At 31.5% G+C, this 56,278-nt stretch carries 74 protein-coding genes and 1 other RNA gene (1 of these 75 cut by a window edge); 21 read left to right on the top strand and 54 right to left on the bottom strand.

What is annotated here, in order from left to right; all coding sequences use genetic code 11:
* From EO083_RS00370 to EO083_RS00270, 22 genes are all read right to left on the bottom strand, one after another.
* Positions 1-180, bottom strand: partial view of a hypothetical protein gene (locus tag EO083_RS00370; protein WP_126992252.1) — the start only. It extends 291 nt beyond the left edge of the window; the window shows 180 of its 471 coding nt (coding positions 1-180); the start codon lies at positions 178-180; the stop codon falls past the left edge of the window.
* A 13-nt stretch (positions 181-193) separates the two neighbouring features.
* Positions 194-397: a hypothetical protein gene (locus EO083_RS00365; RefSeq protein ID WP_126992251.1), complete on the bottom strand. Its 204-nt coding sequence runs from the start codon at positions 395-397 to the stop codon at positions 194-196.
* A gap of 62 nt (positions 398-459) precedes the next feature.
* The gene (locus EO083_RS00360) at positions 460-1,548 is read right to left on the bottom strand and encodes an SU10 major capsid protein (protein WP_126992250.1); all 1,089 of its coding nucleotides are present in this window, start codon (positions 1,546-1,548) and stop codon (positions 460-462) included.
* Between the two features lie 17 nt (positions 1,549-1,565).
* A complete protein-coding gene (locus EO083_RS00355) occupies positions 1,566-2,201 on the bottom strand; it encodes a DUF4355 domain-containing protein (RefSeq protein WP_126992249.1) in 636 nt (211 codons plus the stop codon).
* Positions 2,202-2,222: 21 nt separating this feature from the next.
* A complete protein-coding gene (locus tag EO083_RS00350) occupies positions 2,223-2,489 on the bottom strand; it encodes a hypothetical protein (RefSeq protein ID WP_126992248.1) in 267 nt (88 codons plus the stop codon).
* 14 nt (positions 2,490-2,503) lie between these two features.
* Complete coding sequence (locus EO083_RS00345; RefSeq protein WP_126992247.1) at positions 2,504-3,307, bottom strand: structural protein; 804 nt, start codon at positions 3,305-3,307, stop codon at positions 2,504-2,506.
* A complete protein-coding gene (locus EO083_RS00340; RefSeq protein ID WP_126992246.1) occupies positions 3,276-4,514 on the bottom strand; it encodes a phage portal protein in 1,239 nt (412 codons plus the stop codon). Before EO083_RS00340 ends, EO083_RS00345 begins: the two co-directional genes overlap by 32 nt.
* 13 nt (positions 4,515-4,527) lie before the next feature.
* The gene (locus EO083_RS00335; RefSeq protein WP_126992245.1) at positions 4,528-5,814 is read right to left on the bottom strand and encodes a phage terminase large subunit; all 1,287 of its coding nucleotides are present in this window, start codon (positions 5,812-5,814) and stop codon (positions 4,528-4,530) included.
* Positions 5,765-6,316: a hypothetical protein gene (locus EO083_RS00330; RefSeq protein WP_126992244.1), complete on the bottom strand. Its 552-nt coding sequence runs from the start codon at positions 6,314-6,316 to the stop codon at positions 5,765-5,767. The genes EO083_RS00335 and EO083_RS00330 overlap by 50 nt, the downstream gene beginning before the upstream one ends.
* A gap of 52 nt (positions 6,317-6,368) precedes the next feature.
* Complete coding sequence (locus tag EO083_RS00325; RefSeq protein ID WP_126992243.1) at positions 6,369-6,632, bottom strand: hypothetical protein; 264 nt, start codon at positions 6,630-6,632, stop codon at positions 6,369-6,371.
* A 591-nt stretch (positions 6,633-7,223) separates the two neighbouring features.
* Positions 7,224-8,234, bottom strand: coding sequence for a type II TA system antitoxin MqsA family protein (locus EO083_RS00320; protein WP_164723670.1), 1,011 nt, complete (start codon positions 8,232-8,234; stop codon positions 7,224-7,226).
* Between the two features lies 1 nt (position 8,235).
* Entirely contained in the window at positions 8,236-8,568 is a 333-nt protein-coding gene (locus EO083_RS00315; RefSeq protein ID WP_126992241.1) for a hypothetical protein, read from the bottom strand.
* A 112-nt stretch (positions 8,569-8,680) separates the two neighbouring features.
* Positions 8,681-9,163 carry an RNA polymerase sigma factor gene (locus EO083_RS00310; protein ID WP_126992240.1) on the bottom strand — a complete coding sequence of 161 codons (483 nt, stop codon included), beginning with the start codon at positions 9,161-9,163 and terminating at the stop codon, positions 8,681-8,683.
* Between the two features lie 159 nt (positions 9,164-9,322).
* Positions 9,323-9,535, bottom strand: a complete 213-nt coding sequence (locus EO083_RS00305; RefSeq protein WP_126992239.1) for a hypothetical protein — start codon at positions 9,533-9,535, stop codon at positions 9,323-9,325.
* A complete protein-coding gene (locus EO083_RS09860) occupies positions 9,535-9,693 on the bottom strand; it encodes a hypothetical protein (protein WP_164723669.1) in 159 nt (52 codons plus the stop codon). The genes EO083_RS00305 and EO083_RS09860 overlap by 1 nt, the downstream gene beginning before the upstream one ends.
* A gap of 123 nt (positions 9,694-9,816) precedes the next feature.
* Positions 9,817-10,056 (bottom strand): hypothetical protein, encoded by a 240-nt coding sequence (locus tag EO083_RS00300; RefSeq protein WP_126992238.1) that lies wholly within the window; start codon positions 10,054-10,056, stop codon positions 9,817-9,819.
* A 2-nt stretch (positions 10,057-10,058) separates the two neighbouring features.
* A complete protein-coding gene (locus EO083_RS00295) occupies positions 10,059-10,625 on the bottom strand; it encodes a replicative helicase loader/inhibitor (RefSeq protein ID WP_126992237.1) in 567 nt (188 codons plus the stop codon).
* On the bottom strand, positions 10,618-11,442 hold the full coding sequence (locus EO083_RS00290; RefSeq protein WP_126992236.1) for a cyclic nucleotide-binding domain-containing protein: 825 nt from the start codon (positions 11,440-11,442) through the stop codon (positions 10,618-10,620). The genes EO083_RS00295 and EO083_RS00290 overlap by 8 nt, the downstream gene beginning before the upstream one ends.
* Before the next feature lie 50 nt (positions 11,443-11,492).
* Complete coding sequence (locus EO083_RS00285; protein ID WP_126992235.1) at positions 11,493-12,329, bottom strand: hypothetical protein; 837 nt, start codon at positions 12,327-12,329, stop codon at positions 11,493-11,495.
* Positions 12,322-12,735 carry a hypothetical protein gene (locus EO083_RS00280; RefSeq protein WP_126992234.1) on the bottom strand — a complete coding sequence of 138 codons (414 nt, stop codon included), beginning with the start codon at positions 12,733-12,735 and terminating at the stop codon, positions 12,322-12,324. Before EO083_RS00280 ends, EO083_RS00285 begins: the two co-directional genes overlap by 8 nt.
* Positions 12,732-12,980 carry a hypothetical protein gene (locus EO083_RS00275; RefSeq protein WP_126992233.1) on the bottom strand — a complete coding sequence of 83 codons (249 nt, stop codon included), beginning with the start codon at positions 12,978-12,980 and terminating at the stop codon, positions 12,732-12,734. Before EO083_RS00275 ends, EO083_RS00280 begins: the two co-directional genes overlap by 4 nt.
* A gap of 11 nt (positions 12,981-12,991) precedes the next feature.
* On the bottom strand, positions 12,992-13,381 hold the full coding sequence (locus EO083_RS00270; RefSeq protein ID WP_126992232.1) for a hypothetical protein: 390 nt from the start codon (positions 13,379-13,381) through the stop codon (positions 12,992-12,994).
* Between the two features lie 198 nt (positions 13,382-13,579).
* Between EO083_RS00270 and EO083_RS00265 the strand changes: the two genes are divergently transcribed.
* The gene (locus tag EO083_RS00265) at positions 13,580-14,068 is read left to right on the top strand and encodes a hypothetical protein (RefSeq protein WP_126992231.1); all 489 of its coding nucleotides are present in this window, start codon (positions 13,580-13,582) and stop codon (positions 14,066-14,068) included.
* Between the two features lie 39 nt (positions 14,069-14,107).
* Here the strand turns inward: EO083_RS00265 and EO083_RS00260 are convergent, their stop codons facing one another.
* The 3 genes from EO083_RS00260 to EO083_RS00250 all read right to left on the bottom strand — a co-directional run bounded on the left by EO083_RS00260 (position 14,108) and on the right by EO083_RS00250 (position 14,793).
* Positions 14,108-14,362 carry a hypothetical protein gene (locus tag EO083_RS00260; RefSeq protein WP_126992230.1) on the bottom strand — a complete coding sequence of 85 codons (255 nt, stop codon included), beginning with the start codon at positions 14,360-14,362 and terminating at the stop codon, positions 14,108-14,110.
* Positions 14,363-14,423: 61 nt separating this feature from the next.
* Complete coding sequence (locus tag EO083_RS00255) at positions 14,424-14,558, bottom strand: helix-turn-helix domain-containing protein (protein WP_277600355.1); 135 nt, start codon at positions 14,556-14,558, stop codon at positions 14,424-14,426.
* 40 nt (positions 14,559-14,598) lie between these two features.
* Positions 14,599-14,793: a hypothetical protein gene (locus EO083_RS00250; RefSeq protein ID WP_126992228.1), complete on the bottom strand. Its 195-nt coding sequence runs from the start codon at positions 14,791-14,793 to the stop codon at positions 14,599-14,601.
* A gap of 199 nt (positions 14,794-14,992) precedes the next feature.
* Between EO083_RS00250 and EO083_RS00245 the strand changes: the two genes are divergently transcribed.
* From EO083_RS00245 to EO083_RS00235, 3 genes are all read left to right on the top strand, one after another.
* Entirely contained in the window at positions 14,993-15,334 is a 342-nt protein-coding gene (locus EO083_RS00245) for a helix-turn-helix domain-containing protein (RefSeq protein WP_126992227.1), read from the top strand.
* 64 nt (positions 15,335-15,398) lie between these two features.
* A complete protein-coding gene (locus EO083_RS00240) occupies positions 15,399-15,806 on the top strand; it encodes a TIR domain-containing protein (protein ID WP_126992226.1) in 408 nt (135 codons plus the stop codon).
* Positions 15,803-16,249, top strand: a complete 447-nt coding sequence (locus tag EO083_RS00235) for a DUF4231 domain-containing protein (protein WP_126992225.1) — start codon at positions 15,803-15,805, stop codon at positions 16,247-16,249. The genes EO083_RS00240 and EO083_RS00235 overlap by 4 nt, the downstream gene beginning before the upstream one ends.
* On the opposite strand, the gene EO083_RS00230 is transcribed toward EO083_RS00235, so the two are convergent.
* Together EO083_RS00230 and EO083_RS00225 are read right to left on the bottom strand one after the other, a co-directional pair.
* Complete coding sequence (locus EO083_RS00230; protein ID WP_126992224.1) at positions 16,244-16,642, bottom strand: hypothetical protein; 399 nt, start codon at positions 16,640-16,642, stop codon at positions 16,244-16,246. The two genes, EO083_RS00235 and EO083_RS00230, sit on opposite strands and share 6 nt — an antisense overlap.
* A gap of 66 nt (positions 16,643-16,708) precedes the next feature.
* Positions 16,709-16,933 (bottom strand): helix-turn-helix transcriptional regulator, encoded by a 225-nt coding sequence (locus tag EO083_RS00225; protein ID WP_126992223.1) that lies wholly within the window; start codon positions 16,931-16,933, stop codon positions 16,709-16,711.
* Positions 16,934-17,152: 219 nt separating this feature from the next.
* Between EO083_RS00225 and EO083_RS00220 the strand changes: the two genes are divergently transcribed.
* The 9 genes from EO083_RS00220 (at position 17,153) to EO083_RS00180 (ending at position 23,191) form a co-directional block, all read left to right on the top strand.
* Positions 17,153-17,773, top strand: coding sequence for a LexA family protein (locus EO083_RS00220; RefSeq protein WP_126992222.1), 621 nt, complete (start codon positions 17,153-17,155; stop codon positions 17,771-17,773).
* A 15-nt stretch (positions 17,774-17,788) separates the two neighbouring features.
* Positions 17,789-18,487 carry a hypothetical protein gene (locus EO083_RS00215; protein WP_126992221.1) on the top strand — a complete coding sequence of 233 codons (699 nt, stop codon included), beginning with the start codon at positions 17,789-17,791 and terminating at the stop codon, positions 18,485-18,487.
* A gap of 7 nt (positions 18,488-18,494) precedes the next feature.
* On the top strand, positions 18,495-19,007 hold the full coding sequence (locus tag EO083_RS00210) for a hypothetical protein (protein WP_126992220.1): 513 nt from the start codon (positions 18,495-18,497) through the stop codon (positions 19,005-19,007).
* Positions 19,008-19,018: 11 nt separating this feature from the next.
* The gene (locus tag EO083_RS00205) at positions 19,019-19,393 is read left to right on the top strand and encodes a hypothetical protein (protein ID WP_126992219.1); all 375 of its coding nucleotides are present in this window, start codon (positions 19,019-19,021) and stop codon (positions 19,391-19,393) included.
* A gap of 124 nt (positions 19,394-19,517) precedes the next feature.
* Positions 19,518-20,381, top strand: coding sequence for a hypothetical protein (locus tag EO083_RS00200; RefSeq protein ID WP_126992218.1), 864 nt, complete (start codon positions 19,518-19,520; stop codon positions 20,379-20,381).
* Between the two features lie 162 nt (positions 20,382-20,543).
* Positions 20,544-21,095 carry a hypothetical protein gene (locus tag EO083_RS00195; protein WP_126992217.1) on the top strand — a complete coding sequence of 184 codons (552 nt, stop codon included), beginning with the start codon at positions 20,544-20,546 and terminating at the stop codon, positions 21,093-21,095.
* Positions 21,058-21,273, top strand: coding sequence for a hypothetical protein (locus tag EO083_RS00190; RefSeq protein WP_126992216.1), 216 nt, complete (start codon positions 21,058-21,060; stop codon positions 21,271-21,273). The genes EO083_RS00195 and EO083_RS00190 overlap by 38 nt, the downstream gene beginning before the upstream one ends.
* Positions 21,248-21,697 (top strand): type II toxin-antitoxin system PemK/MazF family toxin, encoded by a 450-nt coding sequence (locus EO083_RS00185; protein ID WP_126992215.1) that lies wholly within the window; start codon positions 21,248-21,250, stop codon positions 21,695-21,697. The genes EO083_RS00190 and EO083_RS00185 overlap by 26 nt, the downstream gene beginning before the upstream one ends.
* A gap of 36 nt (positions 21,698-21,733) precedes the next feature.
* The gene (locus EO083_RS00180) at positions 21,734-23,191 is read left to right on the top strand and encodes a recombinase family protein (protein WP_126992214.1); all 1,458 of its coding nucleotides are present in this window, start codon (positions 21,734-21,736) and stop codon (positions 23,189-23,191) included.
* 1,063 nt (positions 23,192-24,254) lie between these two features.
* Here EO083_RS00180 and EO083_RS00175 read toward each other — a convergent pair.
* The 6 genes from EO083_RS00175 to EO083_RS00150 form a co-directional block, all read right to left on the bottom strand.
* Complete coding sequence (locus EO083_RS00175) at positions 24,255-25,883, bottom strand: ABC transporter permease (RefSeq protein WP_126992213.1); 1,629 nt, start codon at positions 25,881-25,883, stop codon at positions 24,255-24,257.
* A gap of 13 nt (positions 25,884-25,896) precedes the next feature.
* On the bottom strand, positions 25,897-26,862 hold the full coding sequence (locus EO083_RS00170; protein ID WP_126992212.1) for an ABC transporter permease: 966 nt from the start codon (positions 26,860-26,862) through the stop codon (positions 25,897-25,899).
* A gap of 69 nt (positions 26,863-26,931) precedes the next feature.
* Entirely contained in the window at positions 26,932-28,671 is a 1,740-nt protein-coding gene (locus tag EO083_RS00165) for an ABC transporter substrate-binding protein (protein WP_126992211.1), read from the bottom strand.
* Positions 28,672-28,675: 4 nt separating this feature from the next.
* Positions 28,676-29,671, bottom strand: a complete 996-nt coding sequence (locus EO083_RS00160; RefSeq protein WP_126992210.1) for an ABC transporter ATP-binding protein — start codon at positions 29,669-29,671, stop codon at positions 28,676-28,678.
* Positions 29,664-30,674, bottom strand: a complete 1,011-nt coding sequence (locus EO083_RS00155; protein WP_126992209.1) for an ABC transporter ATP-binding protein — start codon at positions 30,672-30,674, stop codon at positions 29,664-29,666. Before EO083_RS00155 ends, EO083_RS00160 begins: the two co-directional genes overlap by 8 nt.
* Positions 30,675-30,693: 19 nt before the next feature.
* Positions 30,694-31,296, bottom strand: coding sequence for a hypothetical protein (locus tag EO083_RS00150; protein WP_241229908.1), 603 nt, complete (start codon positions 31,294-31,296; stop codon positions 30,694-30,696).
* Between the two features lie 130 nt (positions 31,297-31,426).
* Between EO083_RS00150 and ffs the strand changes: the two genes are divergently transcribed.
* Positions 31,427-31,689: signal recognition particle sRNA large type (gene ffs, locus EO083_RS00145), an RNA gene on the top strand.
* 7 nt (positions 31,690-31,696) lie between these two features.
* On the opposite strand, the gene EO083_RS00140 is transcribed toward ffs, so the two are convergent.
* The 21 genes from EO083_RS00140 to EO083_RS00040 form a co-directional block, all read right to left on the bottom strand.
* Complete coding sequence (locus EO083_RS00140; RefSeq protein ID WP_126992207.1) at positions 31,697-33,433, bottom strand: ABC transporter ATP-binding protein; 1,737 nt, start codon at positions 33,431-33,433, stop codon at positions 31,697-31,699.
* 23 nt (positions 33,434-33,456) lie between these two features.
* Positions 33,457-34,395, bottom strand: coding sequence for a GAF domain-containing protein (locus tag EO083_RS00135; RefSeq protein ID WP_126992206.1), 939 nt, complete (start codon positions 34,393-34,395; stop codon positions 33,457-33,459).
* A 2-nt stretch (positions 34,396-34,397) separates the two neighbouring features.
* Positions 34,398-34,631 carry a S4 domain-containing protein gene (locus EO083_RS00130; RefSeq protein WP_126992205.1) on the bottom strand — a complete coding sequence of 78 codons (234 nt, stop codon included), beginning with the start codon at positions 34,629-34,631 and terminating at the stop codon, positions 34,398-34,400.
* A 95-nt stretch (positions 34,632-34,726) separates the two neighbouring features.
* Positions 34,727-36,355, bottom strand: a complete 1,629-nt coding sequence (locus tag EO083_RS00125) for a peptidyl-prolyl cis-trans isomerase (RefSeq protein WP_126992204.1) — start codon at positions 36,353-36,355, stop codon at positions 34,727-34,729.
* Entirely contained in the window at positions 36,352-37,860 is a 1,509-nt protein-coding gene (gene lysS / locus EO083_RS00120) for a lysine--tRNA ligase (protein ID WP_126992203.1), read from the bottom strand. Before lysS ends, EO083_RS00125 begins: the two co-directional genes overlap by 4 nt.
* Positions 37,861-37,886: 26 nt before the next feature.
* Positions 37,887-38,357 carry a transcription elongation factor GreA gene (gene greA, locus EO083_RS00115; RefSeq protein ID WP_004102051.1) on the bottom strand — a complete coding sequence of 157 codons (471 nt, stop codon included), beginning with the start codon at positions 38,355-38,357 and terminating at the stop codon, positions 37,887-37,889.
* 16 nt (positions 38,358-38,373) lie between these two features.
* Positions 38,374-38,829: a transcriptional regulator NrdR gene (nrdR, locus tag EO083_RS00110; protein ID WP_004102050.1), complete on the bottom strand. Its 456-nt coding sequence runs from the start codon at positions 38,827-38,829 to the stop codon at positions 38,374-38,376.
* Between the two features lie 5 nt (positions 38,830-38,834).
* On the bottom strand, positions 38,835-39,752 hold the full coding sequence (whiA, locus tag EO083_RS00105) for a DNA-binding protein WhiA (RefSeq protein WP_126992202.1): 918 nt from the start codon (positions 39,750-39,752) through the stop codon (positions 38,835-38,837).
* 4 nt (positions 39,753-39,756) lie between these two features.
* Positions 39,757-40,695, bottom strand: coding sequence for a gluconeogenesis factor YvcK family protein (locus EO083_RS00100; RefSeq protein WP_126992201.1), 939 nt, complete (start codon positions 40,693-40,695; stop codon positions 39,757-39,759).
* Complete coding sequence (gene rapZ / locus EO083_RS00095) at positions 40,695-41,534, bottom strand: RNase adapter RapZ (RefSeq protein WP_126992200.1); 840 nt, start codon at positions 41,532-41,534, stop codon at positions 40,695-40,697. Before rapZ ends, EO083_RS00100 begins: the two co-directional genes overlap by 1 nt.
* Complete coding sequence (gene murI / locus EO083_RS00090; RefSeq protein WP_126992199.1) at positions 41,491-42,282, bottom strand: glutamate racemase; 792 nt, start codon at positions 42,280-42,282, stop codon at positions 41,491-41,493. Before murI ends, rapZ begins: the two co-directional genes overlap by 44 nt.
* Complete coding sequence (locus tag EO083_RS00085) at positions 42,263-42,523, bottom strand: cell division protein ZapA (protein ID WP_126992198.1); 261 nt, start codon at positions 42,521-42,523, stop codon at positions 42,263-42,265. The genes murI and EO083_RS00085 overlap by 20 nt, the downstream gene beginning before the upstream one ends.
* Positions 42,504-42,749: a hypothetical protein gene (locus EO083_RS00080; protein WP_004102043.1), complete on the bottom strand. Its 246-nt coding sequence runs from the start codon at positions 42,747-42,749 to the stop codon at positions 42,504-42,506. The genes EO083_RS00085 and EO083_RS00080 overlap by 20 nt, the downstream gene beginning before the upstream one ends.
* A 4-nt stretch (positions 42,750-42,753) precedes the next feature.
* Positions 42,754-43,374, bottom strand: coding sequence for a site-2 protease family protein (locus EO083_RS00075; RefSeq protein WP_126992197.1), 621 nt, complete (start codon positions 43,372-43,374; stop codon positions 42,754-42,756).
* On the bottom strand, positions 43,358-44,713 hold the full coding sequence (locus EO083_RS00070) for a B12-binding domain-containing radical SAM protein (protein ID WP_126992196.1): 1,356 nt from the start codon (positions 44,711-44,713) through the stop codon (positions 43,358-43,360). Before EO083_RS00070 ends, EO083_RS00075 begins: the two co-directional genes overlap by 17 nt.
* The gene (locus tag EO083_RS00065; protein ID WP_126992195.1) at positions 44,694-45,443 is read right to left on the bottom strand and encodes a type III pantothenate kinase; all 750 of its coding nucleotides are present in this window, start codon (positions 45,441-45,443) and stop codon (positions 44,694-44,696) included. The genes EO083_RS00070 and EO083_RS00065 overlap by 20 nt, the downstream gene beginning before the upstream one ends.
* Position 45,444: 1 nt before the next feature.
* Positions 45,445-46,953, bottom strand: a complete 1,509-nt coding sequence (locus tag EO083_RS00060; RefSeq protein WP_126992194.1) for an HD domain-containing protein — start codon at positions 46,951-46,953, stop codon at positions 45,445-45,447.
* Between the two features lie 22 nt (positions 46,954-46,975).
* On the bottom strand, positions 46,976-47,590 hold the full coding sequence (udk, locus tag EO083_RS00055; protein WP_126992193.1) for a uridine kinase: 615 nt from the start codon (positions 47,588-47,590) through the stop codon (positions 46,976-46,978).
* A 6-nt stretch (positions 47,591-47,596) separates the two neighbouring features.
* Positions 47,597-48,145, bottom strand: coding sequence for a metal-dependent hydrolase (locus tag EO083_RS00050; protein ID WP_126992192.1), 549 nt, complete (start codon positions 48,143-48,145; stop codon positions 47,597-47,599).
* A 2-nt stretch (positions 48,146-48,147) separates the two neighbouring features.
* On the bottom strand, positions 48,148-49,164 hold the full coding sequence (locus tag EO083_RS00045) for a polyprenyl synthetase family protein (protein WP_126992191.1): 1,017 nt from the start codon (positions 49,162-49,164) through the stop codon (positions 48,148-48,150).
* A 2-nt stretch (positions 49,165-49,166) separates the two neighbouring features.
* Positions 49,167-49,781: a HEAT repeat domain-containing protein gene (locus EO083_RS00040; protein WP_126992190.1), complete on the bottom strand. Its 615-nt coding sequence runs from the start codon at positions 49,779-49,781 to the stop codon at positions 49,167-49,169.
* Between the two features lie 302 nt (positions 49,782-50,083).
* Here EO083_RS00040 and hydF point away from each other — a divergent pair, with 302 nt between their 5' ends.
* The 7 genes from hydF to EO083_RS00005 all read left to right on the top strand — a co-directional run.
* Positions 50,084-51,283: a [FeFe] hydrogenase H-cluster maturation GTPase HydF gene (gene hydF, locus EO083_RS00035; RefSeq protein ID WP_126992189.1), complete on the top strand. Its 1,200-nt coding sequence runs from the start codon at positions 50,084-50,086 to the stop codon at positions 51,281-51,283.
* Positions 51,280-52,644 (top strand): aspartate ammonia-lyase, encoded by a 1,365-nt coding sequence (locus tag EO083_RS00030; protein WP_126992188.1) that lies wholly within the window; start codon positions 51,280-51,282, stop codon positions 52,642-52,644. Before hydF ends, EO083_RS00030 begins: the two co-directional genes overlap by 4 nt.
* A gap of 103 nt (positions 52,645-52,747) precedes the next feature.
* Positions 52,748-53,689 carry an energy-coupling factor transporter transmembrane component T family protein gene (locus tag EO083_RS00025; protein WP_126992187.1) on the top strand — a complete coding sequence of 314 codons (942 nt, stop codon included), beginning with the start codon at positions 52,748-52,750 and terminating at the stop codon, positions 53,687-53,689.
* A 15-nt stretch (positions 53,690-53,704) separates the two neighbouring features.
* Positions 53,705-54,067 (top strand): GntR family transcriptional regulator, encoded by a 363-nt coding sequence (locus EO083_RS00020; RefSeq protein ID WP_126992186.1) that lies wholly within the window; start codon positions 53,705-53,707, stop codon positions 54,065-54,067.
* Complete coding sequence (locus EO083_RS00015) at positions 54,054-54,620, top strand: hypothetical protein (RefSeq protein WP_126992185.1); 567 nt, start codon at positions 54,054-54,056, stop codon at positions 54,618-54,620. Before EO083_RS00020 ends, EO083_RS00015 begins: the two co-directional genes overlap by 14 nt.
* A complete protein-coding gene (locus EO083_RS00010) occupies positions 54,607-55,416 on the top strand; it encodes an ABC transporter ATP-binding protein (protein ID WP_126992184.1) in 810 nt (269 codons plus the stop codon). The genes EO083_RS00015 and EO083_RS00010 overlap by 14 nt, the downstream gene beginning before the upstream one ends.
* A gap of 95 nt (positions 55,417-55,511) precedes the next feature.
* Positions 55,512-56,278 (top strand): IS256 family transposase (locus EO083_RS00005; RefSeq protein ID WP_126992183.1); only part of this gene is annotated, 767 nt, incomplete at its 3' end.

The following is a 56,278-nucleotide window of genomic DNA, read 5'->3' as shown; positions in this document are numbered from 1 at the left end:
TTCATCTAAATGTCTGTACGGTATCTGGTATATCTTCCCTTCAAAATCCTTTGGCTCTGCAACTATCAATTTGATTTCTGAATTATCTTTTATAATTTGTTGTAATTCTGCATCTGTGAAGATCTGGTTTATAGAATCTTTATCAGGAATTTTCATTCTTAGATATTCCAGATTAGTCATTTACATCACTTCCTTATTTTTGCTCGCCTTCCTTTTCTGTCTTTTCTTGTACATTGTCTTTTTTACTTTTTTTAACTTCTATTGGTTTTAAAAATTTTTCTTTAACTTTTATATCATCAGGAATTTCAACAAATTTTTTGTCTTTTTCAGATTTAACATGATAAGCTTTGCCATTTACAATTACAAACTTTGTATTACCTGTAAATTCATATTTCATTTTTTCGCCTCCTTAAAGATTGAATTATTCATAGAAAAAAAGGGGCACAAAGCCCCTTGGAATTATTGGATATAGAATATTCCAGCTACATCAGGATTTCTAAATTCAAGTGTGTATTCTCCTACAATTTGTCCTCTTACACTATCTCCAGTTTTTGCAAGTGGTTCATATGCCATTTGTCTCCCGTTAAGTGGTTTAATTTTAACATTACTTGGATCAAAAACTATTATCATATTTTCAGGTATATGTGGAGAAGTTCTTAATTTAATTTCGCCGTATTGCGATAAATAAGCATCGATCAGTCTACCAGAAGTTCTTTCATTTTGTGTAACTATTAGTTTGTCGCTGTTGAGTGAATTAAAGTATTCTTTTGTGCTTGCGTTCATCCATGCTTCGACAATAGGTCCGTTTGCATCATATATAAGTTTTAAGAATGCCTTAAAGTTTGCCTCGCTCCAGGAATTTGTTGCTGTAATTCCATCGTTGTCTATAAAGTATTTTATACCTCCTAACATTCTTGGAGCACTATTGTCTGGTGGATCTAATCTTATACCAAGCCATGCAGTTCTTTCAAGAAAGATTTTAAGTTTTGATAGTTTTCTTTGCACTTCATCTAAAAATACATCTTCGGTTACCCATTGCTTGACTGCAAGTTGTGTTCCTGAGAATTTTACGTAATCGGAGAAAATTTGAGTAACATTATACCTCTTAATTTTTTGTTCATAATTGCTATCAGTGTAATCTTGACCTTCAGGTTGAGCGTCTCCAATAAGTTCTACATCTACTCCAGCAGAATGGTTTGCATCGCCAGCAACAACTGAAATAGACAAGACATCTCCATTAATTGCTGTTACTCTATAGATTGAATTTTCGACTTTGACTATGTTACCAACTTTAAATTTCTTTCCCGCACCACTTTCTACAGTTAAAGAGCCACCTCCTGCAGTATATGCAGCTGCAAGACTTACTTTTAATACTTGTAATACATCATCCCACCATTCGTATCTAGTAGAGTTCACCGGTTCGTTGGCTATCCCAATAACATTTAACAATGGTGTTTGTGGTAGCTGAAGTTTTGACAATACTGGAGATACATCATACTTATTTTCAGCAACATTGTAAGTAGTCACCATACCTGTAATTGTAGCCATATTTCATTACCTCCTTTTTACTTTTTTTGATTGAAAATTGCACGTAGGGCTTCCTTAGGATTATCTGGCAAAGTTTTTTGTATGTTGGTTGCGTTAGTAAAAGTTCCAGCTTCCATACTTTTTACTCTTTCGTTTGCTCTGGCTTCTATTAGTTCTTCTACTTTTTTGGCAACAGATTCTAACGTTTCCAATAACTGTTCTTTAGCTTCGGTTAATGATAAATCAGATAACGGATCTACGTTGATCAATACTCCAAATTCGTTTGGAAGTCCTTTTGCCTGTAAGTATGTGTTTTTCAGATCTTCAAGTGCTTCTTTTCTTTCTTGCCTCAATAACTGCTCATATTGACCTTTTTCCTTCATCTTCTCTATTTCTGCCTGCTTCTTTAATTTCTCCTCCCTTGTTTTAATTGCTCTAGTAACCGCACTATCAATCTGGCTTTGTAGTTCCTTTTTTGTCATAATCGCAACATCTTCAGGATTGAGCCCCAGCTGTATAGCTGTTGCTCTTAATACTTCAATAGGATCTCCATCGTCTTTTATTGCTTCTTCTTGGCTTGCGTTTTCTGCTGGCTTTTGTTCCTGTTGAGTTGCATTTTCATCCCCCTCTGCAAAGAGTTGGATGTCAATGCCCCTCTTTTCCAATTCACTCATGCTAATACCTCCCTTTTATTCTTATTCTTTACTTGCCCAAGGACATTTGTACTGAATTGCAAGACTTTTTGCCTTGCTTGCTATCTCTGCATCTTTATTCATCATGGCTCTTCTGTATGCTGCAAGTAGTCCAGCACAGCTTACTTTCCACTTCCCATCAACATATTTTTTGTATGGATATCTTTTGTTTTTGGAATCTAAAAACACATGTGCTGGCATATCTTCACGCTTTGAAGAGCCTACTGGTGGTACATTACTCCAAGTCCTGTCTTTTAAAACATCAGTCATGAATCACCACCTCACTACTGATTTAGAAATTGGTTTACAATTAACTTTGCAGGCTTTGGTAAAGCTAACAGTCTGTGCCTACATTGAATATGTGGATGTAAAAACGTTCCATGATCTGCTCGGATTTCTAGACTTTTTAATTTACGTGGATTGGTTTCAATATATCGTTCAATTTCACTTTTAGTCCATGGTTCTTCCCGCGTTAGTTTTTTTCTGTTTGCACACCATGTTGTGGTTCTTGAATCACTTGGACCAGACCATTTGAATTTGTCAATTACTTCTTCGTATTCTACATACGTTCTCCAAATTCCTTGTTGCATTGCATGACCAACTTGATCTCTTACCATTACAGTTATACGCCGTTTTGCCGTTGGTGGAATTTGTTTTATAAGAATTTTTGCAAGTACATCATTAGGCGCTCCAGATATTATTCCTGCTGTAAGTGTGTTTTCAATTATTCGCATTAGATCGCCTGCGTAGTTCTTCATAACAGTGTGTTCAAAACTCATAAAATTTTCGTTAAACCACAACATAGCATTTGAAGGTACACCTGAAAATGGTTGGTTAATTGTTGAATGAGCTAATTTACTAGACATACTAAATGTATTTAGCAGCTCCTTGTTTAAATATTTTTCAAATTCTGATATGTAGCTTTCTGTTTGTTGCTGAATTTGGATCTTTAACCACTCTAAAGTTCTTGTGCCAATTTCGTTTGTCATCAACAGACCAATTAATCTTTCAAGTAGTTGCTTTAAAAGTGATAAATTACGTTGTATCAGTCTTCGCTCAATCCTGTTTAGGTTTTTGTCCAGGTTCATTGCCCATCATCTCCATATACCAGCTGTTTTCTTCTTCAATTTTTTTCTGTTCACTTTCGTAGTCAAAACCTAATGCTTCAGCAACTGTTTTTTTACTGACTAATCCCATGCTGATTAAATTAATCCATTTGTTCAAGTCTTCTACTTCATCTGCTGGAATTACAGGATCTACATTCACTTGTACCTCGTTAACAACGACCCCGTCCATCGCGAGTGCAAGCTTTGCGAGTTTTTTAATACCTTCAAAATAAACGGATCTATAATTTTTAATCTTCTTGATAAGTTTGGATAGTTTAAGCTTTAAGGCATATCCAGAAATATTGCCAAGGTCGTTCAGAATAAGTTCAGGACATTTGTTTCTGAGATAGTTTTCTAACTTTTCATATTTTTCAAGCATTGAAGGAATAACGTTTCCGTTATATTCCAGGATTTTCAGTTCCGCATTGTCTGGAGTGGACCATACATTGTGTTCTTGTTTAAGATTTGAAGCGTCCTTAATTCCACTTGCTATGATTCTTGGTTTTGCATATATATCTTCAATTGCACTAATCCTGGATAAAGTAGAATTCATCTCGTCTATGGTATCTCCTATTCTCTCAAGCTCACTTTCACCCCACACAGGATCCTTTAAACTCGGCATATTTGCTACATGTATAAGCCAAAATTCACCGTATCTGTTTGGAATATCTTTTACCAGCTTGTCGTCAATATACAATTGCATCCTATCTTTGGTGTAAACTTCCTTAACACTCAATGTTCCATCTTGGTGCTTCATTGCATATTCGTACACCCAAACTACAACTTGTCCGTATTCCATAACATAGTTGAGTGTTCCATTCAAAAGGTTTACAATCCCTATTCTTATCTGCCCGTTGTCGTCTCGACCAATTTTTAAAGCACTATCTCCTAAAATCAAGCCCTGGATAACAAACAATCTTGCAGTTTTATCAAAGTTGTTTTGTTTCAATAATTCATTTAGTCTGTTTGTTGCATTTTCGTTATCTGGTACTACAAGTTCAAAATTGTCGCCGAATATAAGTGAATAATCTGTTGATATGATCTCGTATGCGTAATCTACAAGGCTTTTTGTAATGTGTTTTAAGTTTCCTTTTGAGTCGTAATCTATAAACAATCCTTTTTGTTTGCAATAGTTTTCGGTATATTCACCATAAAACAGATTAAATAATTCGTTATAGTTTTTCGCCATCTATTTCACCACCTTACACAATGTCCAGATTAAAGCTCTTTGCTTCTTGTTTGTTTGTCGCACCGTAAACAGCAAGTGCTAAAGCCATTACACAGTCGTCGTGGTAGCCTTCCTGAGCTTCTAATTTAAAGCCACTTCCAGATTTAATCCTTCTGAAGTATCTCAATTCATCACGCAACGTTATATTTGATGATGGCAGTAAAATTCTCTTTTGCTCCATCACAAGCAATAAGTTATGCAGTAATTCACTTTTTGATTTCTGGGAAAATACAAACGGCTGGCATGCATTTATTCTTTCCGCTACTGGATCACCAACACCTGTTGCGTCCAGAAACACAAACCCGTTGTATCTAATTTGAATATCATTTACAAGCTTTATGATCTCTTCATATGGTATCTGATTAAACCTGTGAAATTCTGCTATCTTGTACGGCTCTTCTGTCGTGTCTAGTACAACAATCACCGTGTAGTCCTTATACTTTGCCAAGTCAACGCCAATTGTATATGTATGTCCTTCCTTATATCCAGCAGGTTTATAATCTTCAAATACTTCAACCAATACCTTCCAAGGAAAGAATGAAGAATCGTCATCTACAAACTCAGCTAAATATTCCTGCCTCCAAACATATTCTGGTGTTTTTGCTTTTGCATTCTCTATTTCTTCCTGATCTAAAAACGGATTATCATACACAGTTGCATGTAATGATACTGTTCTGTTTGCTCCTTTTAAACCACGCTGGTATTCTTCATAGAAGTAATTCATTCCGTTTGGTGTAGATTCCAGAATAACAGGTGCTCCAGCATCTAATTTCATTGGTGTTATAACTTGCTCATAGACGCTGTCTTTTATAAAAGCTGCTTCTGTAAGTACAACCAGATCAACTTTCCTACCTCTCAAATACTTTCCATTGTATGCCGTAGATCTTGTTGTTATAACTGAATGATTCTTTAACGTGATAGTTGGAAAAGGTGAGTCTTTGGACTTTTTCACAAAACCTTTTAACGGTGATCTCTCTAGTGCTTCTTCTAGTAAGTCATAGTAAATTCTTGCCTGATCTAAAGATGGACCGCCTACAATAATATGGCTTCTTGGATTAAACGTTGCAAAATAAAAAATCTTTCCCGCTACATAGTTTGTCTTTCCAAATCTTCTACCTGCACATATTACCTGAGTTGAACCGTTCATGTATAAAATTTCACGTTGCTTCTCCGCTATTTCGTCATATCCAAATAACAGCTTAACGAACATTTCAGGATTCTTGAGTTTCCTCGCTATCATCTCCATCTGACTCTTGGTCATTAGTTATCAACTCCATTAATTTGACAAATGGATCTTCTGTGTCTTGGTCAAGTTGTTTGAATTCTTCAGCTGCTGTATAACGTACTTGATTGGTGGCAGTGTTATACAAAGATTGCATGGCTTTGAAAGTTTCTGGATGTATCCTTTTCCAATCTCCTGTTTTAATCAAATCAAAGAAGATCATTCTAAGCTGCTTCGCTAATTCAAAATTTTGTTCTCGTTCTACTTTCAACGTTTCAAGTCTTGTAATTCCTTTTTTAACTTCCTCTTCAAACAACTGTTCAGATTCTTTCTGTGCTGCACGCTTTTTGATTTCCTTGCTAACATTCCAGTGTTTTTTCTTGTGATTGAGAATAGCATTATCGGAAATGCTTTCATTGTATTTGTCTTTCAACCATTTTGAGATTCTTCTCGTTCCCCACCCTTCTGCAAGTAATTTTTCAATTTCTGTTCTATGTTCACTATTACATACTTTGCATTGTTTATTATGAATAACTGGCATATCTATCACCTTCTTACGAAGTCAATTTAAAGTTTACGAAGTCTACGAAGTTTTATAACCATCGTTCACCCTTAATAACTTCCTTCAAAGCTCTGTTTTGTTCGATAATTGTATTCTTCGTATGCTTAAGTTTTTCGACTATAATCCTCCACTTTCCAAGTTCATTCGTCGCTTCCAGAAGTAAGTTGTTTATTTTTGCAAGTAAATTGATGTTGTTCTGTATTCTCATCTGTGCTTCCTGAATTGATATCTGAGCAAGTTCTTCGGCTGATAGTTCATCCAGCGTCAGTTCCTGATCCAACTCTTCCCACTTCATTATGATTCACCCACCTTTGTACATTTCTTGGAAGTTTCTTTTTCTTATTTTGATTAATAAAGAAATCTATATCTATTTCCCAATCTTTGTGTACTCTGTTGTGGCATTCTGGACACAAAAGGATAAGATTGTATGGATGGTGATTACGTGGTACCCATGGAATTTGATATTCTGGTGGTATAGTTGCGTTTCGCCTAAATAAATGGTGTATTTGTCCCTCTCCGTTAACATAACGCCCGCATAATCTGCATTTTTCTTTATCTCTCTTATGCACATAATCTCTAATAACCTTTGGAATCGAACCTATCCCATAGTATCAACCCTTTGGTCTACGTAAACAATGTCGTAAATCATGCCGTTAATATTTACATGTTTAATATTCTCCATCTAATCTCCTCCTTCTTTAGTACACCCACCCCATTCCCACAGCGGGCAAGCTCTTTATCTAAATCCCCGCTACCGTTTTGTTAATTTTAATTTAGCAACAAAAAAAGACCCTATGATAGGATTCCTTGTCAAAAATTATCATAAAAAAATGGGGCATACGCCCCATATCTTATCCAGACATCTAATAAAATCGATTTTTCAAAGTTATTCTAGAGGAATTATTTCTCCATTGTTAGTATTTTCCCATCTTGGATCTTTGTGGCTTAATTCTATTAGCTCTTTTTTACTCTTTTTTCCATAAGATTTAATGATTTTTTCTATAAATTCTATTTCTTTGTCATTTAAAATATTTTTGAAAGATAAATTATTGGGTACTATACAAGTCCAACTATCAGAATCAGCATCTTCAAATTTTGGTTCTTCATCTATAAGCGTAATAACTTTAGCCAATTGTAAAGCTTCTAAAAGGATGTGATATTTATCAGGAGCAGGCCCCATAGGCAAATGTGCAAATTCTACACCAGTTAATCTTTGTTTAAACTTATCATAATATTTGCTTTCAACAAACCATAATAGTTTAAAAAATTTCGTTTTATAAACATAATGAATTTTCATTTTTTTCAAAGTCTCAAATATAACAGATACGGTAGCATATAATTTTTGAAAATTTACATTTTTCGAATTGCTAACTTCAATATAAGTATTTTCCAAAGTTTTTTGATTATCATTTATAATATCTTTAACTTTATCATAAATTTTTTGGTACTTTTGAGGCGATAATTTGTTTTTGTTATTTTCTAACATTTCTAAAAATCTTTCAGGATCATTAGCAGATCTAATTAAATTACTAAGTGATTCAGATGGAAGAGAACCATTTTCATATCTTTCAATAGTTGCTTTCCCTATACCGAGTATTGCAGCAAACGTTGCTTGACTAATGCCATATTTTTCTCTAATTTGTCGAATGTTCTCAGGTAAAACTAAACCATGCTTTTCAGCATAAATTCTAAATGCTTTTTTTAAATTTTCATTTTCTAAAAAGTTGTCAAAAAGTTCTGTGCCACAATTCTTACAAATAGCAACTTTTGCATTTACTTTTATTTTATCAGTTCCTTTGACATTATAAATTTCTTCTTTTTCAATTGTATCGTAATCTACAAAGCGATTACACGTTTCGCAAAATAACTTTTTTGCACGAGAAGTTAATTTGATCATGTCACCACCTCCCCTCCTCATGAAAAGAAATAACAATAGCATTATCTATCCCTTCAAATTTCTTTATTTTTACGTACACACTAAAGTTTTCTATAGGCATCAAGAAAATATAAATGATTCCTGACTCATAGTTTTGATCTTTTTCTTCTTCAGGACCTGAGTGGAGATATTCATGAGACAATTTTTCATACAAATACTCTAAAACATCTTCTACAGTCCAACCAATCTTTGCTAAAAACTCTTTGTTTTTCTGCCTGGGTGCAAATGTAACACATCCTTTTTTGCATAAATCTTTAAAAACTTCTATAAAGAGCTGGACCTGTGCATCTGACACAATATCTCCTCCTGAAAGGATTATACCATCATTTGATGGTATAAGTCAAATAATACAAAACCGGGCCTTTGCCCGGCATTTTCGTATACTTATGGATTTTACAAAAATTATATCATTTTTGTGGGGGTTTGTCAATATAAGACACTTTCTCAGCCAATTTTTCCACACCTTCTTGCACATATGTCCAAACTGTTTTTTCGTTAAGATCCATCTTTTGTGCAATTTCTCTATATGACAATGTTTTATATTTTAGGCCTGAGCATTCTACAGAATTACAAAGCTCAAAGTCGTGATTGATAACTCTCCAGAATATTGCTTCTCGTTGCCTTAATGGAAGTAACTGAAGCCAATACTCAATCCGCCTGATTTTGTTCCACATTCTACGCTTCTTTTCTATCGTTAGTTCATCCAAAATTTCTGGAGAATGCATTGAATTTTTATTAAATATTACTACTGCTCCATTCTTAAGTGTAAATTGTATAATAATTTCGCCATTTACAAAATCTAAATGAATTTTCCTTTTTAAAATTGCCTGCCAATAACTTTTGTACCTTTGCAATTCTCTTACGATATAATTTTGAGTAGAAGTTAACATTTGAAACCCCCTTTCGGGATTCCCGGTTACTTAACCGGGCTTTTTAATTTTATTCGTTGAATATCACCTTCCAGTTGAATTGTTACTAGCATATTTTTAATTGAACGAATATCCACAACGGTTTCATCGTCCTCTTTAATATAGGTTGGTAGTTGGAGTTTAAGCAGAAGTTTTATTGCGGTGTCTAAATTTTCTGTTGTGATGACCGCCTTTTTGTCCAATAGTCCTATTGAGTATTCTTTGGTATTCTTCATAATCTCCACTCCCTCCCTTGACAATTATTGTTACTTCTTCAAAGTTTATTCTAGTTAGTTCCCTAAGATAATTTAATACTTTATGCTTGTTTTTGATAGTAATACCCTGTACCCACATTATTTCTCTCCTTTCTTTATTTTTTCTGCAAGTACTTCGTTGATGATTTGTTGAGCTATTTCTAATTTTGCTTTTGTCACTTTGTCAAAACCTTTCTTGGCTTTTAACAACCTCGTTAGTGCATTTGCTATTTTCCCCAACTCCATTACTAACTTCATGCTTTTCCCTCACTTTAATCTCACGATATATTTTTTCATTAATATCATCAAAATCAGCCCCAAGTTTTACCATTCCCCAATTTATAAAAGCCAATAGTCCTAGAAGTAAAATAATGCCCAAAATCATATTATCACCTCGATATATTCTTCTGCTAAATCATCAATACTCTCGCCAAGATCTGGTTTATAATTTATTTTTACAATTCTTGATGTTATATTCCTTTCGTAATCATCCTCGGAAAGAACGTATAATGCAGGGTACGATCCTTGCCTTAATGTTTTTAAAGCAAATCGCAACGCATACTTTTTATTTGGAAATCGCCCTATAATTATTTTGCGCATTGTGCATACATACCACCGCATAATTATGCCCCCTTTGTTAAGGCTTTCTTTTTATTTGGAGTAAGTATTGGTTTTGCGGTCGGAGCAAGTGTTCCAACAAGCATAGAAATAAGTTGTTGCAACTGTGGACTTTGTATTGTTTCCGCTGTCTTTTCTCTTTGCTTTAAACTGTCATATATTCTCATAAAGTGTGCCCTTATAACCCCTTTTTCGTTCTCTGTCATATCGCATAGCGTTTGCCAGCCTATAGCGTTTTTGGCTGCTTCTAGTTTCCAATCCTCATAATGTGGTTCGTTATAGAAGCCTTTTTTTCGAATATCGTTATAAACTATTGCCCAAGCTTCTTCAGCTGAAAGTTCAGCCTGATGGTTGTATTCCACAGCTTTTTCTCTAATTTCTGAGATAGTTGGTGCAAATTTCTGAGTCTTAACTATAATTTCTATGGCATACTTGAATTGTTCATCAGTTAGATCTCTCAGCATCTTATACCATTGTTCTGAAAGAAATTTATCTGTGGTAATTCTTTCAAGTTTTTCATATACACTTGCAAGTAAAGCCATACCAGCGGCAAAAGTCTTACGGCTAAGCACTGTTTTCACCCTCTTCCAAAAATTGTTTTAAACCTGTAAGTTTGCCGGCAAAACCAGCGGCTTGCTTTTTTCTCTTTTTGGAGCGTTTACCAAATACGCCTTTTAGCAAAGGATCAACTACATACTCAAAGCCCTGCTCTTTCATTACTTCGGCTTTGGTTTTTGCAAGCGTTACTATTGCATTCTTTATCTGGGCTGGATAACATTCGTATAGGGTTTGAGATACTAATGGAAGCCATTTAGGATCAAATGGACCAATTAATGTTCTCCAAGTATCTACTATGTCTTTTTTTCGTTCATCCAAGTTGAGATACCACTTTGGTGGATTGTCCGCGACAGGTGTCGCAGAATTCCCGTTAGGGAATTCTCTATTACTTTCTTTATTGTCTTCTGTATTCTTGTATTCTTGTATTATATCTTTATTATATATAGTGGTTGGGACTTTAGTTGGATTGCTGGTTGGATTAGTGGTTGGTTTTTTAGTTGGATTATCCAACTTTGTTAACATTTCATTAATATTTTTGGTTGGGACTTTGGTTGGATAATCCAACCACGGAAACCAGAATGTAGATTTACCTTTTATTTTTTTATATTCTATTAAGCCCCGGCTCTTCAGATCTGAGATAGCCCTAGAAAGGGTATCTCGATGAATCCCCAGGACTCCCTGCAGGTAATTCCATGAGAGGTATAAAGGCCCTCGCCAAAATTTTTTATTGGCTTCGTGTAAAAGAAAAAAATATAGCCTTGTTGCGTTTGGAGTAAAATGGGCCTTCATATCTTCCTCCCAGAAATTCCCCACAAGTGTGTATATATCCATTATTATCACCTCTTTTATAAATAATCCCCACCCCAAGAAGGGGCAGGGATTTAAAATGGTGCATCGCTTAACTCTTCATCAATTTCAGCAAACAAATTATCTTTTATATTCTTAACAGCGTTGTATTCTATAACGTTCTCTTCTTCATATGGTTTGTATGCTTCTACATAATTTTTAGCCGTACGAATGCCGCTTAACGTATTAAGATCAAATTTTTCTTTCACGTCATTCAATATGTCTTCAGGCTCTAAATGTAATTCCTTTGCACGTTTTTTCATAAGTTGCCATAAATCTGTTTTTTCTTTATAAAGTTGCTTTTCAGCCATATCTTTAACAATATAATATGTGTTTTGTTGTTGAGGTTTTCCAGGCTGCTTAGGATGTTCTTCTGCAATTTCCATATCCTCTAAGTCTTGTGTAAATACATTAGAAGCCCCAAGACCTGTAAGTACTGCATCAACTAAACTTCGTTTTTTAGCAATCTTAAGGATTGAATTTTGGAAAACCCAAGGATTTTGATCCCAACCTCTTTTCTCTTTAGAGTTACAAGCACCATATCCAACTCCAATAATTTTTCCATCTTGCGCCTTTAACCTGCAAACAAATTTGTACATTATAAAAGATTCATTTTCGATTTCTTTTATAATTTCAAACTCTGGAGTTAAATTAAACAGTCTTACAAGTTTTTCTGCACCCGATTTGTAAAGTGATGGTTTTTGAGATTCAGAATGTTGTTTTATTGGGAAACCATAGTCTACATTTTCTTCAAGCACTTCTTTTTGGAGCTTTCTAAATAGGTCATACTGATGTTTAATCTCTTTAATTGCACCTTCGTCAATTTGGAGCATAGAGCCTGTTTCTTTTTTTACTTCTAATTCTTTACTCATTATCTCCACCTTCTTCAAAAGATACGCTCATTCTTTCTTCTAGCTCAACATACTTTAAAACTTCCTCGACTGCTTCTTCTGGTATATCATTTGGTAATTTCCCTTTCGATTTTGCAAATTGAATTCTGTTTAATGCAGAAAGTTTTGGTTTGTAAGTAACTGAAAAGACATGATTAACAAGTCCAGGATATTTTTCCGTGAGCTCTCTCGCCTTGGTATTGGAGATCTTTGCTGTTGTAACCCACTTGATTTTTGCCCCCTCTAAGTTCAATGTGTTCTTATCTACTGGACGTTCTATATTTTCTTCAAGTATTGCCATTAATTCCTTTTTTCTTTCTTGTAGTTTCTTCATGTACTCATTTACTTTCCTTAATTCCGTTAAAACATTTTCAACCGTAATAGTCATACCCTCACCCCCATTTTAATTTGTTTAAATGTTCTTCCCAGTATCTTTGAAGCTTCATATTTTATTGCTCTCGAAAATGTTCTAATATGTTTGAATTTCTTAGTGAATTGTGCTATACTATTATCTGGAAATGTGTTATACCATGCTTGAAGAAAAAGGATTTTTATTTGCTCCCTGTGCTCTGGGGAGCTTTTTTCTATCTCTTCATCCAAGGTTCTTAAAAAATCCTCGTAAAGTTTACTCATAAGCTCGCCTCCTATTTGTCAAACAATGGCATTCTACAAGCCGCTTTTCTGATGTAATATCCGCCTTTTGGCTCGTAAACTTTCCAAAGCCCATTTGCTTCACGATTCATAAGAAGTGTTCTGACTATCTTTTCAGTAATTTTTTCAATGATTTGGTCCTGTATTTTGTCAATTTCTTCGATTTTCGAGAGTATATATCTGAGTTTTGTGCGATCCGTTGTAGTAGGATCTTCCAGCCAGGACTTAATTGTTTCTTTGAGTACATCTTCTTCATCCTCCTGTTGTAAAAATTCTTTTAGTAGTTCGTTTTTTATAACTGTCATCATTGCTATGGTTTCTGTGTTTTCTGTTACCTGCTTGCTTATTCTCTTGTGCTCCACCAGAACCTTCTGTTTTAACATCTTCTTCGCCCCCTTTGTACAATGATGGAAAAACTAAGCGGTCAATTTCCATTCGATAACGGTCTAAAATGTATTCCACAAGCACATCATAAATATCACCAAATTCACTCATAATTTCATCCCCTTCTTTGATTTTTTATTTACACCTACCTTTGATATAATTTTTGTGGTGCTGATGGGCTTAACAGGGGGGATAGGATGATATTAGTTAATATTGATTTACCAGAAGAACTAGAAGAAATGGATGATCATCTAATAGTGTTTGTTAACCTCGAAAATTTTTTGAAACTTTCAGATTTTCCAGAAAACTTTAATAACTATGGTGACAAACCGTTTTTTGATTTAGGAATTGTTACTCGAGACGATGATAATTATATTGAATACTGTAAAAAAACTGGCAAAGGCTTTTATAATCTTCTTAAGTTTTTTAAAATCAAATCTGATCCAATTTCTGGAATTAGAGGTTTTTCTAATGTTTATTCCCCCATTGTTATTGAAGCATTTGAAGAAATCAAGAGTTATATAAAAGAAAAATTTGATCCAAAATATGTATTTGGGAATTACCAAAATCAAAAATTTGATAAACTTAAAGAACTTGTTAATAACAAAAACAATTTAATAATTCCGCTTTTTTCTCGTGGTGAAGAAATTGGTTCAACAGCCCAAAGTTTAGATGTAGATATTTGACCAAAATTTTTTAGCCCATCAGCACCATTTTGAATGTTTCTAATCTCCTGATGTAAAATCAAGAAATTCATCAACAAGCCTGTAAAGCTTCTCTTTTAACATATCTTTGTTCTCAAGGACTATAAATAATCCAATTTTTGTTTCTTTCGGATTATATAAAATCATCGAAGAATGTCCTGTTATTGCTTTCCTAATATCAGAAAGAAGGTTCTCTACTCTAGAAAAGAACAAATTTGTTTGTTCGTCTATATTTACTGGAACTTTTAAAGTATCTTCAGCATAATATACCTTCATACCTTTACCTCCTTTTGTCAAATTTGGGAAATATCATTCTGCCAACTTCAGTTTCTCGATATCACAGTACCTCCTTTACCACCCCCTCTTTTTTGGGAAGTGCTTCGTATATTTCCTCGACGCTAACTCTCAGCGCTTTTGCGAGTTTGATAGCAACTTCTAACGAAGGCATTATTTCTCCTCTTTTCCCATCCAAAATTTCTTTTTAAATATTCAAATGTCAAAGACCATTCAAGTTATTTTGTGTTATTCTTTCCTAGGACAACAGCTTCAAGTTTTTTTACAAAATTTCTAAGTTCATTTTCAGGGTAGAGATAGTAGTTCCCTTTCTTTTCGTACCTGATTGTTCCATATTTGCGGGCGAGTTTTAAAAGACCACTTACTATATTATGAGGTATTGCTGTTTTGATTTGAGAACTAAGAACTAGCACTTTATCACCTCCACTTCTTGGCACAATTATATAAAATTATATGACTATTAGACAAATAACATTATTCCTGATTTGACTCATTGGCACATAATTATTGTTAAATATCTTTTTAAAATCCACTCGTAGGTAAATTTATATCTATTTTTGGTACAACTGTGTATAATTAATGTGTCTAAGAGTAAATGTGGGGGTATAAATTATGGGTAATTTCAATGGCCAAAAATTGAAAATGTTGAGAAATTCATTAGGAATCTCACAAAAAAAACTTGCCGACCAACTCAATGTAAGACATACAACTATTTCGAGAATCGAAAAAGGTGAACGTGAGCCGAGTCTCCAACTTTTAAATCTTATTGCTGATTTCTTTAATGTTTCTGTTGACTATTTACTTGATAGAACTAACGATCCATTCCCGAAAGGAAAAGAATTTAATCTTTCTGCATATTTATCAGCCGATGTTCTGCAAACGCCTGAAGAACTTAAAAGGCTCGGACAACGACTGATCGAGATTGCGGAAAAATTAGAAAAGGCATTGAATTAAAAATAAGTTGTGATAAAAAGAGTGGGGAGATGTATTTTTTATAAAACAAAAAGGGGGAAGGAATATGTCAAGTAAAATTTATGATTTGTTTATAAGCCACGCGTGGGACTACAAAGAAGATTATTATAACTTAAGAGAAAAGCTGAACAATTATCCATATTTTGAATGGAGAGACTACAGTGTACCTTTTCATGATCCAATTGAATCTATAAACGCTCAAACAATAAAAAGTAAAATTAGAGAAAAAATTCGTCAGAGCAGTGTTTTTATTGTTTTTGCAGCAATGTATTCAAAATACTCAGATTGGATTGAATGGGAAGTAAAAGTTGCAGAACAATATGAAAAACCTATTTTGGCAATCAAACCTTGGAGCCAAGAAAAAGTTCCAGTTTTTATACAAGAAAAAGCAAATAAAATTGTTGGTTGGAATATTGATAATATAGTTTCCGCGATAAGGGAGTTGGCCAAATGACTATTGAAGAAAAAGATTATCTTGAAAAGCGTTTTGAAGATCAACGAAAGTACTATGATAAAAAAGCTTCTTTATACAAGAAAAAATGGGAATTCTATAGTATAATACTTGTAATTCTTTCACCTATTCCTCTTTTTGTTTTGACATTTGTCGAGTTAGCATGGTATTTTAAGCTAATTATAGCTATTGCAAGTTATCTATCAACAATTTTTGGTTCTTTATTGACATTGTTAAAATATAGGGAACAATGGTTGTACTACCGCACAACAGAACAAGAACTTTTAAGGGAATATTATCATTACAAAACTCTTACAGGACCTTACAAAGATCAAGAGGAAAATACCTTTAAATTATTTGTAGAACGAGTAGAAAGTTTATTAGCTCAAGAAAGATCAAAATGGCTAGATTATATTCAGCAACAAGATTTGCCAAAACGTTCATAAATCGTATTCAAAAACAGGGATTTTTTTATTTTTTGCCATTTCAGTTTCCTTAAAAGATTGCTCCCCACCACCGATTCTAATTAAAACATCTATCATAGAAATAAAAGTTTCGGATTCATCTCCCCACTCTTCTCCAATAATAATTTTTTTGTCTACTGGAAATTGTTCGAATTTTTCAGCTTTTTTGCAGGCTATTCCTATTGTTTTCCAACCTCTTTTAATAGCTTCTTGGTAAGCAAGTAAAGGTATACCAAGAGCAGTTAAACCGGAGACAATAATAATTTGATTTCCAAATTTACTCTCCATTAGATCAAACACTTCATTTATAATTTTTTTAGCTTTGTTAATATCAAATTTTTTTGCCGAATAACCCACAACACCTATTTTTACCATTTTTTTCACCTCACAATAAATATTATACTTCCTTAGAAAAAAATTAGAAATAACATTAAACCATGTTCAGATCCTTACAAATTCTTCCTTTTCCCCCTCTTTTTTAGGCAACGCATTGTATATTTCCTCGACGCTAACTTCAAGCACTTTTGCGAGTTTTATGATTACATCCAAAGATGGCCTGGCTCTTCCTGTTTCGTAGTGGGAGATGGATTTTCTAGAAATGTTTATTGCTTTTGCTAATTGTTGTTGTGTGAGATTTTTTGCTTGTCTCATTTCAGCTAATGTCACAGTATCACCTCCTGTTACTGTTCGTGGACATATTCAATTTTCAAAGACCATTTATGCTCGTATTATTACCATAACATATTTGATAAGGTAATGTCAATACCTTAAAGTTAAAAATAAGAAACTTTTAAGTTACTAATAAGTAAATTGCTACTATTATAACCATGCCGCTCTTTTTGATGAAAATCTCGTTATAATAGCATTGTGAGGAGTGAAAATGCTATGAATATTGGTGAAAAAATCAAATTATTAAGGCAGCAAAAAGGTTTAAAACAAGAAGAACTTGCAAAAGTATTAAATATTTCTAGAAAGTCAATCTCGCATTATGAAACCGGAAGAGTATTACCTCCGATTGATATTCTTAAAGCGATAGCCGACTATTTTGGCGTGTCAGTTGACTATTTCTTTTCAGAGCATTCTGGTAAGAACGAAGTTGAATTTGTTGATGTTGACTTTAAAACTGTGCCTTTATACTCAGCTCCTGCTTCTGCTGGCAATGGTGCTTTTCCAGATGAAATATATGTTATTGGTGAAGTAAAAGCCATCAGCAAAGATGTAGATTTTGCCGTTAGAGTTGTAGGAGATAGTATGGAGCCCGTTGCTCCAGATGGTTCTGTTTTGTTTGTCAAGAAACAACCTCATGCATTTAACGGAGATATGATTGTTTGCACATACGATGGCTGGATTTATGTGAAATGGTATGTCAAAGAAGATGATAAAGTTATGCTGCTTTCTGAAAATCCTGTATACCGTCCAATTATTGTTGAACCAGATGATAGATTTATTATTCATGGTGTGGTTAAAGAAATTATGAGTAAACCACCGAAAAAAGTTTTGAAATAACGGGGGTGAGATAATATGGAAATTTTTAAACTTCTGAGTTTATCTTTTGGAGTGCAAGCTGACTTTTCAAAAATTTATAATAATTTAACTCAGAATTCAGCAAATATGAATCGAGTGCTAAAGATTATGGAAATGAATAGTACTCAGACGTTATTTTTAAACAAAGGTCAAGAAAGTGAATTAATATTTATATTGTTTAACCAACCAAACAGGAACACAAACTTTTCATTTCAAAAACATGCTATAACTTATAATGAGCAATTGCCTATTCCAGAAGAAATAACGCTGAATGATGTCATCGCAAAAATAGAGAATAATTGTTCTAAAATTCTGGAGTTACTTAAAAATGAAAAAATTCAATTTATTTCATCTCCTTTTTTGCATATAGAATTTGTATATAAAGATCAAGAAAAAAATTATTCTGAGCTTTTAATTAAACATACATTGCCAAAAATCAATTTAGAGAATTCCAAATTAGTTAAATCGACTTTAGGATATACTATAACCAAGAAACTAGGTAGTATAGATAATAACTATGTTCAGGAAATACTAATTGAACATTGGATAAAAAACAAAGAATTTTTGTTTGTAAGTAGTACAACACAATGGAACATTATAGAGTACCAGTATAAAGATTTAAGCTTCTTTAAAGAATGGGTCAAAGAGATATTTACTTCTGCAAATGATACGATAAAAAAATTAGAGGAGGAATGATACTTGTATGTTTAATGGAACGTCTAATGATGTTATTAGTAAAGAAAATCGTGATATAATGGAAATGAATAGAAATATTGTAGGTGATTTTTTGCCATTTTCTGTAAGTAGAAAAAGATCGAATTCATTAATTAACAGAGAACATACAAGTGAGAATGATCCTTATGTGTTTTTTTCTGAGGAGGTTATTATGAATAGTATAGCAAAGCATCCTGAAAAACAAGAAGCGTTATTAAAGAAAGTTGTAGAAAAAGCAAAAAAGTTATTAAAGAAAGAACTTTCAAAACTTGGTTATGAATATATGTATGTTAATTTCGAATCATCATCTCAGAAACTTTTTGTGTACCTTAAATTAAAGCATGAAAATCCTGAAGAGTATGAAAAATTAAAAAAAGAATATAGACAACTAATTAACCTTGAAAAAAAGATTAGAAAACAATATCCATTGATTAATGTTGAAATCATATCTTTAAGTGAAGATGAATATATAGGTCAGAATATGGAATATATTAATTTTTAGAGGTGGTTTTCGTGGCTACTTTTCAGGAAAAACAATATAAGCAAAAAAATGAATCTTATGTAAGATTAACAAAATATATAGAGTCGAATAATGATTATGATGATTACAACGAATGGGGGAGTCATGATATTCTCTCAAAATTTCATGAAGTAGTTTTGCTAGCAAAAATAATAATTTTGAGAAAACTTAACACAAAAGTTGAATCGCATAATGCAATAGTAGAACACCTTGAAATAATTAATCCTGAACTATCGGAAATATATAAAAACTTGAAAAATCTTGCTAGAAAATTTAGGTATGAAAAATTAAATCCTGATAAAAACTCAAAAATATTATTTGAAAAATCTTATATGGACTTTATTAATTTAGTAAGAAGTATAATATAGTTTATTTTTTTGCTATTTTTGTTACGATTGTGTTTAATATTCCTTTATAAATGTTGAAATATCCTTGTTTGAGCCGGACTAAAACACAGAATTATTAGTTTATAAAACAACGGGGGTGAGGGCTATGAAAAAAGGTATTATTTTCCTTGCGATTGTTTTTGTTATATTGTCTTTTTTTCTGTTATCAGGTTGTGACATTTTAAATTCATTTTTTGGAACAGATAATGTTTTAACTTATGAAGAATATTTAGAGCGTGAAGGAAACAAAATATATAAGGAACACCCTATTGTTTCGCCAAAAACTGAAGAACATAAAGAACAACTTGACATTTCCAAAGACGCTACCTCCATTATTCCATTTACTGCTCATATGTACAGTATCAAGGATTTTAATGTATCAGACTCTTTTTTAACCACCGTTGAAAAAGCTTCAAAAGCTGCGTTATCTGATAAAATAAGAGGCATTAAAGATAATGATTATGTTAATTTACTTCCTATGCCGAATTCACCTGATGAAATTTTTTTCAAATTAAACGATATTGACATATATTATTATGGGCAAGTTTTTATAATTCCCTCTTATTGGCGTGATTGGATAAAAGAAATTTATACTAGAGTTGTAGGTAGCATTCAATTTTTAGGTGAAAATAATACGTTTACTTCTGCGTCTCTAAGTTTTAGTGGGGGATTTTCTTTTGTACCATTATGTTATATTTTAAAAATTCACAGCCAAAGTGGTGATTTTTATAATTTGTTAGTAACTCCAAATTACAAAGGCTCTACTTCACAAGAAGCTATTTATAAACTTTATAGTCAAATCTTTAATGATTTTAATTCTTCTGAGAAGTTAGGTTTTATTGTAATTTATGCAGTGTTTTCAGGAGATAAATATATTGACGATTTTGCTTTGGGAATATTATATACTGGCCTTAACCAAACAGTTCCTAATCAAGATACATTTTTTATACCAATAACAGGTTTGAAATAGTTTACAGACATTACAAATAAATTTGAAATGTAGGATTTTATCCACCATATTCGATAAACGCGTACGAGTTTGTCTAAAGGGAAATGTTTCAATTATGGAACCTATTTGTTGACAAATTTAAACTAACTTGTGATATAATGATTACATAGGGAGGGGGAGAATATGTCCTTAACAAAAGAACAAGTCTTAGAAAAAGTTAAAAATATAATGTCGTTTTTAGATATGTTTATTGATAATAAGATCGACGTAACAACTTTCGAGTACCTTTTGCAAAGAGATGAAGTAGGGCAAATTATTTGGAAATATCTTAACGATGAACCAGTTAAAAATGCTAAAGAATTTTATCAAGAATTCGATAAGATAATTGGTTATAAAAAAATTATTATTGTTGACAAATTAAATGCTATAAAAAATCCATTATTGTTGAAAAAAATATCAATTCAAAATTCAGCTAATATGATGGTTTTAAATTTGATCACGCAAAACAATGCTCAATTTTCATTTGTGGTTAATAAAGATACAATGCCTTCAATATTACATTTTTTACTTAATGCTTTTATAGGAGACGGTAATGTTACTTTGTCTAAGGAAAAATTAAATCAAATTTATTCTACTTTTAAACAAATGGAAATACAAATCAAAGATTTGTTGAATTATTTTTCAGAGGTGATTAATAATGGAACTAACTCCTCAACAAAGAAAACTAATGACTGAAACAATTAAAAAATGGAAAGCAATTGAAATGGAAAAAGGTTTAAAAGAACAATTTGACAAAAAAAGAAAAAATAAAATAGATATCGAAAGGAAGATGAAATATTATTTAACTATAACATTGCCAAATCTAAAAAAGCTTCAGGAGGCATTGTATGGACAAAAAGAAGATAAAAAGTAATTTGAAAATAAATTCTGAGTATCTTCCTGGGGATGTTGTATGGACTGATAATGTAAATTTTGCACATGATGATAAAGGCAATCCAGTCTACAATAATACTAAAGATTATAAAAAAAAGAGACCTGTAATAATTGTCTCAAAAGATAATGAAAGTCAAATTACTTACATGGGGGTTTTTGGTACCTCAGATGTTAATGCTGTTGATCAAAATGATGTTTATACAATAAAACTTCCACCTTCTCAACAAACAGGTTTAACAAAAGAAACTTATTTTGATATAACACAAATGCAGCCTATTCATATTGAATGTATAAGTAACAAATCTGGGGAACTCTCTAAGGAAAATTTGGAATATATCCAATATCTAATGTTAAAATATTTAGGATTGATTTCAGACGAAGAAGAAACAGAAAATCAAAAGTAGCGCTTATAAGCGCTTTTTTATTAATGGAGTGATCCTATGAAACGTGCTGCAGCATATGCAAGATATTCCTCGGCTCAGCAACAGGACATCTCAATTGAAGCACAATTTTCACGTATTGAGGAATTTGCAAAACGGAATAATTACATTATAGTAGCCCGATATGAAGATAGAGCAATATCGGGCTTTTCTTCTCGCCGCCCAGGATTACAACAACTGCTTGCAGATGCAAAATTAGGAAAATTTGAAACTGTTATTGTTTGGGAATTTGCAAGACTTGCCAGAGATAGAACGATTTCTAGAAATTATAAAGAACAATTCCGTAAGCTTGGAATTGAACTTATTTCTGTTACCGAGCATATTCCCGATTCTCCAGAAGGTGTAATTATCGAATCACTATATGAAGGAATGGCTGAATATTATTCTAGAAAACTAGCTCGGGACAGTATGAGGGGGCTTATACAGACTGTGAAAGATGGTTATGTACATGGAGGATACCCTCCTTTTGGTTTAAAATTTGTAAAAGATGAAAAGGGAAAAAGTAAATATGCTATCGAAGAAAATGAAGCCAAAGCAGTAAGAAAAATGTTTGAAATGGCTGCAAAAGGCGAAACTCTTTCAGCTATTGCTAGATGGCTGAATGATAATGGATATAAACCTAGAAGGAGCCAGAAATTTAATGTTGAATCTGTTCGTGATATTCTCAAAAACCCTAAATACATTGGTAAAATTATTTTTAATAAACGCAGAGGTAAGGGAAAGTTCAATCCATTTAATGAAATTATTGAAGTTGAAGCTCCAGAAATTGCAATTATTGATGAAGATTTATTTATTAAAGTACAACAAAGGTTGTCAAAAAATAAACACAAACCAGCAAGAAGAAATTATATTCTTCGTGGACTAGTTCAATGTGGCATTTGTGGCCATCCACTTTCTGGAGCCATTCGACAGGGAAATAATGCATATTATTATTGCACTTACTGTTGGCGAAATAATAATAAGAAAGTCAGCATAGGAGCTGACAAATTAGAAAACATTGTCATTAATTTTGTGAAATCTCATTTTGAACACCTTGATACAGAAGAACTTACTCGCAGAATTAACAAAAAAATTAAACAAAAACTTAATCCTGCCGCCCTAAAAACATTTCAACAAAATCTCGATGAAGTCAATAATGCGATTAAAAATATAACAAAAGCAATTGAAATGGGAGCATTTTCAAATGAACTCCTTATTCGATTAAACGAACTTGAACGAGAAAAAATGAAGCTAGAAAAAGATATTCGTTCAGCCCTCGCTCAAATAAAATCATTACGTGAATTAACTACTGAAGAAGTTGAACATTTAAAGCAAAGTGTATTAAAAGAACTCACAAATAGATCCACAGCAAGAGAATTATTAATTAATTTAATTGAGTATATTACTGTTAATTTTGAAACAACAGAAATTTTATTCACTACAAAATTTGGTGACTACGTTGTCAAATATAATAAATAAGCTGGTTTTTCAACTCGTGGTTTTCCCGGGGTCTGCCCGCCCAGACCAGCTTTAGTTCCCAATTTATTTAACAACTCTGTAATTATAAGCTTTTTGGAATTTAACAGAAAACTAAGTCCCTCTTTAAAGTGCATTTTGTTTACTTGTTTAGTTTGAATGTTTAATATGTTTATTTATTTGTTAACACATACTCTTAAGAAAAGAATTTCTTCTTCGTTATATTTTACTTTTTTGCTTATTTAAAACTTTTTATTTGCTGTTTCAAGGTCGGGATTTAAATACGACTTTACATATCTTCTAACTATTTCTAGATCGCTACTGCAATTCCATTAAAGTTTAAACTGCGTTCATCATTTCAGGCTTACCATCATTATTAACATCTGCATTATTATTTCCATTATCCCATTGTCATATAGCTTTATTTCCATTCTAAAGTTTAAACTCATCTTTAAATATATTTTGAGGTTCTCCTATAAGAGATATAGTATCCCTTTTGCTCTTATATACTTAAGATTTACTGAAAGTTTTCCGTTATCATTTATAGTATATGCCCCTTCTAATAATTCTTGCCTTATTGAATTAGAGCAGACTACTGGAATTATACCTGTACGGTGGTTTCTAAAATAAGGATAAGTAAACATTTAAAGTAACAACAACAACAGAACTCTCAGGTGTAAATTCCCAATATGTCAGTGTGAACATCCAATTGAGTTAATTCTTTTTTTGTTTACCTCTTTTAATTTTAATATTACCATATGTTAGATAATTTTTTCTCCACAATCGTACTCTACTTTCAGTAACACCCAAGAGAGAAATAATAGTCTTCTTTGAAAGTTTTTAATCCATGAAAACCTTAATGACTTCTTGCTTTACATCCAAAGATACTTTCTAATTTTTGTCCTTTCTCAGCCAAAGAAAAACACCCCCTTATTGTTTTTTTAGTACCACTTTGGGGGTGTTTTTTTCATTTCTTTTTTATCCTCTTTCATTTATTGAGTTCAGTGCTAAACTCGAAGTCTCACTTATTTTTCATCATATCTACAATATTAACATCATAAACTAATTATCCTAATGCTCTTGGGTCAAATGCATCTCTTAATCCATCGCCAACAAAGTTAAATGCTAATACGGTAACGAATATAAATATACCTGGAATCAATAGCCATGGTGCATTTTGTAATACGTATATATCTTGTGCTCTTGCCATCATTAATCCCCATGATGCAGACGGTTCTCTAATTCCTAAACCTAAGAATGATAGTCCTGCTTCACCTAATATATATCCAGGTATAGACAATGTTGCAGTAACTATCATGTATGTCATTGTATTTGGAATAACATGTTTCCAAAGTATTTTACTATCTGGATATCCTAATGCATATGCTGCTTCAACAAATTCATTTCTCTTAATTGACAAAACCATACCTCTTATTATCCTTGCACGTCCAGCCCATCCTATAAAGGAGAGAATAAATACTAACATAATATACACTTGCGATGATGGAATATCTAAAGGTAGTAAGGACCTCAAAAGTATCAAAAGATAAAATCCTGGAATTGACATAATAATTTCTGTAAATCTCATCAATAACTCATCAGCTACTCCTCCATAATAACCTGCAATTCCTCCAAAGAACAGTGATAGTGTTAATGTTATTGCAAGACCTATAAATCCTATTGACAATGAAATTCTTGAAGCAAATATTAGCCTTGACCAAACATCTCTTCCAAACTCATCAGAACCCATTATGTATAATCTAACAAATGGATTGTTGTCATAATTGTCTACACCATACAAATGGTATTTTAATGGAATAATCCAAAAAACATAACCTACTCTTCCATAATCTTTTTTCTTTGGCCCCCAACTTTCAACAAACCACTTTACTGGATAATATTTATAATCAAAATCTTTAATTACCAAATCTTTTCCAAATAAAATTTTCTTCTTTCCATTTTCATCAGTGTATTTTATATAATTAATTGTATATTTTAAACCAACTTTTTCAATTTCATTTTCGCTTGTAATTCCAAGTTTAAAACCGTATTTTCCAAAAATAACATTCTTTGCGGTTGCTGTATCATTTTCTATAAACGCTTCTCCTTCTGTTAAAACACTATCATTTACTCCAGCTACAAAATATTTAGTCTTTTCACTTGAAGACGATACCTTTTTCCATTCATTATTAACCATAGCATACTCTTCTTTTTTTAGTGTGAATTCCAAATCACTTACATTAATAACTTTTCCTGGAAAATCAGTTCTAGCAAAATATTTTGTGTCATTCATTACTAATGTTATTAATTCACCTTTGTATTCAACGGTAACCCTGCTTGGAAAATATAATTGTCTAGTTTTTCTAGTATAGTCTAATTTATCTACATAACTTGCGTATGGCAAAACATATAAACCAATTTTTTTCTCAAAATCACCAACTTTGTATACCTTATCTACTTTAGTAGGAGGTGCATAAGAATGTTTTAAACTTTGCTCAAACGGGTTATATGGTGCCAAAAAATCAGCAGCAAACATCATAATATAAAGTACAATTAGCACCCACAATCCTACCATAGCGAGCTTATTTTTCTTAAAAGCTCTCCACATCAATTGTCCACGAGTAAGATATACTTCTTCAAAATCTATATTTTCATTACTATTATTTTTTTTCTTAACTTGTTCTTTTTTAGCCATCAACTACTACCTCCTATTCCAACCTAATTCTTGGATCAACTGCTGCAAGTAAAATATCACCGACCAAATTACCTGCAATTAACATGATAACACTAATAATTGTACTAGCCATAACGACATATATATCTTGCTGTACTAATGCTTGATAAACAAGTCTTCCAAGTCCTGGCCAAGAAAAGATCGTTTCGGTAATAACAGCTCCCCCTAGCAAACTTGACAAACTAAAACCAAACATAGTAATCAATGGATTTATAGCATTTCTCATTGCGTGCTTAAATATAACTACTCTTTCAGGCATACCTTTTGCTCTTGCAAATTCAACATAATCTTCATTCAACACGTCTAATAAGCTTCCTCTCATATACCTCATCAATCCTGCAAAACCACCAAATGTCAAAGTAAATGCTGGAAGTTGCATGTGCCAGAATATATCTTTAAAACCTTGCCAAACTGTCATTTTTGAATGATTAACATCATACATACCAGCAACTGGGAAGGTACCAGTCTTTGCTGCAAAATACAATAACAATAATGCTAAAAAGAACCCAGGAATTGCTATACCAGTAAATGCAATTACTGTTAAAAACTTATCCCAAAAACTATACTTTTTTAGTGCAGATACAACACCTAAAATAACACCAACTATCCATGAAATTACAAACGAGTAAAGTGACAATATCAAAGTTGCAAGAACCCTTTCACCAATTAGATCTACAACTGGTCTTCTATAGTAAAATGAATAACCCAAATCACCAGTTAATACTCCTTTTATCCATTTAAAATATTGGACCATCACTGGTTGATCCAAACCGTATTGTTTTTCAAGAGTATGAATAAAATCCTTTGAAACTGATGGATCAAGTCTGTACTGGTCAAGAAAATCTCCAGGCGCAGCTTGCATTATCAAAAACACTATTAACGTTATTATAAAAAGCTCGGGAATCAAAATTATTAATCTACGTGCTATATACCTTAGCAATCTCAGTCACCTCACTTTTAATTTTTAAAATGGGCGCGGGGCTAACACCTCACGCGCCCACATAATTTTTTACTGTTCTTTCCACTCTTCATAAATATTCCATGTTGTTCCACCAAGTGGTCCTATCTTTACATTTCTAAGTGTTGCTTTGTATGCGTATAATCTCAATGAATTTACTGTGTAAATCAATGGTAAGTGCTCAGATACTAATTGTTGGAATCTTGAGAAGTAATCTTTTACGATATTTTCATCAAGTATTCTTACATTTTCTTTAAATATCTTATCAATCTCGACTTCCCAATCTGGCAAATAGTAGTCGTTAGGATCTACAAAATCTGCAACTTCTGGTGAATAATTCCAGAAATGCAATGATCCTTCTGTCTTCCATACGTTTGCTCCACTTTGTGGCTCATCTCCACCAGTTAATCTAATGATTATTGATTCCCAATCGCCTGTATTCAACAATTTTTGAACTAATGTATTGAAATCAATTGGAGTAAATGTTACGTCCATACCAAGTTGTTTTAATGCATCTTGGATTATATTTGCTACTCCTTCTCTAACTCTGTTTCCTGAATTTGTTGTAAGTAAGAATTTTACAACATTTCCATCTTCGTCAACTAACTCTCCTTTATCATTCCAGCTAAATCCACCCATTTCTAACATTGCTCTTGCAAGGTCCAAGTCATATTCATACTTTACTACAACATCTTCGTTGTAATATGGTGAACTCATTGATACTGGTGACCATTGTGCTATTCCAAGTCCATTGTAGAGTGTATCAATAATAGATTCTTTATCTATTGCATAAGCTACTGCTTTTCTAAAGTATTCATTTCTGAACCATTTTCTCTTAACTGGATCTGGAGTATTCCAGTTGAATGTAATAAATGTTGTTCCATATGCAGGTCCTGCTGTTGTAACTACTATGTTGAGTTCTTTTTCTTTTTCTTTTAATTCTGCAAATTCTGTTCCTCTTGGACCATAAACATCAATTTCTCCATTTTCAAACGCAAGTCTCATTGCATCTTGGTTTGAAATTATCTTATAGAGTACTTCATCAAAATATGGAAGTTGATTTCCATTTGCATCTTTCTTCCAGTAATATGGGTTCTTTGTAAATCTTACATATTGGTCAGGAACGTATTCTACAGGAATGTATGGACCAAGACCTACTACTTCTCCTTTATTTATTGCATCTACTGTCCAGAATTCTTCAAAGTTTCCATTCTTTACGTACTCTTCTGCTAAATGTTTTGGATAAATATACATTCCACCAAGGTATCTAAATGCAAGCCTAAATGGTTCAGGATAATACATTCTAACTGTATAATCATCAATCTTTTCTGCTTTTGGTAAATATCCATTTGTACTTGTAATAACATCTTTAAATGAACTTGGAATATCTGGGTTTGTATAAATATCATTCAATGTAAATACAACATCGTCTGCTGTCAATGGTTGTCCATCGCTGAACTTTACTCCCTTTCTGATATGCCAAATAATTTCCATTCCACCATCTGCAGTTAGCCTTGGACCTTCCCAGCTTTCTGCAATTGCTGGATAGAATTCCATATCCACACCGTGTCTTTCAATGAGAGTTCCACCATACCCCATAAACATATCAATAACATCAGTTGAACTAGTTTCCTTTGCTGTAACATCGTTCACTGTCTTTGGACCACTAAGAGTACCAATAACAAACTGACCTCCCGGCTTTCCCTGTGCATCTGCTCCAATATATGGAAGCTGAGCAGCGTAGGCAAACACTACTGCTAATACTGCAAGTAATACCATGAGTTTTTTCATAAACTCACACCCCCTCTTTTTCTACCAGGTGACAAGAAACCTGGTGATTTTCAGAAATTTTATACATTTGTGGATATTCTTTTTCACATTTTTCTGTTTTAAATGGACATCTCGGATGGAAGAAACATCCGCTTGGCCTTGCAATTGGATTTGGAACATTTCCTGTTAATATAATTCTCTTTCTTTGTTTTTCTACTTTTGGATCTGGAATTGGAGAAGCTGATAATAATGCCTTCGTATATGGGTGAATTGGATTTTCAAAGACTTCATCAACATCACCCATTTCAACAATTCTGCCAAGATACATTACAGCAACCTTATCACTAATAAATCTAACAAGTGATAAATCGTGTGAAATGAAAATATATGTTAAATCAAGTTCTTCTTGGAATTTTAAAAATAGATTAATAATCTGGGCTTGAACTGACACATCAAGAGCTGATGTAGGTTCATCTAAAAATATTATTTCTGGTCCAACAGACAATGCCCTTGCAATCGCAATCCTCTGCTTTTGACCTCCACTGAATTGGTGTGGGTATCTATCCATATGGTAAGGTTTAAGTCCAACCATTCTCAATATTTCAACCGCTTTATCATACGCCTCTTTTTTATCTTTCACAATTTTATGGAACAACAATGGTTCAGTCAATATCTGACCAATTGTCATACGTGGATTTAATGAACCAATAGGATTTTGGAAAACTATCTGCATTTTTCTTCTAAATGGTAACAATTCTTTTCTATTTAAGTTAGAAATATCTTGTCCAAATACCTCAATTTTTCCATCTGTTGGATCTATTAATCTTAACATTGTCCTTGCAGCTGTTGTTTTTCCACATCCTGATTCTCCAACTAAAGCAAATGTTTCCTTCTTTTTTACTTCAAAAGATATATCATCTACTGCTTTTACATCACCAACATGCTTTTTAACAAGAAAACCTTTTGTAATCGGAAAGTATTTTTTTAAATTCTGTACTTTTATGATTGTTTCATTATTCATTCTTCATCGCCTCCGATTCTTTCTTGTCTAGTACTGGATTGAAGCACCTTACAAAGTGTCCTGGTTCTACTTCAACCAATTCAGGCAATTCTTTTGTACATTTATCAAGTTTTCTTGGACATCTTGGTGCAAATGGACATACATTTGGCACATCAATCATTCTCGGAGGTTGTCCTGGAATTGCCTCAAGCTTATCTTGCTTTTTATCAAGTCTTGGTATTGCCCTAAGTAACATATGTGTATATGGATGGAGTGGATTATAGAAAATCTCTTCTGCTGTTGCTATTTCCATTTGCCTACTTCCATACATAACTATAATTCTATCAGCCATCGATGCAATTACACCTAAATCGTGAGTTATAAACAACAAACCAGTCTTAAATTCCTTTTGCAAATCCTTCATCAATTCCAATATTTGAGCCTGAATAGTAACATCCAAAGCAGTTGTAGGCTCATCGGCAATCAAGACTTTTGGATTACATGAAAGAGCAATTGCTATAACAGCACGCTGCCTCATACCACCGCTAAATTCAAATGGGTATGCAAACATTCTCTTTTCAGGTGCAGGTATTTGAACCTTTCTAAGCATTTCGGTTCCTATTTCCCATGCTGTCTTTCTATCAACATTTTGATGCCTTATAATAGTTTCAGTCAATTGATCACCAATTGTATAAAGAGGATTTAACGAAGTAAGTGGATCCTGGAAAATCATACTAATTTCTTTTCCTCTTATCTCTGCAATTTCTTCTTTCGACAATTTTAGCAAATCTTCTTCTTTTCCTCTTCCTCTGTAAATAATCTGTCCGTCGACAATCTTACCAGGCTTGTGTATAAGCCTCATAATAGACTTTACAGTTACACTTTTACCAGAACCTGTTTCACCAACAATTCCTACAACTTCGTTTTCATGAAGGTCAAAACTGACATCGTTTACAGCCTTTACAACCCCTTCTTCCATATAAAACCATGTGCTCAGGTTTCTAACTGATAATATGGGTTCCAAAAGATTTCACCTCTCTTAACTAGTTTTTTTCATCGGCTATTAACTCCAAAATTTCCAGAGTCGGTTCATATGTAGCAATTAATTCCCAATTATCATGAAGTCTATAAATATACATTTTGTTAACAAAATATTCATTTTCAAAGCCTTGATAATTACCTTTTAAGATATTTAAAATTGTTCGGAAAACTAATTTTTCTAGATTTTCATAAGTTTCTGGTAGTATCATTATATTTATACCACAAGATGTTTCAAATGTAAAGTGTTTGTAAAAATACTGATTTTTAAGGTAAAAGTCGTTATTTTTACTTAAAACTTTGCAATCACGATTTTCAACTAGTGATATTACTTTATTTATCATTTTTTCACTATATTTTATATTAAAATGCATTCCATTATACAAAGAAACTTCTAAGTTATCTAAATCAATAACAACATTTGCTTTTTTTATATCTACAATTTTGAATTTATATCCATTTAAGTTCAAATAATCCATTAATTTGCCCACATAATAGTTATCTCCTTTTATATATATTTTCTTTGCAGAATTAAAATTAAAATACAGTGCTACAATGATAAAAGCTGAAATTATAAATATAAAAAACCAGTTTCTACTTATTTTCATCACCTCATCATAATATATTTTTCACAAGTTAATAGGTTACCATATAGAAAAAATTTTTCAAGTCTTATTAAACTTTGTAATTTTGGTTTTTTGACAATTATACAGAATAATGTTAAAATAATTCATGGTGCCGTGCTAAGCGGGGGGTTGGTGGTCCCCTGTACCCGAAATCCACCTAGCGGGGCTTAATTCCCTTGCCGAGGTTTGTGGGGTCTGAAAACGGTCCTCGGTAGGGCGCTGAAGGTTGAGTCCTACGCAACAACTACCTGTGAACCGGGTCAGGTCCGGAAGGAAGCAGCCCTAAGCAGGCAAGTGTGTGCCGTAGGGGTGCTCAGCCGGAGCCCGAGCCGAGGATACGCTCAGGTTCCACGTAATCGAAGCAAGGGTGCACGGCACCCTTTTATTTTGAAAACTGCACTTCATAGAGCTTGTAATAAATTCCTTTTTTGCTTAACAATTCTTTATGCGACCCTTCCTCAACAACTTCTCCTTTGTGAACTACATATATTTTATCTGCATTTACAACTGTAGCAAGTCTATGTGCTATCATTATAACCGTTTTATCCTCAGAAAGTTTTCTAACAGCCTTTTGAATTCTTTCTTCAGTTTGAACATCAATATTACTTGTAGCCTCATCAAGAATAAATATCTTTGCATCAAAAAGAACAGATCTTGCAAGTGCAATTAACTGTCTTTCACCTGCCGATATACCTTTTCCACGTTCTATAACTTCTGTATACAAACCATTTGGCAATCTTTCAATCAAGTCCCAAACATAAACCTTTTTTAACGCATCTATTACCTGCTCTTTTGAAATTTCTTCATGAAAAAGTCTAACATTATCTAAAAGTGTTCCAGAGAATAAAACTACATCTTGTGGAACAGTTGATATCTGCTTTCTAAGTTCATGGATGTTATATTTTTCAAGTTCTGTACCATCAATCAATATTTTCCCCTTTTGAATTCTATACATGCCATTTACAAGATTCATTAATGATGTTTTTCCTGCACCGGTTTCACCTACAACAGCTATTAATTGCCCTGGTTCAAACTTTAAATTAATATTTTTTAATATCCATCTATCCTCGTTATATCTAAACCATACATTTTTAAACTCTACAACACCTTCCTCAATTTTTACTTTTCCATTTTCGTCTCCAAAATGCTCTTCTGTCTCATCCATCAATGTAAATATCTTTTCCGCACTTGCTACAGTATTTTGAATTATATCGTATTTTTCAGATAAATCCTCAAGTGGTTTCATGAACAATTCTAGATAAGCAACAAAGGCATATAAGTCACCAAAATTGAGAGTTTTTGAGACTATATATTTTGCTCCCATCCATATAATTGCTGCAATTGCAAGTCGGTAAAGCGTACTAACAGTTGGTCTAAAAATAGCAAAAACATACATTTGCTGTATTCTAGACTTATACAATTCTTTGTTTACATTGTCAAAATTTTTTCTTTCAAAATCTTCAGCGTTAAATAATTTAACAACTGGCATACCAGCAATATGCTCTGCAAGGTATGCATTAACTTTAGAAATATTAGTTCTAACCGCTCTATACGCTTTTAAATCAAAGTATCTGAATAGAATCATTGATACTATTAAAACTGGGAATACAAATGAAATATTTGCAAACAACCTTAGGCTAACTCTTAACATCATAATAATTACGCCTGTAAGTAAAAAAACGTCATTAAAAATACTCGTTATTACAGAAGTAAAAAATTCCATTATATTCTGCGTATCATTTGCAATTCTTGTAGTTATTTGACCACTTGGATGCTTATCAAAATAAGACATTGGAAGTTTTAAAACATGGTCAAAAAGCTCTTTTCTAATATCGTATACAATTTTTCCACCAAGATATGTTGTAATATATATTGAAATATATTCAAATACAAAAATCAAAGAAGTTGTTAATAAGAAATAAAGTGACATCTTAAAAATACCAGAAAACCTTTCATTTAAAGGTAATGAATTATTAGTTATATAATTATTTACTGTATTTCTTACTATCTGAGGTGGAAGAAGAGTTACAAAAGTAAGAGAAATAACAACCAAAATTGCAAGGACAAATAATAGCGTATACGGTTTAGCATATTTTAACAATCTTTTCAAAAGCTTCATCAAATCTCCCCTTTTAAAAAAGTTTATCTTCTTTCAAGTAACTTCTCATTCCATATTTTTGGAATATCTTCACAAATTCTCTCTAAAAATTTCCTGTCTCTCTCATCAAAAGGAGTTATATAATGACTATCAATATCCAATTCACCTATTACCTCTTTGTTTTTAAATATTGGTACTACAATCTCGCTTTTTACTTTTGGACTACAAGATAAATAATTTGTTTCTTTAGAAACATCTTGGACTATAAATACATCCTTTAACATTGCTGCTTGACCACAAATACCCTCTCCAATATTTATTTTCACATGCTCGGTAGGTTCACCAACAAATTCAAACAACTCTAAAACATTATCTTTGTTAATCATGTAAAATCCTACCCAATCATAATAGGGAATTTCATCATAAAGATACTGGCAAATCTTTCTCATGTATCCTACAGGATCATCTTTAGATTCTTTTTCTAATTTATTAAGCAATTTATCAAATAATTCATCTTTATCATAATAACTTCCATTCATTTCTCCGTTTCTAAAATGAATTATCGCCTGATAAACTGCTTCACTTAATTTAGACAGTTTTTCTTTTTTCCATAGTGAATATACATTGTAAAAAAGTATATAATTTCCATTAAATTCAACAACTATCCAATCAAACTCTTTTGGATACACTCCTAAAAATACTATAAAATCTTCTTTATTAAGTTCTAATTCTTTTGCGTTTTTACGAATCTTTGTTGTTACATTATCCTTATTTTCTTTTGCAAATTCTCTAAAATCATTTAATAACTTATCTAGTTCTCTTCTTTCAACACTATCAAAATTTATTTCTCCTAATTTTTCCTCAATTTCTTTGAAAAATTTATATTTGTTTGTAATCTTACTCCAAAATTCCCCCCATTGGGACTTGTCATATCTTAATATTTCTAAAATTTCTTCAACATGGTTTTCTACAATGTTTCTCATAGCTATCCCTCCTCAATCTTTTTTTCTTCAAGTATTTCATACTCTGCATCAGAAACAACTTTTACCTTTAAATATCTGTTTTTTAAAAAAATTTCTAATATATCACCTGATTTTATTTCACTAGAGGGTTTTAAAGCTATTTGATTTCTAAATATCCTCTTATTTTTAGCCAACTCTTGAGCTATAGTACGTCTTTTAATAATTCTAGTAGATTTTAAAAACTTATCTAATCTCAAAATATCACCCCTAAAAGATTATAACACAAATTGTTCGTATTGCTAAAAAATTAAGCGGCCAAAAAGGCCGCTTAAATTACTGTTAAAAATAATTTTTACTTGCTAGTTGAAGTTGAAGTTTTCATCGTCTCAAGTTCATTAAAAGCTGCCTCAAAATCCATATAAGTTGGTGTTGCTTCTTTCAATTTTTCAAGATATTGTTCAGCAGTTGTTGCATCTTTCAACATTTTATTTATTTCGTATAAATCATATAAAACTTCTGCTTTCCAATCTAAAGAAATATCTGTTGCTTCTGAAAGGGTATTTAATCCTCCGTATAGGTCTATAAAGTCATTTACAACGCTTTGGAGCATTCCATACTCAACATAAGGTTTTATCTTTGAATACAATTTTGTATAGTAATTATACAATACATCCGTTCTTTTTGGATATAACGTTTTCATTTTCTTTGCAGCAATAAATGATTCTGGATAATCATTGTAAATACTTTCCAAAACTAATTTTGATTCTTTACTTGCATCATCCAAAATTTGTTTGTATACAGCATCGTTTGTTAGTTCAGTAGCTGACTGCATTTTTTCAACAAGTGTAACAAATGCTGCTTTAATTTCAACTGGTGCATCATGTTTGACAGTAACCTTCGTAGATTCATCAAGAACCATTTCATTTAACTTTTTATACACATTTAACAAGCTAGTTCCAGAATTTGTTAAAACTTGGTTCCATGTCTTGTATACAGGATCAATAATTTCGGAAGAAACATTTTCATTTCTCTTAAATTCATCAATAGCTTTTCTAAATTTATCGCTCTTTAATTGATTTAAAACATCTTGATATCCCTGAGAAAGGGTAAATTTTTCAAATGTATCTACAGTTTTTACATCCTTTACATTGAAGACAAAAAAGTTACTACCAAGAGGAATAGGTCCAACAATAGTGTTTGTGGAACCAAAAATGCTATCTTCAAATCTTTTATCAATCATTCCTCTTTTAAAACTATCGTAATTTTGCACTGATAAGTTCATATTCGTAGCAGCTTGATAAAATCCAGTGTTCATTGCCTCACTTATAAAGTCATTTGCACTTGCCTGTGATGAGAAACTTACAAAATCAACATTTGCTTGATCATATTTATTCATTAAATCTTCTCTATTTTCACTATAATAATTTTTCATCTCATCATCACTTACACTAGCTATAGTATCTCTAACCTTTGCAATTGTAAGATACTTTACTACCTCTGGCTCAATTGTCTTTTTGTAATTTTCAACACTTCCATATTTTTGCTTAATATAATTTAACAATTGTTCATTCTTTTCAATATCTGCAACCTGTTTATCAAGTTCTTGATTTATTTCATCTTTAGTAGGTGAAATATCATTTACTTGAGCATAATAAAGTATAGTTTTAGTTTCAATTAAATCATTTAGTATTGAAGTTTTTAACATTGGTTCCTCAAAAACAGGGTCAACGTCTGAAATTTGATAATAACTTAAAGCCTTACTATATGAATCTTCAACTTCCCACGGGAAAATCCAATATTCTTCACTAAGCGCTGTCCCATCTTTTGTTAAATAAGCAACTGAATCCTCTAAATTATACTTTACACTGCCTTTTCTCGAAGATACATATGAAGAAATTGACCATACAACAATACCTGCAACAAATGCAATAGCAATCGTCCAAATTATAGCACCATGTGCTTTTTCAAACCATTTTCTCATTCCTGCGATCCCCCTTCTAAGTTCATTTCTTCTTCTTCAAATGAAATTGGTCTAACAAGTGGAAATGCAATTACATCTCTTATAGTAGGCGAATTAGTTAAAAGCATAACCAATCTATCAATTCCTATACCAAGACCACCAGTAGGTGGCATACCGTATTCAAGAGCTCTAACAAAATCTTTATCCATCATCTGGGCTTCCTCGTCTCCAGCTTCACGAAGTTTAGCTTGCCTTAAAAACCTTTCGTATTGATCAACAGGATCATTCAATTCACTAAATGCATTTGCCATTTCTCTACCATAGATTATAAGTTCAAATCTTTCAGTAACTCTTGGATCATCTCTATGTTTCTTTGCAAGAGGTGATATTTCTACTGGGTGTTCTAACAAAAATGTTGGCTGAACAACTTTATCCTCTACTAAATCCCAGAGTTTTTCAATTAAATGCCCTTTATCTTTTATCTCGACTTCAACATCGTTTTGCTTTAATACTTCTAACATCTTTTCTTCTGTATCTTCAAGGATATCAACACCTAGATGTTCTTTAATGAAATCTCTCATTTTAACTCTTTTCCATGGTCTTGAAAAATCAATTTCTATATCTTGATATTTGACTTTTGTTGTTCCAAAAAGTTTTTCAACAATAAACACAAAAAGCTCTTCAGTTAAGTTCATCATATCTTCATAGTCAGCATATGCCTGATAAATTTCTATTGAAGTAAACTCAGGATGATGCTTGTAAGAAAGACCTTCGTTTCTAAAATTCTTTCCTAATTCATATACTTTTTCAAATCCACCTACAATGAATCTTTTCAAATAAAGTTCTGTAGCAATTCTCATGTACATATCAATATCAAACACATTCAAGTGTGTTATAAATGGTCTTGCCGATGCTCCTCCCGTAACATACTCTAATATTGGAGTTTCAACCTCAATAAATCCTTTTGAATTCAAAAATTCTCTAATAAGCTTTATTATCTCGAATCTTATTCTAAATCTATTTAGTGTCTCATCGTTAGCGATCATATCAACATATCTTTGCCTATACAAAACTTCTTTATCTTTTATTCCATGCCATTTTTCTGGCATTGGCCTTAAAGGCTTATTAAGAAGTTCAATTTTTTTTACCAAAATTGTAACTTCTCCAGTTTTACTTTTAAAGACACTACCCTTTACACCAACTATATCTCCAATTGCAATATGTTCTTTAAAAAATTCGTATGCATCTTTTCCGACTATATCTTGCCTAATATATGCCTGAACTCTGCCAAAGAAATCTTTAATATGGAAAAAGGCACTTTTACCATGATGCCTTAAAGACATTATTCTTCCAGCAGTAGACACACTTGCATCTTCTTTAACTTCTCCAGGATTTAAACCCTCAAATTGAGATTTAATATCTTGGCTACTGTGTGTTTTTTCGAATTTGTATGGATATGGATTAATACCCTTTGCACTTATTTGCTTAATTTCATTTATTCTCTGTTCCCTAAACTCCTTTAACAACTTAATCCCTCCTAAATCCTCAAATCTTATATTTTAATACCTAAAATTTGATACTTAAATACCCCTTTTGGTGCTTTGATTTTGACAACTTCTCCTACCTTTTTACCAACTAGTACTCTTCCGATCGGAGATTCAAAACTTATTTTGTTGTTAAAAACATCTGCTTCATGAGGTGTTACAATCTGAATTGTTTTTTCTTCTCCCGTATCCAAATTCTTAATTAACACCCAATTACCAATGTTAATCACATTGGTATCCAATCCTTCAATAACTTCTGCTTTTGAAAGCATATTTTCAAGTTCATTAATTCTTGCTGCAATCCTTCCTTGTTCATTTTTTGCTTCTTGATATTCTGAATTTTCCGATAAATCGCCAAGTTCTCTGGCTTCTTTAATTCTTTGAGCTATTTCAAACATAAGCTTTTGCTTTAACTGATCAAGTTCTGCTTTTAATTTTTCATATCCTTCTTTTGTCAAATAAATACTCTCTTTTTTCATTCAAACACCTCCAACACTATTTTTCATTTTTCAATTCTTTTACAACTTCTAAAAATTGATCAATTTCCCTAAAATCTTTGTACACCGAAGCAAATCTAACATATGCAACTTCGTTGATCTTTTTTAACCCCTCCATAACAAGCTTTCCTATCTCAAGACTTGAAATTTCCAAATTACCTGTTTTTTGAATTTGATTTACCACATCATCAACTAACTTTTCCATCTCTTCAAGAGTTACATTAGTCTTTTCACAAGCTTTCATGATACCACTCAAAATCTTTGACCTATCAAATTTTTCTCTACGCCCATCTTTTTTTATTACAAAAACTGGTCCAAATTCATATCTTTCGTATGTAGTAAAACGACCTTTACATTTTAAACATTCCCTACGGCGCCTTATTGTCATCCCTGATGAATCGACTCTTGAATCAAGTACTCTAGTTTCATCATTGCCACAATATGGACATTTCATACTCATCACTCCATATTCTTTGATTCAAGTTCCTCATATATCTTAAATATTTTTTTTATCCTATTGTAAACCATACTCTTTGAAAGAGGAGGATCAAAAAGCTTACCAAGATCACTTAAACTCAAATCTTCATTTTCCAATCTCAAAAGTGCTATTTTCTTTAACTCACCATTTAAAATATCTTCACCATATTTTTCAAATAAATTTTTTATAATCCTGATCTGCCTTGCATTACTTTCACCAACTCTTTTAGCATTGGCTGTTAAAAAATTCATAGACCTATTAAAATCACTTTTAATTTCTCTTGAGCTCACTATCTTTTCCATCTTGTCAGCGTTCCTTTGAGCACCCATATAATAGAGAATTTCAATTATATCTTTCGCCCTTTTTAAATAGAATCTGTAATTTTTCTCTCCAAAACTTGCAATTTTACCAAGTATACCTAAATTATCAAAAAGATATTTTTGTATCTCATTTAGAAATTTATAATTATGTGAAATAATTTCAAAGTGGTAATTTTTAGTAGGATCAGTTACAGAACCAGTCGATATAAAAACTCCACGCAAAAACGCTCCGAATAGTCCAAGATCCTCAAATATATATGCTGGAATCTCAAGAATATCCAACTCTAGTTTAGACAATATTGAAAAAGGAATAAAAATTTGCACTCTCTTCTTTTTCAACTTATTTTTAATCATTGTCAACCTTTTTTTATCAGTACCTACTATAGCCATTAAATTCATTATCCTTCTTGCAGCAGGTATGAAACCCACTTCAATTTTTACAACAACATCATTAAAAGACCTTATTATTACTCCCCTTGATTTTAAAAATCCAGCCAATTCAGATTTTGCTTCCAATTCAGAGTTAACACTCGTATGACACAATTCACCCTTTACATCTTCAGAAAATGTATATAACATTATATCACCTTAAAAGACTAATTATTAAACTTGCAAGTTTCATAGAATTATGTCTTATTTTCTCTTTACCATCACTGTCAATCTTTACTTCCAATAAATCATCAAGAATTAGTCTTTCATCATTTTCAATATCTATTTTTACTGGAGTTGATCCTTCATTTTCATATCTTTCTAATATATATTCAGGTATATTGGATCTTGATGCAATAATCATATCAACTTTCTTTTCAAGATATCTTTCTATCACACTCACATGATCAAATAATGTAAAATTGTATGACTCGGAAGGCTGAGTCATCAAATTGGAAATATATATTATTTTTGCGTTTGAATAATTAACTGCCTCTTTAAATCCGTCTACTAAAAAGTTTGTAATTATACTAGTATATAAACTGCCAGGTCCCAATAAAATATAATCAGCATTCACTAAAGCTTTTTGAGCATCTAAATTTATCTTAGCATCTTTATTTAAATAAACTTTTTTTATTCTTTTTTTTGTTATTTTCATTATTTCACTTTCGCCGAAGGCTTTAGTACCATCTTCATATTCTGCCACTAACCTGATTAAGTCTTCAGAAATAGGAATAACTTTACCATTAATTGCTAAAACTTCAGATGCATACTCAATTGCCTTTGTAAAACTTCCTAAAATTTTTGTAAGTGCTGTCAAAACAATATTTCCAACATTATGCCCCGCTAAAAAGCCATCTTTAAACCTGTAAGAAAAAAGCTGACCTAGAATCTCTTCATCTTTTGCGAGTGCAACCAAGTTATTTCTAACATCACCTGGTGGAAGAACTTTATATTCTTTTCTTAAAACACCAGAACTTCCTCCCTCATCAGTTACAGCAATTATTGCTTTTAAATCTATATTATTGAAATATTTCAATCCCCTTAAAAGTGTTGAAACACCAGTTCCACCACCAACCACTGTTAGATTCATTACTTCACATCCCTATGTTCCAAAAGAACTTCATACCTTTGCCTATAAATGCTTGCAAGCTCTTCTGCAAAGAAAACTGATCTATGTTGGCCTCCAGTACAACCTATACCAATACTTAGCTCCATTCTTCCCTCATTTTCATATCTTTTCAACGCAAAATCAACAACATTTTTTATCATTTCTAAATATTCTTTAACTCCTTGTGTATTATACAAAAACTCTTTTACTTTTTCATCTTTTCCACTTTTTTCTCTCAAGTCTTTTATATAAAATGGATTAGGAAAAAATCGTACGTCGAAAATAAAATCTATATCCAACGGCACACCATATTTAAATCCAAAACTTAAAATTCTTACCAAAAATTTCTTCTTAACACTACCCAACATTTCCACCAATTTTTCTCTAAGTTGATGTGGATTCAAATTAGAAGTATCAATTACTATGTCAGAAAATTCTAAAGCTTTTGTTAAAATTTCCCTTTCAAGCTGTATTGCTTTTTCAAGAGAATTTACTCGCTTAAGAAGAGGATGATTTCTTCTAGTATGCGCAAATCTGTTAATTATAATCGCATCTTTTGCAGTTAAAAAAATAACCTTTAGATTACTAGCATATTTCTTCTTTAAATTATTTAAAATCTCATCAATACGTTCAAAACTTTCGCTTCTAGCATCTAAGACAAAAGCAATGTTATCTACATTCATAGATATTACTGGTAAAATTGTTTCAACTAAATTTATGGGAAGATTATCTATACAATAAAATCCCATATCTTCAAGTAAACCTAATGCTGTACTTTTACCAGCGCCCGACAACCCTGTCAGAATAATTAGATTTTTCAATTTGGATCACCTTTTTTGTTTTAAATTTGTTTATAGTATACGGTACTCTAAAATTGATTCTTTTTAGTTTCTTCTCAAACATCTTTGGATCACCAGTAACATAAAACTCAACAAATGCTTTTTTAGAATTATTTTTTGCCAGTTTTTTTGACAATTCTTCAGCCGGGTCAATTATTCGAACCTTCGGTAATACCCTGGATATAACTCCTTTTAAAAAGGGAAAATGAGTGCATCCTAAAATCAACTCTTCAATATTTTTCTTCTTTAATGGAAGTAAATAATAATTTGCTATCGCTTCAACCATTCTACCGTAAAAAATACCTTCTTCTACCAAAGAAACAAAAAGCTGAGTTGATTTTTGAAATACTTCTTTATTTTCCATTTCAAGGTATTTTTTATAAATCCCATTACTAACTGTAATATTTGTTCCAATAACTCCCACCTTTTCACTTTTTGGTGCCTGAATCGCAGCTTTAATTATGCTATTATATTTAATGCCTAAATCCAAATTTTTCTCTAGTATAATTGAATCTGTTGTATTACACGCCGCAAAAATTTCATTAACTCCTTTTTTGTGAAAAAACTCTGCAAACTCAAAAATGAAACTCTCCAGAACTTCTGGAGTTTTAATACCATAAGGAGCTCTCTCAGTATCCGCAATATAAATATAATGTGCTCCATTAATGTAAGTGAGCTTTTTTAATACAGAAATACCACCTATCCCAGAATCAAACAGACCTATCTTCAAGGCTTCTTTCCTCCAGATCATTCAACCTTTTCAAAATTTCATTAATCTTTTCTGTTAAATAATACTCTCTCTCAATTAATTCACATAACATTACCAAAAGCCTTTCATCAGTAGATGAAAGCTCTTCATATTTTTCATTTAATTCTTTAATTCTTTTTTCAATGTAATCTAAAATCTTTTCATCTGAATCAGATTCAACAATATAGTTTCTTCCGTTAATATTAAACCTTTTCTTGATCATTTATCTCCGTTGAACTCTCCATTAAATTTTTTAATTTTCCAAGTAATTTATCGAATGTTCCGTTGATCTCCTCTTTTAAAGTTCTGTTTTCTTGTTCAAGTTGATTAGCCCTCTCAATTGCTGCATTTAATTCTTTCCAAAGTTCCTTATTTTCTTTCTGGAGCTCTTGATATTTATTTATCAAATCTTCAAATGCCTGTTCTAATTCCTTAATTTTTTCTTCCATCACCTCATCCCCCTTTTCCTATAATCAAAATGTCTGTAATATGATTTATAAAATTAACAAATGGTTCCATAATCATAGGAAGTATCCATATCAATAACATACCCAATAAAAATAATATACCATAAACTTCGTATTTTATATACCAATCCCAGTATTCATCCGGTAAAAAAGCACCTAAAAGCTTTGAACCATCCAATGGAGGGATAGGAAACAAAGAAAAAATAGCATAAGTTAAACTCCATTTACATGCTTTGTAAAAAGTAACGTATATAAATTCATTATCAACTTCTTTTGCTATTATACCATACAGAATAAATAATCCAACACCTAAAATTGAACCAATCAATGAAGAAAAAATTAAAATTTTTCTTATCGTCTTATTTTTCATAGGTACAACCGGTATTGGCCTTGACCATCCAAAATCAAATAAAATAAAAGCTATTGTCCCTATAGGGTCAAGATGTACAAACGGATTCAGAGAAGTTCTTTTTAACTTTTTTGGAGTAGCATCCCCTGCTAACACAACAAGATGTGCTTTTAGAAATTCTCTAGGATAAACAACCAGAATAACTGCAAAAAATCCCGTAAGAAGATTAATAATTACTTTTTCAATCGTAACGATCACCTTCTTTAATTATGCGAGCAAGCATTTTTAAATTTTGTACGGTTTGCTCATCCATACCATGTTCCCACCAAAAAGGTAAAATTGTATTATTTAACAACACTGGATCTTCTCTTCCATTTAATTTCCCTTCATTTACAAGTTTTATCCAATCTTCAGTTCCCACAATTGGTGTAAACTCATTAATTGAAAAACTTATACCTTCACTTTTACATATCTTCATCGCATTTATTACATCCTCAACCCTTTGTTCTGGTATATTTACCATTATGTAAGCAGAGATCTCTTTTTCAGTAAAACCTGCATTTCTTAAAATTCTTGCTGCGTTAACTAAATCCTTATCAACTACCTTTCCACCAGTCTTTAATTGTAATTCTCCGGATGTTTCATATCCTAATTTTATCGTTTTAAAATTAAGTTCTTTCATTAAAAAAGCAAGTTCTTCATCTATGAGTCTAGCATGTATACCATTTGGAAGATGAAATCTAATATCCCTACTAAAATTCTTTTCTAAAAGTTTTTTTAAAATAACCTTTGCATGTTTATTTGAATTTACCAAAAATGCATCATCAAAAAATACTACATCTTTTACTTTAAATTTTTCAACGTACCTTTCAATATCACTAACAACCCTTTCTGGATCTCTAAACTTTATTCCATTCCATAATTTATGAGCAATACAATACGAGCATTTAAATGGACATCCCAAAGTAGTTAAAAATACTAGATAACCAATATTTTCATATACATCATACAAAGGTGAAAGTTCCATAAACCAATCTATATTTATTCTCTTAACACTTTTACCTGTTAAATCTTCCAACATCTTTGGAATTCTATTTAAATCACTAAATGGAAAAATTATTGCATTAGTTTTCTTTGCATGTTGTGGTAAATTTCTTACGTAAAATCCTCCAAAAAGTATAGAAACTTTATTACCATAGTAATCTCTTAAAAAATTAATTGTATCCCAATACCCTGGATACCAGTATGTTAATGTTGAAGTTACAAAGATAGCATCTACATTACCAACTTCTTTAAGTTTATCATAAAAGTACTGTTCTGGTGCACCATAACGCTTGTATTTTCTTGGAACAAACGACAAAACATCAGGTTTTTTTATCTCTACAAATGGAAACTTTCCTGTACCATAAAACTTATCTTTTGGGACTTTTGTATATTTTTTTAAAGACTTATCATGCCTATTCATTAAATCTATAAAATGTATTTCAATTCCTAACCTTTTCAAATATGAAGCAACATATAAGAGCCCAATTGGCTTTAACCAAAAATCATATGCTGCAAAATCTTCTATCCATGGGTTAACAAGCAGTATTTTCATAAAAGTAATAAATCCCCCTAAGTCCGAGTTCTATGTCATAAACTATATCTTTTTTCAAATATTCCTTTATAAGTTTTGACTGACCTCCTGTGTATATTATAGGAACATTTTCTAAATCATAATCACTTTTTATTTTTCCAATAGTATAATCTATACCTCCAAGAATTGTATTTATAACGCCGATTCTAATATTTGATTCGGTATCTTTTCCAACAAAAGTATTTGAAGGTTTTAATTCAACCTTTGGTAATTTAGCAGTTCCTTTAAAAAGCGCATTAACCATCATATTAAATCCTGGAATTATTACTCCACCTTCATATCTATTGTCTTTTAATACTTCAATTGTAATTGCCGTCCCAAAATCAACGACTATTGCATCTTTTCCATAATCTCTGCTAGCAGCAATTACATCAACAACTCTATCTGCTCCTATCTCTTCAGGAGTATTTACATTCCAAGCAATTTTATTATATTCTTTAGCACTAACAAATATAGCCTTTTTATTTAAATACTTTTCTGAAAAAAACTCAAATATATAGTTTATATTCGGTACCACTGAAGACACTACTATATCTTTAAAATCATTTTTATAGAACATCTTCAAAAAGACATACAATTCATCTTCTGTTTGAATTGAGTGTGTAGAAACTCTTTTAATGTCAAATGACTTTCCATCTTTTGTTAAAGCAATTGTTGTATGTGTATTTCCAACATCAAAAAGTAAGAGCACATTACCACCTCGTAGTAAGAGATGTGTCCACTTTTGGAATGATATTATATTTCTCAAGTAAATTCCTTACATCTTTTGTTACATAAAACCTAACAATTTGGATCAAATTACTTGTCATTAGTTTATAAGCAGGATATTCCCTTACATATTCGTCAAAAGAAAGTACATGCTCTTTCCAGGAGTCATAAATATAAATATTACTCTTTAAAAATTCATCAGGATGGACAAGAGATAATTTATACGGTGTATCAACCTTAAATATTTCATCAAAATTTGAAAGTATTTTCAACAACTCTTCTCTATCTGATTCATCAGATATTTCAACAGCTTTTTCTAGCCTTAGCCTTATCTTTTGTAAAATATCCATTGCAAATCCTTGACTTGCCGCTGATGGATCTATACCCTCAACTGAAAATGGAGTTTCAAGGATTGTTTTCCAAAAATCTCTATTCTTCAACCTTTCAACAATTTCATAAGCCATAACTATATCTAACTCTACTGGTTGCAAATCTATCTCAAAATTTAAAATCTTTTCTTTTGTCTCTTCAAACGAACTTATGTTATACTCTTCCACTATCTGATTAAAGTATATTTCAACTTCATTAATTATCCTTTGATCTGTTAATTCCATAAATGTCTCAAGATTTTCCACTCTCTCTTTTAATTTTAAAGGTCTATAACAAAGCTCCAATAAATCTTGAATCATTAAATCCGCTGCACGTGACGTCTTATGGAAATAAACATTCTTGTACATCATGAACCTACCAAACAGTGTCGTATAAATCTCATCAATTACCTTGATATTATAAGCCAAAAATTTTTTACCATCTTTTTCAACAACCATAGAATTTCTTACAAGCCTATCTAAAGAACCTGTTCCGAATCCTCTTGTTCCTGCAAAATATGAATCTCTTAAAACAAAATCCATTCTATCAGCACCAAGAGGGCCTTGTATCACAGCAAATTCTATTGTACCTTCATTTTCACCTTTATAAGTCTCAACGACCTTTTCCATGACTTTTCTAAAGGCATTTTCTAAATCGCCAACTTCTCCCAATACCATATTGAGATCTTCTAAAACAGCGTTCTTTAATTTTTCAGGTGCTCTTTCAAAGACCTTATACATTGCCTTAGGCATATACTCAAGCAAAATTTTTTCACGGTACTCATCATGACCGTCTTCTAGCCCCATATTTTTGTAAACTACCTCGTCAAATTGGTGACTGAAAGGACCATGCCCAATGTCATGTAAGAGCCCTGCAAGTCTTAAAATCCTAACTTTTGCTGGATCATCTCCAAACAAATGGCTAGCATACATTCCAGAGATATGCATTACTCCAAGAGAATGTGCAAATCGTGTATGGGTTGCACATGGATAAACATATTCTGAACCTACAAGTTGCGAGAGATATCTCAACCTTTGCATTGCTTTCGTATCTGATGCTATTATTTCAAGTGGATACATAAAAATTTCCGCATGAATTGGATCCCTTGATACTTTATAATACATAAATTACACCTCTTTTCTAAGTTCAATTTTGAGACATTTTCTTAAATATAAACTCAACAACAACATTAATTGCCTTTTCATTAAAGCCACCACGTGGAATTATTAAATCTGCATACTTTTTACTTGGTTCAACATATGCATCATGCATTGGTTTTACCATGTTTAAATATTGATTTATTACACTATCTATAGTTCTTCCTCTTTCCTTTATATCTCTTTCAAGCCTTCTTATAAACCTCACATCACTTTCTGCATCAACAAAAATAGAAAGGTCATAAAACCTTCTTAATTCTTCATAGTACAACGCAAATATACCTTCAATTATTATCACCGGTTTTGGATCTAACAATGTAAAATCCCCGGTCCTAGTGTACTTTGCAAAATCGTACTCGGGCAATTTTATACTCTTTCCATCCAAAAGTTCTTTTAAATGATCTACAAGCAAAGAAAATTCAATCATATCAGGGTGGTCATAATTATACTTTTTCCTTTCTTCAAAAGGCACATGACTCATATCCTTATAATAATTATCCATTGGCAGAATAACACTATTTGATTCTCCTATAATCTCATTTATCTTTTGTGCTACAGTAGTCTTCCCTGAACCTGTTCCTCCACCAATTCCAATTATAAACATAACCTATCACCTTATTCCTAATTTTCCATTTTTTTCGACAAAGTAGCGATCAAGTATTAAATGCAGTACATATCCAAACACTGAAATTATACCAAGAAATAGTGCATTATTTAAACTGGAAGTAATATAATAGGTTCCATACCCAATAATACCACCATATATTAGAGCAGCCCATACTGTATGTAAAGGACCTCTATGTCGTGGTATAATTAGCTCATACAAAATTCCTATAAATATTCCAAAAAGAAAAGAAAACAAAAATCTCAACAATACATTCTCAACATTTAAATCAAAATAAGAAATTATAATTTTTCCAGTAAACTCAAAATAAATTGCCGCTGAAATAGTAAGTAGTTTAACGAATCTGTGTAAAAGAGAATGATTGTGATCAATATCTGGCATATCAGAAGAAAGAACAAATATCAAAAAACCTATAGCAATAATTTTATCTTCTGGCATAGAAAAATGAAAAAATCGAGAAGTTATCTTGTAAATAAACAAGACAAAGGGATAAAAATAAATTCCAAAATTTACATGTGTATTAAAATTGGGCAAACCTAATCACTCCTTAATCTGGATATTAAATCTATTAGAATATCTTTAGAAGCATCATTCAAATCTAACTTTCTTATTTTTGAAATCGACTCTTCAAACAAGGAATTCATAGCGTTCTTAGCTTTTTCAATTGCGCCACTTTTTAAAATTTGATCTAAAATATATTGTATTTCTTCTGAAGATTTTTCTTGCCTCGAATAAACTTCAAAGAATTTTTTATCATATTCACCAAAATCAATTAATGCAGTTAATTTACCTTCCAAAATATCTGTAACATTAGATTTTCCAGATTTTTCATCAAATGTACTTATAATATCATCTCTAATTTGAAAGGCTATTCCTGCTGGAATAATTGCATCTTCAATCTTTTTTTTATCAATACTCTCATTTGAAAGTAAAGCTCCCAAATAAAAAGGATAAAAAAATGTATAATATGCAGTTTTCAATCTAGCAATCTCAAGAGAAATTTTATCTTCGTCTGGTTTATATTTTCCTAGAGAATATAAAACATCAAGTGTTTGACCATAACCTGTGTTTATATAGCAATTTGAAAATTCTCCTAAAAATTTTGATGATAAATTCAATTTACTTAGCTGCCTGATAGCAATAAAAAATAGTATGTCACCAAATACCAAAGCCAAGTCTTCACCAATTTTTTCATTGTTATTTTTTTCTTTAAATTCTTCATAAAATACTACATGCAATGATGGAAGTCCTCGTCTTAAAGTAGACCGATCCATTATATCATCGTGAATTAATAGAAAACAATGCATAATTTCTATTACCGCAGCTATCCTATACAATTTTTCATAATCTAATTCTTTTTTTGCATATGAAGTTGCACCTAATAAAAATAAAAGAGGGCGAATTCTTTTACCTGGTCTTAAACAATATTCTACCACCGTCTTAATTAATGAATCTATCTGTTTTGGTGGATTAAGCTTGTTTTCCAAAATAACTTTTTCAATGTATTCTTCCACTTTTTTTTGATGCATTTTTTTTAATTCATTAAAATCCATTTTTATCCTCCCAAGTAATCCTCATCTTTATCTCCGACTAACTTTTTAAGTATTTCATAGTACATAGAGTTTCTTGTCACAAGATTTGAAAGGGCCTTTTTTACTATCTCTAGATCTTCACCAGAAAAATCACCACTATCTATTGCTTGAACCAAATCTTTAACAACTTCAGGCATTTCTACATAAGAAAGTGCCATTGCGGCCTGCGCGCCATATTTTTTTCTATCCGCATCTTCCAGGAGAAAATATCTCAATATTTTATAAACTTTTTCACCATCTCCAAGTTTTGAAAGTGCTTCATAAATTATTAATTCTGCCTCTTCAAAATCAAAAAGTGATAATGCATTATAGAGCTCCTTTTTTATCCTTTCATCTCCAAGATCAGCAAGTAAATCTATAATGTAAAGAAGCGTTATATCATTTCTATTACCCTCATGGAGCCTCTTTTTAAATTCCTTGTATAAAGGATCTTTTGAAGCTTCTCCCAATTTAAATAAAGTTTCTGATGCAATTTCTTTAACCTGAGAATCTTCATCTTCCAAAAGCTTTATTAAATCGTCTATTGCTTGTTCTCCTTTTTCCTCTATTATCCTTTTTATAAGTTCTTCTCTTTCCATATTAGCCCTCCAAAACATTTTATTCTTGTTAATTATTATACCATAATTGCTTATTTTGCACTATTATAACTCCATAAGGTCTACACAAAAAAGGATGTTGCTCTATCCTATTCTCATAAACTAGATTATCATACAAAATGCAGTCCTTTATATGGTAACTTATCTTTTCATCTATTACCTCTTTATACATATCCATATAAGTTATTCTATTCTAATTTAATTTGTTTTACCTATTCATTGTTTCAGAATTTTCTGATATAATTATTTATGTCAATGATGTTAAGTAAAAAAGGGGTGAACAAATGATTGCAAGCGGGGGATTTAGAAAATACATAGCAATTACAGGAAGAAGAAATGTTGGAAAATCATCCTTCATGAACGCACTTATTGGACAAGATGTTTCAATAGTTAGCAACGTAGCAGGGACAACTACTGATCCTGTATTTAAAAGTATGGAACTTTCTCCGATTGGTCCTGTTACTTTAATAGATACTCCTGGACTTGACGATATTGGAGAACTTGGTAAAAAAAGGATTGAAAAAGCAAAAAAAACTTTATATAGAGCAGATTGTGGAATACTAATAGTTGACAGCCAACCTAAAGAATATGAACGCCAAATAGTAGAAATTTTCAAACAATTAGAAATCCCATATATTATTGTTATTAATAAAATCGACACAATAAACAGTGATGAAGTTGAAGAAGCGTACAAAAAATTTAATGTACCAATAGTTAAAGTTTCCGCTTTAAAAAAGATTGGTTTTGAAAATATTGGAAAGGTAATAGATTCTGTAATCCCTAAAGACGATGAAATCCCATACCTTTCTGATTTAATTGATGGAGGGGATCTTGCAGTTTTGGTAGTCCCAATAGATCTTGGAGCACCAAAGGGAAGGTTAATTATGCCACAAGTGCATGCTATAAGAGAAGGATTGGATAAGGAAGCTTTAGTTCTTGTTGTAAAAGAAAGAGAATTAAGATATGCACTTGAAAACATTGGAATGAAGCCAAAGATTGTTGTAACTGATTCTCAAAGCGTAATGAAAGTAGTATCTGATGTTCCTGAAGAAATAAAACTTACAACGTTTTCTATACTTGAATCAAGATATAGAGGTGATCTAAATTATTTTGTAGAAAGTGTAAAGCATATTGAGAACTTAAAAGATGGTGATAAAGTAATAATTATGGAAGGTTGTACCCATAGACCACTTACAGAAGATATTGGAAGAGTCAAGATCCCAAGATGGCTTACAAATCATACCGGTGCAGCACTTGAATTTAAAGTGTGGGCTGGTGTTGATATGCCTGAATTAAATGAAATAGAAGATGCAAAGCTTGTTATACACTGCGGAGGATGTGTAATGAACAGGAATTCAATGATGAGAAGAGTTAGAATGTTTAAAAGGTTAGGTATTCCCATGACAAATTATGGTGTTGCAATTTCATACCTTCACGGTGTTTTAGAAAGGGCTTTAAGTCCATTTAAGGATGTGGAAATATGAGAGAAGAAAAAGACTATCTTGGCAAAGTCGAAATTGAAGATGACAAATTATACGGTATAAGCTCCTACAGAGCACATAAACTTTTTCCAGAAACAGGCGAAAAATTTGACGAAAGATTTATCTGGGCATATTTTATGATAAAAAAGGCAGCTGCAACATTAAATAAAGAATTAGGATACTTAGATTCAAATATTGCAGATGCAATAATTTCGGCATGTGATGAGTGGAAAAATTTAAAAGATCATATTATTGTTGATCCTCTTTCAGGTGGCGCTGGTACATCGGTTAACATGAATATCAATGAAGTAATTGCAAACAGAGCTTCACAACTTTTAAATAAAGAAATTGGCTATGTAAAACCAATCGAACATGTAAACCTTCATCAATCAACCAATGATACATTTGTAACAGCGGGTAAAATTGCCATAATTGTAAGGCTTAGGGAATTAATAGATCAAATAATTAAGCTTCAAGAAATAATTCAAACCAAAGAAAAAGAATTCTACAGAATTAGAAAAGTTGGAAGAACACAATTAATGGATGGACCACCTATAATGCTTGGTCAGGAATTTGGAGCATGGGCAGATGCACTTGCAAGAGATAGGTGGAGATTAAATAAAGTGGAAGAAAGAATAAGAAACGTAAATATTGGAGGAACTGCAATAGGTACTGGAATAGGTGCTCCAAAAAATTACGTATTAAAAATAGTTAATGTACTCAGAGAAATATGTAATGTAAAAATTGCAAAAGCTGATAACCTAATCGATGCAACTCAAAATATGGATGTTTTTTCTGAAATTCACGGTCTTTTAAAGGCTCTTTCAGTAAACCTATACAAAATTTCTAATGATATTAGGTTACTTGGTAGTGGGCCAAATACTTCAATAGGTGAATTAATTCTTCCAAAAGTTCAAATTGGAAGTTCTATAATGCCTGGAAAAAATAATCCAGTAGTGCCCGAATATGTTATGCAAATTTCATTAGTTGTTTTCTCACACGATAGTATGATAAACCATGCAAGTGCGTTTGGAAATCTTGAACTCAACCAGTTTTCACCTTTAATTGTTCACTATACATTAAAATCAATTAATCTCCTTAAAAATGCATGTCATTCTCTTTCAAAATACATTGAAAACATTAAAGCAAATGAAGAAAGATGCAGAGAAAACCTTGAAAAATCTATATCAAACCTTACACCACTTATAAATATATTTGGGTATAATGAAGTTGCACAGGCAGTAAAAGAATCAAATTACGATGTTGATAAAGCAATAAATTTATTATCAGAAAAATTTTCTATTTCAGTAGAAGATATTAAAAAGAAAATAAATCCAGATAACCTCACAAAATTAGGTTTTTAATATTTTTTAAATCAAAGTTTTAATAAATTATTTGATTTTTTTACTTTATGTGTTATACTTTTATAGAACACTATATATTTATAACAAAAAGGGGGTTAAATGTATGAAGTTTTTTCATAACTTTCCTACTTTTTCAAAATTTATTCTAGTCTTACTTATTGGTCTTCTATCATTTTTAATACCACTTTGGAGCATTAAGATAATTTTGTTCATAGTTGGATTATTTATTTTTTCTACTATTTTAAAAAAAGGAAAAATTGTATTTTTTATATTAGTCTTCATATTTTCTATACCCTTTATATCGATAAAAAGATTTTCAGATAATTTTTTTGAATTCTACAACTTTTTTGGAAATTTTGAAATAAGTTCAAATGAAAAATATATTATACAACCTGATAAGAAGCAATTTCCAATCTACAGTGATATAACAATAGATATTAAAAATCAAAACGGAGTAATTATTGAGCTAGTAGATGGAGATTCTATAGAGTTTCCATCAAAGCTTAACTTAATAACAGACAATAAAAAAATTGAAATTAACAATTATGGATATTTTACAAAAAATTATTATTTTGTAATTAAAATAGGAACTAAAGGGGTTAAAAACTTAAAAATTTCTGCAACAAAAATTGAAATAAGTGGAAAAGTAAAACTTGATAATCTAATTTTGAATGGTACTGCTATTAACATGAAAAACTGTTCAATTGAAAGTGAGTATCTGAACGTGTCTGGTACAGCTATTAATTTATCCGATTTTTTCAGAGGAAATTACGCTTATATTGATGGAACAGCACTTAATTTTTCTGGAACATTTGATTTTCAACAAATAAAAATTGATGGTACAAGTATAAATTTAAATTTAAATATTGGCAAATTAAATAAAGAAACAGTAATAGATGGCACTGCTATTAATGCAACTATAAATTTTCTTTCAGATAATCCAAAAATTCTAAATATTGATGGTACAAGCGGCGTTGTCAAAGTGAAAAATTATGAAAGTGCGACTATAAACATTGATGGTCCAAAAATTATTTTAGAAAAATAGTGTGGAGTGATTTTTATGCTAAGACCTGTTGATAAACACAGTGGAATTCCATCTTACATTCAAATTGTTAATATGATTAAGGCAGAAATACTTCTTGGGAAAATACATCCTGGAGAACAACTATTGCCTGTCAGGAAGCTAAAAGAAATTTTTCAGGTAAATATAAATACAGTTTTAAAAGCACTTGAAAAACTTAAACTTGAAGGATACATAACTTCTGAACAAGGAATCGGCTATTTTGTAAGTAAAGAGCTTCAAATTGCCCCAAATATAATGACAGAGGTTAAAGTTGCCATAAAAAAACTTAAAAGTACAAAGATAGACCTTAATACTTTGTTTATAATCCTCGAGGAGGTGTGGAAGGATGAAAAAGATTGAAAATCTCTTTGAAATTACTCTAAAAGAAAAAAGTGGCGGATGGTTTTTCTGGTTTTTTCTTCTGTTTATACCACATTTAAATCTTTTTTCAATATTTTTTATATCCAATTTGTTACTTGCATCAAAAATAAAGAATAAAAAAGATAAATCTTTTTATTACCTTCCATTTACAAAAAAAGACGTTTTCTTTATCTTGTACCTTTTCCTAGTTCTTTTAATTTCCTCAACTTCATTTTTTAATTTACTATTGATTTCCAGATACTCATTGAAATATATATTAGGGCCACTAATATTTTCTACTGCAATTTATTCTATAGGTATAATAGCTTCATCCCTAAATGGAGATAATTTTGCAATTACGATACTTTTTATTATTTTTGATGCAATACTTTCCAATCTAGGATCACCACATTTAGGTGCTAATTTCAACCCTTACATTTTAATTAGTCCAATAAGGCAAGAAAGTTTAATAGGCTCTTTGTTATTTTCTTTGGCATTATTATTTATTGCATTTAAATTATATGTAGGTGGTGAAAGTTATGTTAAAAATTGAAAATCTAAAAAAATCTTTCAAAAATAAATTTGTTCTAAATAATGTTTCTTTAGAAGTAGAAAGAGGAGAGATACTTGCATTAATAGGTCCAAATGGTGTTGGAAAAACAACAACACTAAATTGCATATCATTTGTCATAAAAAAAGATGGTGGGAAAATAACATTAGACGACCAAGAATTTACTGAAGAAGAAAAATATAAAATATCATACGTTCCAGAAGATAGAGTCTTCTTTCAAAATTTAACAGGAAAAGATTATCAAAAAATCTGGTCATCTATCTATCCTGAATGGAATGAAAATGTATTTCAAAAATTTATTACAAAATACAATCTTGATTTAAATCAAAAAGTCGAAAAATATTCACAAGGAATGAAAACATTATTTCTTGTGGGGCTTTCTGTGTCAACTAATGCAGATATATTACTTTTAGATGAACCAACCCAACATCTTGATCCTACAATAAGGCTTGAAATAATGAAAATAATTCGAAATTATGCAGACCTTGGAAAATATGTTATTATTTCATCACATGAAATATTTGAAATAGAAGAATACGCAGATAAAATTACTATTATTAAATCTGGTGAAGTTATTTACAAAGATTACATTGATGATGCTAAAGAAAAACACAAAATAATTGATTCAGAAGAAAAAATAACCTCTGGAGAAGTTATAGGACTTGTAGGAGACAAAATTCTTATAAAAACAGATGAAGAAATTGGTAGATACCCTAAATTAAATGAAATAGTTGTAGGGTATTTAAACAGTAAAAACAAAGTTGATATTTTTACATAAGAGACCATAAAAAATTTTGTGTAAATGAAAAATATAGGAAATAGGTAACCCTCTTCTTGGTATGGCAAAATAAAACCAAGAAGGGGGTATTTTAAATGGTAAAGAGGAAGAAAAAGGAAGAAAGTAACATTGAAAAATTAGCAAAGTTAATAGCTAGGGATCCAGAAGTAAATACAATGAAAGACGTATATGACAAGATTAAAGAATTGATGGGACCAATAATACAAGAAATGTTAGAAACGGAATTAGAAGATGAATTAGGATATGAGAAATACGATAAGGAAAATAAAGAAACGGATAACTCCAGAAATGGATACAGCTCAAAAAAGGTAAGATCAAGCATGGGTGAGATAGAATTGAAAATACCCAGAGATAGAAAGGGCGAATATGAACCGAAAATAATACCAAAGTATAAAAGGGATATCTCAGATATTGAAAGTAGAATAATAGGGATGTATGGTTTAGGATTAAGTACGAAAGATATTGCTAAGAATGTTGAAGATATATATGGTGTAGAATTATCAGCTGAAATGATAAGTAAAATTACTAATAAGATATTACCTGAAATTAGAGAATGGCAAAGCAGACCATTAGAAGAGATATACACTTTTGTTTTCATGGATGGGATAGTATTTAAAGTAAAAGATGATGGTGAAATAATTAAAAAGACAGCATATGTTGTAATAGGTGTAAATATTGATGGATTTAAAGAAGTCCTTGGTATATACATAGGTGAAATAGAATCATCAAAATTTTGGTTAAGAGTATTAAATGATTTAAAAAATAGAGGAGTTAAAGATATATTAATAGCTTCAGTAGATGGATTAACAGGATTCCCTCAAGCAATTAAAGCAGCATTCCC

Source organism: Thermosipho globiformans, from assembly GCF_003990895.1.
In the GTDB taxonomy this organism is placed as follows: domain Bacteria; phylum Thermotogota; class Thermotogae; order Thermotogales; family Fervidobacteriaceae; genus Thermosipho; species Thermosipho japonicus.
Note: the sequence above shows the minus strand (reverse complement) of the source record. Positions and strands in the feature narration are given on the sequence as shown.

Bases quoted from the DNA above. Each gene is read 5' to 3' on its own strand.
- hydF (WP_126992189.1), top strand. From the start codon at position 50,084: ATGATTGCAAGCGGGGGATTTAGAAAATACATAGCAATTACAGGAAGA.
- EO083_RS00320 (WP_164723670.1), bottom strand. From the start codon at position 8,234: ATGATCAAATTAACTTCTCGTGCAAAAAAGTTATTTTGCGAAACGTGT.
- EO083_RS00260 (WP_126992230.1), bottom strand. From the start codon at position 14,362: ATGAAGGTATATTATGCTGAAGATACTTTAAAAGTTCCAGTAAATATA.
- EO083_RS00040 (WP_126992190.1), bottom strand. From the start codon at position 49,781: ATGGAAAGAGAAGAACTTATAAAAAGGATAATAGAGGAAAAAGGAGAA.
- EO083_RS00100 (WP_126992201.1), bottom strand. From the start codon at position 40,695: ATGAATCTAACAGTGGTTGGTGGTGGAACTGGTGTTTCAACACTTTTA.
- EO083_RS00150 (WP_241229908.1), bottom strand. From the start codon at position 31,296: ATGAAAATAAGTAGAAACTGGTTTTTTATATTTATAATTTCAGCTTTT.
- whiA (WP_126992202.1), bottom strand. From the start codon at position 39,752: ATGTTATATACATTTTCTGAAGATGTAAAGGGTGAATTGTGTCATACG.
- EO083_RS00275 (WP_126992233.1), bottom strand. From the start codon at position 12,980: ATGAGTAAACTTTACGAGGATTTTTTAAGAACCTTGGATGAAGAGATA.
- EO083_RS00330 (WP_126992244.1), bottom strand. From the start codon at position 6,316: ATGCCAGTTATTCATAATAAACAATGCAAAGTATGTAATAGTGAACAT.
- EO083_RS09860 (WP_164723669.1), bottom strand. From the start codon at position 9,693: ATGAAGTTAGTAATGGAGTTGGGGAAAATAGCAAATGCACTAACGAGG.
- EO083_RS00060 (WP_126992194.1), bottom strand. From the start codon at position 46,953: ATGTATTATAAAGTATCAAGGGATCCAATTCATGCGGAAATTTTTATG.
- EO083_RS00125 (WP_126992204.1), bottom strand. From the start codon at position 36,355: ATGAGAAAATGGTTTGAAAAAGCACATGGTGCTATAATTTGGACGATT.
- EO083_RS00185 (WP_126992215.1), top strand. From the start codon at position 21,248: ATGGACAAAAAGAAGATAAAAAGTAATTTGAAAATAAATTCTGAGTAT.
- EO083_RS00160 (WP_126992210.1), bottom strand. From the start codon at position 29,671: ATGAATAATGAAACAATCATAAAAGTACAGAATTTAAAAAAATACTTT.
- EO083_RS00270 (WP_126992232.1), bottom strand. From the start codon at position 13,381: ATGTTAAAACAGAAGGTTCTGGTGGAGCACAAGAGAATAAGCAAGCAG.
- greA (WP_004102051.1), bottom strand. From the start codon at position 38,357: ATGAAAAAAGAGAGTATTTATTTGACAAAAGAAGGATATGAAAAATTA.
- EO083_RS00340 (WP_126992246.1), bottom strand. From the start codon at position 4,514: ATGGCGAAAAACTATAACGAATTATTTAATCTGTTTTATGGTGAATAT.
- EO083_RS00235 (WP_126992225.1), top strand. From the start codon at position 15,803: ATGACTATTGAAGAAAAAGATTATCTTGAAAAGCGTTTTGAAGATCAA.
- EO083_RS00365 (WP_126992251.1), bottom strand. From the start codon at position 397: ATGAAATATGAATTTACAGGTAATACAAAGTTTGTAATTGTAAATGGC.
- EO083_RS00195 (WP_126992217.1), top strand. From the start codon at position 20,544: ATGTCCTTAACAAAAGAACAAGTCTTAGAAAAAGTTAAAAATATAATG.
- EO083_RS00015 (WP_126992185.1), top strand. From the start codon at position 54,054: ATGAAAAAGATTGAAAATCTCTTTGAAATTACTCTAAAAGAAAAAAGT.
- EO083_RS00190 (WP_126992216.1), top strand. From the start codon at position 21,058: ATGGAACTAACTCCTCAACAAAGAAAACTAATGACTGAAACAATTAAA.
- EO083_RS00350 (WP_126992248.1), bottom strand. From the start codon at position 2,489: ATGACTGATGTTTTAAAAGACAGGACTTGGAGTAATGTACCACCAGTA.
- EO083_RS00280 (WP_126992234.1), bottom strand. From the start codon at position 12,735: ATGACTATTACGGTTGAAAATGTTTTAACGGAATTAAGGAAAGTAAAT.
- nrdR (WP_004102050.1), bottom strand. From the start codon at position 38,829: ATGAAATGTCCATATTGTGGCAATGATGAAACTAGAGTACTTGATTCA.
- EO083_RS00135 (WP_126992206.1), bottom strand. From the start codon at position 34,395: ATGAGAAACATTGTAGAAAACCATGTTGAAGAAATTTTAGAAATATTA.
- EO083_RS00215 (WP_126992221.1), top strand. From the start codon at position 17,789: ATGGAAATTTTTAAACTTCTGAGTTTATCTTTTGGAGTGCAAGCTGAC.
- EO083_RS00200 (WP_126992218.1), top strand. From the start codon at position 19,518: ATGAAAAAAGGTATTATTTTCCTTGCGATTGTTTTTGTTATATTGTCT.
- EO083_RS00045 (WP_126992191.1), bottom strand. From the start codon at position 49,164: ATGGATTTTAATGAATTAAAAAAAATGCATCAAAAAAAAGTGGAAGAA.
- EO083_RS00180 (WP_126992214.1), top strand. From the start codon at position 21,734: ATGAAACGTGCTGCAGCATATGCAAGATATTCCTCGGCTCAGCAACAG.
- EO083_RS00020 (WP_126992186.1), top strand. From the start codon at position 53,705: ATGCTAAGACCTGTTGATAAACACAGTGGAATTCCATCTTACATTCAA.
- EO083_RS00070 (WP_126992196.1), bottom strand. From the start codon at position 44,713: ATGAAAATACTGCTTGTTAACCCATGGATAGAAGATTTTGCAGCATAT.
- EO083_RS00285 (WP_126992235.1), bottom strand. From the start codon at position 12,329: ATGAGTAAAGAATTAGAAGTAAAAAAAGAAACAGGCTCTATGCTCCAA.
- EO083_RS00010 (WP_126992184.1), top strand. From the start codon at position 54,607: ATGTTAAAAATTGAAAATCTAAAAAAATCTTTCAAAAATAAATTTGTT.
- EO083_RS00080 (WP_004102043.1), bottom strand. From the start codon at position 42,749: ATGGAAGAAAAAATTAAGGAATTAGAACAGGCATTTGAAGATTTGATA.
- EO083_RS00025 (WP_126992187.1), top strand. From the start codon at position 52,748: ATGAAGTTTTTTCATAACTTTCCTACTTTTTCAAAATTTATTCTAGTC.
- EO083_RS00345 (WP_126992247.1), bottom strand. From the start codon at position 3,307: ATGAACCTGGACAAAAACCTAAACAGGATTGAGCGAAGACTGATACAA.
- EO083_RS00310 (WP_126992240.1), bottom strand. From the start codon at position 9,163: ATGTTAACTTCTACTCAAAATTATATCGTAAGAGAATTGCAAAGGTAC.
- EO083_RS00165 (WP_126992211.1), bottom strand. From the start codon at position 28,671: ATGAAAAAACTCATGGTATTACTTGCAGTATTAGCAGTAGTGTTTGCC.
- EO083_RS00230 (WP_126992224.1), bottom strand. From the start codon at position 16,642: ATGGTAAAAATAGGTGTTGTGGGTTATTCGGCAAAAAAATTTGATATT.
- EO083_RS00355 (WP_126992249.1), bottom strand. From the start codon at position 2,201: ATGAGTGAATTGGAAAAGAGGGGCATTGACATCCAACTCTTTGCAGAG.
- EO083_RS00245 (WP_126992227.1), top strand. From the start codon at position 14,993: ATGGGTAATTTCAATGGCCAAAAATTGAAAATGTTGAGAAATTCATTA.
- EO083_RS00335 (WP_126992245.1), bottom strand. From the start codon at position 5,814: ATGACCAAGAGTCAGATGGAGATGATAGCGAGGAAACTCAAGAATCCT.
- EO083_RS00325 (WP_126992243.1), bottom strand. From the start codon at position 6,632: ATGAAGTGGGAAGAGTTGGATCAGGAACTGACGCTGGATGAACTATCA.
- EO083_RS00085 (WP_126992198.1), bottom strand. From the start codon at position 42,523: ATGATCAAGAAAAGGTTTAATATTAACGGAAGAAACTATATTGTTGAA.
- EO083_RS00240 (WP_126992226.1), top strand. From the start codon at position 15,399: ATGTCAAGTAAAATTTATGATTTGTTTATAAGCCACGCGTGGGACTAC.
- EO083_RS00290 (WP_126992236.1), bottom strand. From the start codon at position 11,442: ATGGATATATACACACTTGTGGGGAATTTCTGGGAGGAAGATATGAAG.
- EO083_RS00210 (WP_126992220.1), top strand. From the start codon at position 18,495: ATGTTTAATGGAACGTCTAATGATGTTATTAGTAAAGAAAATCGTGAT.
- EO083_RS00175 (WP_126992213.1), bottom strand. From the start codon at position 25,883: ATGGCTAAAAAAGAACAAGTTAAGAAAAAAAATAATAGTAATGAAAAT.
- EO083_RS00265 (WP_126992231.1), top strand. From the start codon at position 13,580: ATGATATTAGTTAATATTGATTTACCAGAAGAACTAGAAGAAATGGAT.
- EO083_RS00300 (WP_126992238.1), bottom strand. From the start codon at position 10,056: ATGCGGTGGTATGTATGCACAATGCGCAAAATAATTATAGGGCGATTT.
- EO083_RS00360 (WP_126992250.1), bottom strand. From the start codon at position 1,548: ATGGCTACAATTACAGGTATGGTGACTACTTACAATGTTGCTGAAAAT.
- udk (WP_126992193.1), bottom strand. From the start codon at position 47,590: ATGTTTATAATTGGAATTGGTGGAGGAACAGGTTCAGGGAAGACTACT.
- EO083_RS00140 (WP_126992207.1), bottom strand. From the start codon at position 33,433: ATGAAGCTTTTGAAAAGATTGTTAAAATATGCTAAACCGTATACGCTA.
- EO083_RS00220 (WP_126992222.1), top strand. From the start codon at position 17,153: ATGAATATTGGTGAAAAAATCAAATTATTAAGGCAGCAAAAAGGTTTA.
- EO083_RS00305 (WP_126992239.1), bottom strand. From the start codon at position 9,535: ATGTGGGTACAGGGTATTACTATCAAAAACAAGCATAAAGTATTAAAT.
- EO083_RS00030 (WP_126992188.1), top strand. From the start codon at position 51,280: ATGAGAGAAGAAAAAGACTATCTTGGCAAAGTCGAAATTGAAGATGAC.